Origin of the sequence: Bradyrhizobium sp. JYMT SZCCT0428 (assembly GCF_018131075.1) — a bacterium.
Taxonomy (GTDB): Bacteria; Pseudomonadota; Alphaproteobacteria; order Rhizobiales; family Xanthobacteraceae; genus Bradyrhizobium.
This window is the reverse complement of sequence record NZ_JAFCLS010000003.1, coordinates 226,929-284,599: the sequence shown is the minus strand read 5'-3', so window position 1 is coordinate 284,599 and position 57,671 is coordinate 226,929. Positions and strand designations below refer to the sequence as shown.

The following is a 57,671-nucleotide window of genomic DNA, read 5'->3' as shown; positions in this document are numbered from 1 at the left end:
CGGACATCGCTTGGCGCCGGTGGCGTCTGGGTCGGATTGTCTGTCGGCACCGTCGTGTTTGCTGTTCTGCTGATCTTGCGCTTCCGCTTGCTGTCGAACAGACTGGCGCTGCAATGACCGTTCGTGAAGTCACACCCGCCATCGACCCGAACACACTGCCCGGCGCGCAGTTTGCCGACGCTTTCCGTATCGAAATCGGCGATCGCGCCCTCAATGCGCGGCAGGCGGCCGAGCGCATGATGGCGCGGCAGCCGCGATGGGCCGAAGCGCTGCTGACCCTGCGCAACATTCTGGTGACGCCGTTTGGCCTCAAGACGTCAGGCGCCAGTTCTAAACCCAGAGAGATGGTCGGGATATTCCCGATCGTGAGCGAGCAGCCCGACCGGCTGGTCGCCGGCTTCAACGACAAACATCTGGATTTCCGCATCGTCGTCGACGTCGCGACGTCAGGCGCCGCCCGGGAGGTCACCGCAACCACGCTGGTGCTGACGCACAACTGGCTGGGGCGGACCTATCTGGCCGTCATCATGCCGTTTCACCGGCTGATCGTCCGCAGCCTGCTGCGTCAGGTTGCGGCCTGAATCGGGCACATAGGCCGGCCTCCATCGGCCTGTTGCCCGGCGTGAACCTGTTGTTCCGAGCCCGCGACTGAAACGGGGAGACCGTGGCTGACGGCCGTGGTCGCACGACCCTTTGCGTTGGCAGCAGCTCGTGCCTGCAGCCTTGCGCCCGCGTTCGGAGACCCTCATGCGTCTGGTAAAGTTCTTTCACCGCCCGCCGGGCGATGATGATCGCGGTCTGCTGTTCATGCCCGGCAATAAGCCGACGGTCGTTGGCAAGTATATGAACGAGGCGCCGGGCGCGCGGAAGAAAGACGAGTTCCTGCGCAAGGAATATTCCAAAGCCAAAACCGCCGTCGCGACATTCCGCCGGCAAGCCGCCGACCTCATCGCAGCCGGCTATGTCGAAACCACGCACACCGATTACATGCTGCGCAATCTGCTGCCGGATCCAGAGCCCAAGCCCGACTGGCAAAGAGGCCTCGACGATCTGATGCTGGCGGCGCTAGGCGAACCGCTTGACGTGCAGGCCAAATATCTTGCCGCGCTTCAGGACACGCCGGCGGCAAGCCAGCCGCTCTATCTCTGGCTCGCCGCCCATCACGGCTATGCCGACGATCAGGATAACAACCAGATCATTGCGCTTGCCGAATGCGGTCGCGACACCATCGCCGCCCACCGCGCCGCCAGGACGCCGCACTATTTCTGGTCGATGGAGGATCGCGATCTCGAGGCCCGAATATTGGAGGTTCTGAGCTGGGCGCACCTGCGCGCCGATAACCCAAAGGCCGCGCTGGAAGCTATCGAAGAGGCCAGTCGGGTCGACGCAAGCCAGGACCGCGGCGTGCAGCTCGCGACAATTCTGGTCGAGCATTTTCCGGAGCGGCAGGAAGAGGCTTTCGATGACGCCCATAAGTATCACGAGTTCGGCGGCTACGAGGACATCATCGCGCTGCCGGCCTATGCCGACTATGTCGCACGGAGAAAACGCAAACCGAAATCCGACAAGGGCTGGCGTTGGCACACCAGGAAGCCGGCAAGCGAAAGCGATGTGCTGCAGGCCGAGCAAGCGCTCGGCGCCACACTGCCGAAGGATTATCGCAAATTCCTCACGACATACGGCTCGACCGAATTGCAGGTCCGGCTGCCGGAAGAGTCGGCCGAACTGTGCTTCTACCGGCCGACCGAACTGGCGACCCAGCGCAACAATCTGATCAACTACATCACGCGCTTCGAGAAGGATCCGGAAAAGGTCGACGCGTACTTCCGCGAGCAATACGGCGTGGCGGCGCGTGATCTGCTGCCGGTCGCCGCGCCCTCGCAGCACAGCCGCTGCCTGGTGATCAATCTTGGACAGGGCGAACGCTTTGGCTGGTGCTTTGAGTGGGACCATGACGGCAGCTGGGAACTCACACAGGCCGCGCCCAGCTTCGACGCCGCGCTAAAGGCGCTGACATCAGGCATCGAGAAGCGCGATGCCGCCATGCTCGGTTTTCTCGGCATATATCTCGATTGATCATGGCGTTTTCCCATTAGCGGCGTTGCGCCCGCGCGTTCGGAGATTCCCATATGTATCTGGCAAAATTCTTTCACCGCCCGCCCGGGGACGACGACAGGGAACTGCTGTTAGTTCTCGACGGCGATCCGATCATTCTGGGCATCCTCATGCGTGAGGACCTGGAACCCGGGGAAGACCAGTATTTGCGCGACGAGTTTTCCGACATGGAAACCGCCGTCGCGGCGTTCCGCCGGCATGCCGCCGAACTCGTCGCATCCGGCTACATCGAAACCACACACACGGATTACACGCTGCGCAATCTGCTGCCGGACCCAGAGCCCAAGCCCGACTGGCAAAAAGGCCTCGACGAGTTGATGCTGGCGGCGCTGGGCGAATCCCTCGAAGCGCAGGCAAAACTTCTTGCCGCGCTTCGGGACACGCCGGCGGCAGACGAACCGCTTTATCTCCTGCTCGCCGCCATCACGGTTATTTCGACGATCAGGACGATGAAGGGATCATCAAGCTTGCCGAACGCGGACGCGACACCATCGTGTCCCGCCGTGCGGCCAAGGCGCCGTATTACGCCTGGTCAATCAGGGAAAGCGACCTCGAGGCCCGCACGCTGGAAGTACTGAGCTGGGCGCATCTGAGCGCCGACGATCCAAAGGCCGCGCTGGAGGCAATCGAAGAGGCCTGCAGGGTCGACGCAAGCGTGGACCGCGGCGCGCAGCGCGCGATGATTCTGGTCGACCACTTTCCGGAACGGCAGGAGGAAGCTTTCGATTACGCCTATAAGTATCGCGAGTTTAGCGGTTACGAAGAGATCACCGAGCTGCCGGCCTATGCCGACTATGTCGCGCGGCGAAAAGGCATATCGGAATCGGACAAGGGCTGGCGCTGGCACACCAAGAAGGCGGTGAGCGAAAGCGACCTGCTTCAGGCCGAGGAGGAACTCGGCGCCAGGCTGCCGAAAGATTACCGCGAATTCCTCGCGCAGCATGGCGAGAGCGAATTGCAGGTCCGGCTGCCGGAAGATTCGGCCGAATTGTGCTTCTACCGCCCGACGGAACTGGCGACCCAGCGCAGCAATCTGTTCAACTTCATCGCGCTCACCGAGGACGATCCGGAAAACGTCGACGCCTACTTCCGCGAGGAATACGGCGTGGCGGCGCGCGACCTGCTGCCGGTCGCCGAACCCGCCCATCACAGCCGCTGCCTGGTGATCAATCTCGGGCAGGGCGAGCGCTTCGGCTGGTGCTTCCTGTGGGACCATGACGGCGCCTTCGAACTGGAACAGGCGGCGCCCAGCTTCGACGCCGCATTGAAGGCTCTGACTGACGGCATCGCGAAGCGCGATGCCACGACGCTCAACTTTCTGGGTGTTTATTTGGACTGACTAGAGATCAGGCTTGCCGCGAGCGCTACAGACGGCTCCATCCATTTAGAGCAATTGTTTCCGGCGACTTGCCAGTCCTCTCGACGCGCGTTGCCGGTCTCGAATTTTAGGCGGTTCCACGAGGACGCGTGGCACGTATATCGAAGGGGGTAATCACTTTGACCATTTGATTGTAGCGGCGCTTCTACTTGACCTTCTTGACGGGGGCGTACGGCCCGACTGCTGGTCAGGCACAAGATGTCGGGCTGTCCATCCGAGGGGTCCCCGATATGCCAACTTATGCATACACCACCATCGACGATCCGTTCGGAACCCACACCTTCCCCGTGGACATCAATGCCTCGGGCCAGATCACGGGGTATTACCTGGACGGCAGCGGCTCCCACGGCTTCCTCTACAGCGGTGGCAGCTACACCACCATCGACGATCCGTTCGGAACCGGCACCGTTGCCCAAAGCATCAACGCCTCGGCTCAGATTACGGGCTATTTCTTCGATGGCAGCGGCGTCGCGCACGGCTTCCTTTATAGCGGCGGCAGCTACACCACCATTGCTGATCCGCTCGGAACCAGCGGAACTGTCGCCTTGGACATCAACGACTCGGGCCAAATCGCCGGGTACTACTACGATATCAACGGCGTCCAGCACGGCTTCCTCTATAGCGGTGGCGGCTACACCACCATCGACTATCCATTGGCCACCAATGGCACGGTCCCCCTCGACATCAACACTTCCGGCCAGATCACGGGCTATTTCAACGACAGCAGCGGCACCCATGGCTTCCTCTATAGCGGCGGTGGCTACACCATCTTAGATGACCCCTTCGCCGTTCACGGCACCGTTGGCGTCAGCATCAACGACTCGGGCCAGATCACCGGGTATTATGTGGACAGTAGCGGCTTGGTGCGCGGCTTTCTGTACAGCGGCGGCGGCTACACCCCCATCGACCATCCCCTCGGCGCCACCAGCACCTACGCCCTCAGCATCAACGCGTCGGGCCAGATCGCCGGGTATTACCAGGAGGACGGCAGCGGCATTGCGCATGGCTTCCTCTACAGCGGCGGCAGCTACACCACCATCGAGGCTCCCTTCGCAACCTACGGCTCTGCCGTCAGGATCAACAATTCAGGCCAGATCACCGGGACTTACCAGGACGACGTTGGCACAGCGCACGGCTACCTCGCTACCCCGATTACCAACTCGGCTCCACTCGCGAAAGATGACATCGCCGGGGCAACAAAGGGCAAGGTCGTCACCGCCAACGCCGCCCAAGGCGTGCTCGCCAACGATACCGACCCGGACACCGACACCTTGCACATCACCGCTGTTAACGGCGCTGCTGCCAATGTCGGCCATGCGCTGACCGGTGCCTTCGGAAAGTTGACGTTGAATGCTGACGGTAGCTACGGCTATGCCGCTGCAAAGGGCGGAAGCACATCGCAGCTGCTGCCCCAAGACACGTTCACCTATACGGTCGATGATGGCCACGGTGGCACTAGCACGGCCACGCTAACCGTATCGGTCATGGTTACCGGCCAGACTTATGTGAAGGGGACGGACGGCAACAACTCGCTGAAGGCAGCCAATAGCCGAACCGTGCTTGATGGAGGAAACGGCAACGATACCCTCGTCGGCGGCAACAGCGCAGACGCGCTCATCGGCGGGCAAGACAACGACACCCTTACCGGAGGCAAGGACTCGGACACTTTCGTGTTCAACTCGAACTTCGGCAGGGACGTGATTACCGACTTCAAGCCGAATGCGGACCACATCCAGATTGACGACACGCTCTTTGCAAACTTTGCTGCCGTGAAGGCTCATGCGGCCAATGACGGGCACGGCAACACGGTGATCACTTACGATGCGAATGACACGATCACATTGAATGGCGTCACACTGTCTCAGCTGCACGCGAACGACTTCTTCTTCGTGTGACGGCGAGGCGGGTTCGTTGAGCGCGCCTGAGAAGATCGCGAAGCGCGATGCCACCACGCTCAACTTTCTGGGCGTTTATTTGGACTGACCACGGCCGGGCGGCTTTGCCGACCACTCCGCGACGCAGCGATCGAGATCGCCGATATTCTGGCGCATCTGCTCCAGCGAAAATCCGAGTGCGTAGAAGCGCTCGGCGGCATCGCCCGGCAGGGGGCGGATCAGACCATCGCGGCGGACCGAGGCTACCTCCTCCGCGTAGCCCTGCAGCGCGAATTGCAAGGGGTCGATCACCGGCGGACTGGTACCGTTGCGCAATGCAGCCGCCGATGCGCGCAGATGGGCTACAATCGCCTCGCGCACGCCGGACAAGGGCGTATCCAGCCGCGCCTGCAAATTCGCAGGCAATGCGACCAGGCATTCCCTCCCGATCATCACGACGTCATGACGCAGGCGCAGGATGGTCCGCAGCAGCGGACCGGTGTCCGGACCTGAGGACAGGCGCGCCGCACGCTCGCGCTCGGCTTCCTGCCCCACCGCGTGCAAGGCCGTGACCGCAGCACCGATGCCGTCCTGGATCCGGTGCGCCGCGTCGTTGTCGAGGCCATGCGTCAGGCCAACCAGCAACTCCGAAAATGCGCCTGCGATCAGTTCGATCAGGCGCGCCGCATTGGCGCGGATCTGACGATGCGCCCGCGACGGCAATACCAAAAAGGAAGCGGCTAGCCCGGTGGACGCGCCGACGGTCACCTCGATCAGGCGATCGATCACGGAAGCCAGTGGACTGGTGTGGTGCATCTCCGGGATCAGCAATACGATGACACCTGTCACCGTGGCCGCTGTCAGGCTGGGATTGAGCGATCCGATATAGGCCAGTGGCGCCACCGTCAGCACCAGCAACGCCAGCAGGGCCGCTTCGCTCGAATGCGGAATCAGCACCGCAATCGCTCCGCCGTAGATCGCGCCGCCGATCGTGCCCAGCATGTAGTCGGTGGTGGCCTTCAGCGATCGGCCGACGCTCATCTGGGTAACGATCAAGGAGGTCAGCACGGCCCATAACGGCAGCGTCAGATGCAAGGCGTTCGCGATGGTGTAGGCCACAACCGCCGCCACCGTCACCCTGACGGCGAGCGCCAGCTGCGTCCTGCGCGACCGCACGCGGGCCGCCACGCGCTTCAGAAAGCCGGCCATGCGCCCCATTCCGCAACTTGCAGGCGATCCTGCCTGTAAATGAGCTTTAGCATAGCTGATGCCCGCGACCCGGAGACGGCTTGAAAGGTGGATTCAGCCCGCCTACCCTGCGGGCCAAAACGAGGAAACACGATGGCCAACGAAACCGCAACGCTTGCCGCCTATGTCGCCAATCTGAAATTCGAGGATATTCCGCCGGAGGTATTGGCCCGCGCCAAGGTGCTGACGCTCGATTTCCTCGGCAGCACGATCCGGGCGCGGCGCGATGCGGAATCCACGGCCTCGCTGCTGAAGATGCTGGAAGCCTTGGCGCTGGACGGCAAGGGCGAATCCACCGTGTTCGGCGACAGCAAAACCTGGACCCCCGCGGTCGCCGCTTTGCTCAACGGCGCACTCGGCCATTCGCTGGATTTTGACGATACTCACGCGGATTCCTCGCTGCATCCGAGCGCGCCCGTGGTGCCGGCGGCGTTCGCGGTCGGCGAGATGGTCGGCGCATCGGGCCGTGACGTGCTCACCGCCATCGTGGCCGGCTATGAAGTGTGCTGCCGGCTCGGTAACGCGCTCGACCCCACCTCGCATTATGCGCGCGGCTTCCATCCGACCGCGACCGCGGGAACCTATGGCGCCGCCGCCGCCGCCGGCAAGCTGTTCGGCCTGTCGAAGGACCAGATCGTGTCGGCGTTCGGCGTCTCCGGCAGCCAGGCCGCAGGCTCGCTGCAGTTCCTGGTCAATGGCGCCTGGAACAAGCGCTACCAGGTCGGCGCCGCCGCGATGAACGGCGTGATCGCAGCGACCCTGGCGCACAACGATTTTGTCGGTTCGACCGAGTCGGTCGAAGGCAAACATGGCCTGCTCGTCGGCTACAGCGACAATGCGCATCCGGACAAGGCGACCGCCGGTCTCGGCAAGACCTATGAGACGCTTCGAATTGGCGTAAAGCCCTATCCGAGCTGCCGCTATACCCATGCCGCGCTGGATGCCCTGATCGCGATGCGCCGGGAGCACAATCTGACGCCGGACCAGATCATGAAGGTCGAGATTGGTCTGCACCGCAACGGCATCACGCTGACCGGCGATGCCGCCACCAAGCGTCATCCGACCTCGATCGTCGGCGGGCAATTCTCGATGTTCTTCACCGGCGCGCTGGCGCTCGACCAGGGCCGCTTCGGCTGGGACGATTACGAGCGGCTCGGCGACGCTGCCGTGAACGCGCTCGCCGACAAGTTCGACGTGGTGCAGGACGATCGCCTCGAGATCGGCCGCACCCATCCCTTTGGCGCGCGCGTCTCGATAACCACTGACGATGCCGTGCATGAGCGGCTCTATGCCGATCCTTCCGGCGAGCCGGATTCATTCCCGGACGCGCAGGCGATGCAGCAGAAATTCCTCACCCTCGCCCGCCCGGTGTTGAATGGCCGCGCCGACCAGCTCGCGGATGCGATCCTGTCGCTGGAGCGATTCGATCGCGTCGCGAAGGCTACGCAGTTGGGAAGGCAGTAGCGGTACGCGCTGGTCACCTCGCCCCGCTTGCGGGGAGAGGTCGGATCGCCCTTGCGATCCGGGTGAGGGGGTACAGGTCTATCGATAGACCGTGATGGCGGAGAGAGCCCCACACCCCAACCCTCTCCCCGCAAGAGCGGGGCGAGGGAGTCGGCTCGACTACCGCCCTTCAATTACCACCCGCCAACTTCGCCCTGTCGCCCGCCGCCGCGACGACATCAGCCACCAGCCCGAACACGCCATCCGCCTCCGGCGGCCCGTTCGGCGAGCGGCCGAGCCGCACGATGACCAGCTTTTCGCTGGGGATGATGATCACATATTGTCCCATCGTGCCCTTGGCGAAAAAGGCGTCGCGCGGCCAGCCGTGCCCGGTGCGATAGTGGGCGCCAAAACTGTCGCCGAGATCGGTCCAGAAGCCGGCCCCCATTCCGACCCAGGCATTTGACGTCGGCGAGGCCGAATACTTTACCCATCCCTCGGGCAGGATGCGCTTGCCGCCGGCCACGCCGTCATTGAGATAGAGCTGGCCGAAGCGCGCCCAGTCGCGCGCGCTTCCCAGCATCTGGCTCGATCCCTCCGCATTGCCTGCGGCATCGAACTCGATGGTCACGTTGCGCATGCCGAGGGGTGCGAACAATTCAGCGCGCGCGAACCGCAGCAGGTCCGCGGCTTTGCCGCCCGCCGCTTCGCGGATCAGGTGCGAGAGGATGACGGTGTTGCCGTCATTGTAATTCCATTGGCTGCCGGGCGGCGTCTCGAGTTCGATGCTCTCGGCATATGCGGCCATGTCTGATTCCATGAACTTCATCCGATTGACGGGCTCGAACACTGAGCTGAGCGAGGCCTGCAGCGAACTGCCGAGCGCGAGCCCTGCCGTGTGACGCAGCAGATGATCGACCGTAATCGCACGCCTGGGATCGCCGGCGCGTTGCCACGCCCCGATTGGCGCCGGCTGATCGAGCGTCAGCGCACCCTTGCGCACGAGAATGCCCGTCAGCGCCGATATCACCGACTTGGTCGCGGAGAAGCCGAGGATCGGCGTATCGATGCCGTAGCCTTCGGCATAACGCTCGGCTACGACGCGGCCGTCCTTCAGCACCACAATCGCTTTGGTCGCACGCTTCGGCGGCTGTTCGGGCTCGGCAAAGGCGCGATCGAGCGCGGCGGCCAGTTGGGGATTTGCTGACGTGACGACCGAAGGCCCCGCGATATCCGGCAGCACCTGTGATGATTTAACATCGATCGATGGCACCGCGATTTCGGCGACCGCGCCGCCGTGATCGAGATAGCAGCCAAGACCTTCACGGTGGACCGCGTGGCTGCGGCCGAGGCCGAGCAACGTCACGGTGGTTTCCTTCCACGCGCGATCGACGCGATAGTCCATCGCCCAGGTAATCAGGTTGACGCCGGGCATCGCGGCGGTGGTTTCGCGAAAAATCCGGTCCGGCTGCTGGCCGGACACGAAGGTCTCCGAGCACAGGATGTTGGCGACAAAGCCGGTGGCAATCTTGGGAACGTCGCGTGCCCGCGCCGCCGAGAGCGCCAGCGCGCCGAGCGCCGTGGTGGTCGCGAGGATGAACAGCAGGTTTCGTCTGAACACATTGGCCTCCGGCATGACGCATGAGCGCGTGCCGGCCATGTTGGTGATGTGGCCGCGGGCCGCTCGCCGGATTTGAAATCGGGCTGGCCGGAATTGGCGAGCGTCTCGCCGATTTCGAAATTACCATGACACTACAATGATTTATGGATTAAGCGACAGAAGCGTTCTGCCGGCGATATTCGGTCGGGGTCACGCCAGTGATGGCCTTGAAGGCGCGGTTGAACGGGCCGAGCGACTGGAAACCGGCATCCATCGCAATGGTGATGACGGGGACTTCGGCCTGCGTCGGGTCTGACAGCGCGGCCTTGGCCTCCTCGATCCGGTGGTTGTTGAGAAAGACATTGAAGTTGCGATAGCCGAGCCGCTGATTGATCAGCCGGCGCAATCTGTATTCGGGTATTCCAAGTTTGGTCGCGAGCGTGCCGATCGTGATGTTGTCGTGGCGGTAGATGCGCTCATCGGCCATCAAACGCATCAGCGCGTCGACCAGCTTTTGGTCGTGCGCATCCTCCGCCGCGGCCGTCTGAGCCGGCGCAATCGTTGCCGGCGCGACTTGAGATGCCACGGGAAACAGATCGGCGCCATCCACGCGCAGCATCGCGTAGCAGATCGCCGCCACCACAACGGCCAGAACGGCTGAATTCACCGTGTTGACGACCTCGCTACCGGGCAGAAATATCTGCAGCACCGCGTTCATGCCGCCATACAACGCGGCCGCGCCGATGATGAAGCCGCGAACGCCACGCCGGCGCTCGACCAGATCCGCGGGCCATGAGGCGATCGTCTGCACCACCGCCAATGCAATGAAGCCAAGCGCCACCAGATTGACCGCGACGATGGCAACCCGCGCGCTGGATGCCGGTGCGATCCACATGCAGTTGACGAAGCTGAACGCGGTGACCGCGCCCCATATCAGCGCATGCCACCAGCGCAATCTGAACGCCTCGTCGAACAGCGCGCGGGTGAACAGCCAGAACACCACGACATTGCCGGTCGACAACGCAATCAACGGCGCATACGGAAGGGAGACCGGCGACGTCCAGCCGATCGAATAGCTCACGGCGTGCGCGGCCGATCCCAGGGCAAACGCCGCGGCCAGCCGCCCCGCCAGCACGGTGCCGAACCCGCGAAACAGCGATGCCGCGAGCACCAGCAGCAGCGCCACAATGGCGCCGCGCAAGGCGATGTCGATTGTGGAAAGCAGCATCGATTTGCCCAGAAGCGCGGTCAGCCGCGCAAGCTGCTTTTAATGCAGATCGCCGCATGATTCAATTTTTGCAAGAGTGCCGGCTTACCGCCGTCTCCTTGATGCGATCAAGCCGGGACCGACGATAGTGTGTTTGGACGCCGCCGGACGATCCCTGCTATGATCGCCACAAATCCAAAGGAGTTTTCAATGAGCTGGCAACCCTCCAACGATCCCGTGCTCGGCGATCCCAAAACCTGCGACGCGCTTGAACTCATCATCGTGCCGCGCACCCGCGATCTCGGTGATGGATTTGTGGTGCGGCGCGCGCTGCCGCATGGCCACCGCCAGATGGTCGGTCCTTTTATCTTCTTCGATCATTTCGGGCCGATGCAGTTCATCGCCGGCAACGGCATGGACGTGCGCCCGCATCCGCATATCGGGCTTGCCACCGTCACCTATCTGTTCGACGGCAGCATCATGCACCGCGACAGCGAGGGCAACATTCAGGAGATCCAGCCCGGCGCGATGAATTTGATGACCGCCGGCCGCGGCATCGCGCATTCCGAACGCACGCCCGACGTGCAGCGCCGCGACGGCCAGAAGATGCTGGGCCTGCAAAGCTGGATCGCGCTTCCCGCAGGCTCGGAGGAAATCGCGCCATCGTTCCAGCATTACGCCGCCGAAAGCCTGCCCACAGTCAAGGACGGCGGCTTCACCGCGCGCATCATCGCCGGCAGCGGCTTTGGCGTGAAATCGCCGGTCACGATGGTATCGCCGTGGTTCTATACCGAGGTGACGGCCACCGCCGGCACCAGCGTGCCGCTCGACCCTGACCACGAGGAGCGCGCGATCTATGTGGTCGACGGCGAAGTCGAGATCGCCAACGAGCGCTACGAGGCGCCGCGCTTGCTGATCTTCCGGCCCGGCGACCGCATCACGGTGAAGGCGATCCAGCCGACCCGGATGATGTTCCTCGGCGGCGACGCGCTGGAAGGCCCGCGCCATATCTGGTGGAATTTCGTTTCTTCCAGCAAGGAGCGGATCGAACAGGCCAAACAGGACTGGAAAACCGGCCGTTTTGCCCATGTTCCCCAGGAACACGAGTTCATTCCGCTGCCGGAGTAAGCTATCCCTCGGCTACCAAAGCTCCGCTACCCGCGCTTCACCCGCGGGCGCGCTTCTTGAAAGCATGACACCATGAACGCGATGCTCGCCAGCGATTTACCCCTGCCACGGATCGGGCGCGGCAAGGTCCGCGATATCTACGCCGTCGGTGACGACCGCGTGCTGCTGCTGACCACCGACCGCATCAGCGCGTTCGACGTCGTGATGGCTGAAACCATCCCGATGAAGGGCGCGGTGCTGACCCAGATCAGCGCCTGGTGGTTCAGGCAGCTCGCGGATGTCGTGCCGCATCACATGATCAGCGCGGATGCCGACGAGATCATCGCGCAGGTGCCGGCGCTGAAGGCACACCGCGCCGACATCGCCGGACGCGCGATGCTGTGCCGGCGCACCACCGTCTTCCCGGTGGAGTGCGTGATCCGCGGCTACATCTCGGGATCGGCCTGGAAGGAATATGCGGCATCGGGCACGCTGGCCGGCGAGAAGCTCGCGGCGGGCCTGGTCGAGAGCGAGAAGCTGGAGCCTTCGATCTTCAGTCCGGCAACCAAGGCCGAGACCGGGCATGACGAGAACATCACGGTCGCGCGCGTGCGCGAGATCCTGGGCGCCGACGTTGCGCAGACGCTGGAGGGCATGGCCCGCACCGTCTATGATTTCGGCGAGAAGGTCAGCCGCAAGCAAGGCATCATCATCGCCGACACCAAATTCGAATTCGGCCGTGACGGCGACGGCCGCATCATCCTGATCGACGAAGTGATGACGCCAGACAGTTCGCGGTTCTGGGCGGTCGATGTCTATAAGCCCGGCCAGCCGCAACCGAGCTTCGACAAACAGCCGCTGCGCGATTACCTCGACGCCGAGCGCCGCGCCGGCCGCTGGAACGGCGACGCCCCGCCCCCACCGCTCCCGGCGAGCGTGGTCGACGCCACCAGCAAGCGTTATCTGGAAGCGTATCGCCGGGTGACGGGAAGCGAGCTCAAAATCTAACCCCGTCATTGCGAGCGCAACGAAGCAATCCATTCCTCCGCTTGCGGCACTATGGATTGCTTCGCTCCGCTCGCAATGACGGCTTGGCGCAACCTGTCGGTCCATTCCAAGGCCCATCCCAGGATTGCCTGATCGACACCTCCAGTGCGAAGCTCCCTGCCACAACAAGAATGCCAAGGGAGCGCCCGCCATGACCGAAACCGATTCCGTACTTGTCGAACGCGATGGGCCGGTGACCATCGTTTCCATCAACCGTCCGCATTGCCGCAACGCCGTCGACGGCGCCACCGCGCGCAAACTCTACGATGCGTTTCTGGCGTTCGACGCCGACGAAGCGGCATCCGTTGCGGTGTTCACCGGCACCGGCGGTTATTTCTGCGCCGGCGCCGACCTCAAGGCGGTGGCGGCGGGCGATCCCAACAAGAAGCGCGAGATCGGCGGCCATGACTCGATTGCGCCGATGGGGCCGAGCCGGCTGCGGCTGTCGAAACCCGTGATCGCCGCGGTCGAGGGATTTGCCGTCGCCGGCGGCATGGAACTCGCGCTCTGGGCGGACCTGCGGGTCGTTGCCGAGGACGCCACCTTCGGCATCTTCTGCCGCAGGTTCGGCGTGCCGTTGATCGATCTCGGCACCATCCGCCTGCCGCGATTGATCGGTCATTCCCAGGCGATCGACCTGATCCTGACCGGACGCCCGGTCGGCGGGCCGGAGGCGTTGCGCATGGGCCTGGCCAATCGCCTGGTGCGAAGAGGCGAGGCCGTTGCACAGGCCATTGCGCTGGCCAGGGAAATCGCGGCCTTCCCGCAAACCTGCATGCGCGCCGACCGGCTGTCGGCGCTGCGGCAATGGGACCTCGCGGAGGAAGACGCCATCGCCAACGAGATGCGCGGCGGGCTGAAGGTGATCGCCTCGGGCGAGACACTCTCAGGCGCTGCACGATTCGCGTCCGGCGTCGGCCGCCACGGCGCGTTCGGCAGAGACGCAGCGAACGACTGACGGCGCCGTCACACGTCCCCTGTCACAAGAATAACGTTGTGATCTCTGTCTGCGGTCTCTACCACTGGCAGGGGTGCCGGGGGCAAGTGGGGCGTGGTCAGTCGATCTCTCAAAGGCGAGCCGGAGTTAATTCGGAAGGCCTTCAATGACATTCTCGGCGGCAGCGCCGCCAGTGTCCTCACGATTACATTTGGCCTGTCGTATTCGCTTCTGATTTTTACCGGCCCGCTGGCGCCATATCTGTCCTACGGACTTGCCGCGACCTTCATCTCCTCGGCCATCCTCGCCGCGGTCATCGCGTGGGGAAGCTCCTTCCCGTTCGCCATCGCGGCGCCCGAGAGCTCCACGGCGGCGATGACCGGAATATTGGCAGCGTCGCTGGTCGAGCACGTTGTCGCCAGCGATCCCTCGGCATCGCTGCTCGCCCCGGCGCTGATGACGCTAGGGCTTTCGGCCATCGTCACCGGCATCGTGCTGTGCGGCTTCGGGGTGACGCGGATGGGCCGCGCGATCCGTTATGTGCCCTATCCCGTCGTGGGCGGGTTCCTCGGCGCCACTGCCTGCCTGATCATTTTGGGCGCGGTTCGCGTTATCACCGGCCATCGCCTTCAGCTGACGACGCTCGATCAGTTCGCCAACATCCTGACCCTGTCCGAATTGGCGGCCGCCTGCGCCATGGCGCTGGCGCTGTATCTGACCTGGCATCGCACCCGCACCTCGTTTGGCCTGCCGGCCATGCTGGTCGGGGGCGTGGTCGTTGGGCACATCGCCTTCTGGCTGGCGGGATTCACCTCGGCAGAGGCGCAGGCCTCGGGATGGACATTTCAACCGCCGCCTAGCATCAGCATCATGCTGCCGTGGAGCACGGCCGAGATGGCCCGCTATCCCTGGCATGCCGTGCCGGATCTGCTCGGCAATCTGGTCGCCGTCATTTTTGTCACGGCGTCGAGCACGCTGTTCAACACCGCTGGCATCGAGGTTGTCGTGCACCGCGAAGCCAATCTCGAGCGGGAGTTGAACGTCACCGGCCTTGCCAACATCCTGTCAGGCGCGTTCGGCGGCTATACCGGCTGCATCTCGGTCAGCCGCACCATCCTCAACTTCAGCAGCGGCGGGACCGGCCGGCTCGCCGGCCTGACCGTGGCCGCGATCTCGGTGCTGATGCTGGCGGTTGCTCCTGTTCTGCTCGGCTACATGCCGAAATTCGTGCTCGGCGGCCTCCTGATCTATCTGGGCGCCGATCAGCTGCACAAATGGATCATCGAATCGCGGCGGCGCCTGACCAAGACCGAATATGTCTCGCTGCTGGCGATCATCGTCATCATCCTGCAATGGGGCTTTGTCGCCGGCGTGCTGATCGGCGTCGTGATCGGCTGCGCGACATTCGCGTTCACGGCCGCACGGATCGATCCAATCAAATTCAGCTTTGACGGCTCCGAATATCGCAGCTCGCTGGATCGTTCGCGCAACGACCAGACGGTTCTGACGGCCCATGGCGGACAAATCCAGGGCCTCAACCTGCAGAGCTACCTGTTCTTCGGTTCGGCCAACCGGCTTTACCAGCACGTCAAGGCGCTGCTCGCGCAGCGTCCGGAATGCCGCCATCTGGTGTTCGACTTCAAGCTGGTTACCGGGTTCGATTCATCGGCGGCCTACAGTTTTGCCCAGATCAAGCGCGGCGCCGACGAACGTCACATCGAACTGGTGCTGGTTCATTTGCCAAAACTTGCCGAGAAGGCGCTGCGGTCCAGCGGTTTCATCTCCGGCCGGGTTCGTATCGTGCCAGAGCTCGATCATGCGCTGGAGCAATGCGAGAACGAGATCATCGCAAAGCATCAGGGGCACGAGCAGGAGGAGGCCAATCTGCGTGACTGGTTCACGCAGATTCTCGGAACCCCGCGCGATGCCGTGGCGCTGATGCATCGCTGCGAGCGTGTCGAGATCGATGCCGGAGAGATCATTGTCAGTGCCGGCGACGCCGCCGATTCCATGCATTTCATCCTGGACGGCCGCGTTGGCGTCATGGTTCCGACGAACGAAGGAACCACGCGGGTACGGAGCCTCGGCCGCTACACGACGATCGGCGAGATGGGCCTGGTGTCGCAGGCGCAACGCAGCGCGACGATTCAAGCCGAGGTCGCGAGTGTCCTGTACGTCCTGAGCGCGCATCAGTTTGAAGCGCTCAAGATCGATGACCCCTCGCTCAGCCAGAAGCTGCTGACCTATTTCGTATCTGTCATGGCCGAACGACTTACTTTTGCCAATCGCACCATTGCAGTGTTACGGCGATAGAACGCTGCATTCTGCAGCCTTTCCTCCTCCGGGTTAGAACATATGACCGCACAGGCTGACGCGAAGACCTTCTCCACCACCAACTATCGCCTGCAAAGCGGCACCGTGATGCCAGAGGTGACCATCGCCTATGCGACGCTTGGCACGCTGGCGCCCGATCGCAGCAATGCCGTGCTGGTCACACATGGCAACACCAGCGGCCCGCACATCATCGATCCCGGCGGCACGACCGGCGAAGGCAGCTGGAGTGAGATCGTCGGCCCCGGCAAGGCCGTCGACACCAACCGCTATTTTGCGATCTGCCCGAACATGCTGGGCTCGTCCTACGGATCGACCAATGCTGCGAGCATTGATCCCGCGACCGGCAAGCCTTACGGGCCGCGATTCCCTGATATCAATGTCAGCGACATCGTCGGCACACAGCGGCGGCTGCTCGATCATCTCGGCATCGAGAAACTGGTTGCGATCGTCGGCCCGTCCTATGGCGGCTTCCAGGCCTTGCAATGGGCCGTCAACTATCCCGACGCGATGAAGGGGATCGCCGCCGTCGTCACCTCGCCGCGGGTGCCGCGCGAGCGATCCGAAGGCAATGTCGCGCGCCTGCTCGGAGCGCTCTCGAAGGACCCGAACTGGAACGGCGGCGATTATTACGATCGCGGCGGCGTCGTGGAGACCATGACCGAGATCCGCATGGCGACGCTGAAGACCTACGGCATCGAGACCCGCCTGAAAGCGACGATGTCCGATCCCGCAGAGATCGAAGCCGCGATCCGCGACGAGGCGGCGCGGTGGGCAGAGGGATTCGGCGCCAATTCGCTGATCATACTTGCCAAAGCGCTGCGCAGCTTCGATGTGACGGCGCAGTTCGGCCGGATCAAATCGAAGGTTCTGTTTGTGCTGTCGCGGACCGACAAATTGTTTCCGCCTGACATCGCGCCCGGCGTGATGCAGGGGCTGAAGGCCGCCGGCGTGGATGCCGATTATTTCCTGCTCGACAGCGAACTCGGCCATTCGGCTTCAGGCCTCGATGCCGATAAATGGGCGCCGCGGCTGAAGCAGTTTGTAGATGGGCTCTGAGCGCAGCCGTCATTGCGAGGAGCGCAAGCGACGAAGCAATCCAACTATCCACGATGCCGCGCTATGGACTGCTTCGCTTCGCTCGCAATGACGACAGTTCAAATCCCCGCCATCATCACGTATTTGATCTCGACATATTCTTCCATGCCGTGATGCGAGCCTTCGCGGCCGAGGCCGGACTCCTTAACGCCGCCGAAGGGTGCGACTTCGGTGGTGATCAGCCCGGTGTTGACGCCGACCATGCCGGACTCCAGCGCTTCGGCGACCCGCCAGACCCGGCCCAGATCGCGCGAGTAGAAGTAGGACGCCAGACCGAACGGCGAGGCGTTGCACAGCGCAATCACGTCGGCCTCGTCCTTGAAGCGGAACACCGGCGCCAGCGGCCCAAACGTTTCCTCGTGCGCGACCAGCGCGTCGGGCTTGACGTTCGACAACACTGTCGGCTCGAAAAAGCTGCCGCCGAGCGCATGGCGCTTGCCGCCGGTGACTATTTTCGCGCCGCCCTTGACCGCGTCCGCGATGTGCTTCTCGACCTTGTCGACCGCTTCCATGTTGATCAGCGGCCCCTGCACCACGCCGGCTTCGGTGCCGTCACCGATCTTCATCGCGGCGACCTTGGCCGAGAGCTTTTCGACGAACTGGTCGTAGATCTTGTCCTGGGCGTAGATGCGGTTGGCGCAGACGCAGGTCTGGCCCATGTTGCGATATTTCGAGACGATCGCGCCCTCGACGGCGGCATCGATATCGGCGTCGTCGAACACCACGAACGGCGCGTTGCCGCCGAGCTCGAGGCCGAGCTTCTTCACGCCGACGGCGGCCTGCTGGTACAGGATCTTGCCGACTTCGGTCGAGCCGGTGAAGCCGACGAAGCGCACGGCGGGATGTTCGCACAGCACCTTGCCGATCGCCGAGGAATTGCCGGTGAGGATGTTGAACACGCCCTTCGGCACGCCGGCCTTCTCCGCGAGCGCCACCAGCGCCAGCGCCGTCAGCGGGGTTTCATTGGCGGGCTTGAGCACCACCGTGCAACCCGCGGCCAGCGCCGGCGAGACTTTGCGGGTGATCATCGAGCAGGGGAAATTCCACGGCGTGATCGCGCCGCAGACGCCGATCGGCTGCTTGATCGCGAGCAGGCGCGCATCGGCGCGCTGGGTCGGAATGGTTTCGCCATAGACGCGGCGGGCTTCCTCGGCGAAAAATTCGACATAGGCACCGCCGATATCGACTTCGCCGAGCGCTTCCGTCAGCGGCTTGCCCTGCTCCGAAGTCAGGATCAGCGCGATGTCTTCGCGGTTGGCGATGATCAGGTCGAACCATTTGCGCAGGATGTTGGAGCGCGCCTTGGCGGTCAGCTTGGCCCAGGCCGGGAACGCGCGCTCGGCGGCCTCGACGGCTTGCGTCGTCTCCGCGGTGCTCAGCACCGGTATTTTCGCAAGCTCAATGCCATTGACCGGATTGGTCACCGGCTTTGACGCCTTCCCGGTCCAGGCGCCGTCGATATAGCACTGCTCGCGCAGCAGCGAGGGGTCCTTCAGGCGGTCGCGCAGGGAGGGGGCGGATTGCGAAGCGCGTGCGGCGACGGGCGGGTTCATGGCGTAACTCCTCGGAGTTTTCTTGGGATTTTTTGGGGTACTGATCCGAGTATAGGCCTATTCAGCCGGCAATGCATCGGCCGGAAACGCGCGGCAGCCTCAAGCTATCTTGAAGGCTCGTTGCGGCCGGATCAGACCGCGCCGCCCATATAGGTTTCGCGGCGGCCGATCATGCGTTCCGCGGCGGCCTTGGCGTCGGCCCGTGAGGACGTGGCACAGGTGCGGTATTCTAGATCGGGCAACTTCGCAGCACGGCGCGAGAACCAGGATTTGGAACCGACTTGCAATTGCGCCAGCGCCACGGCGACATTGTCGACCGCCTCGAACGAGTGCAGCGCGCCGGTACCGGCAATACGGACCTCATAGAGACCGGGGCTGATCGGGGCTTCGATGTTCTCAGCGCGTCCGGGGCGGGGATATCGCTTCCATTCACTCCAGGTCGAGATCATCGCGGCATCCTCGCAACGGATAAAGTTACAACCATTTTCATCAAATCATTCAGTTCGACGGCAGCGTTTCTGCTGGAATCTGAATGTCTTACTGCAAAGAATCAGCACCGGAAATCATTATGGAATCAACTTATCGTTTGTGCCCGAGGCGGTCATCGATATTGCCGCTGATCCACCGCGAATTGTGGCGGAGTGTTGCAGTTTTGTGTCGCTCTCCTTCCCCTCTCCCTGCGCAAGCCATCAGCCCATCACGAGATCGCGACATCAGCAGCGCGGCGCCGCGAGCGCTTGCGGGATTGCAACGCCGGGGGGAAGATCGCGGCACTCCATAACAACAAACGGGAGGTGACCCATGCAAAGCAAAGCTCAGATCGACCAGGTTCTGCGTCAGAAATCCGAGGCCAAGGAAATTCCCGGCGTGGTCGCCATGGCGGCGACGGGCAGCGAGGTGATCTATCAGGGCGCGTTCGGCAAACGCGACCTGTCCAAGGACGATCCGATGACCACCGACAGCGTGTTCTGGATCGCCTCGATGACCAAGGCGATCACGTGCGCCGCCGGCATGCAGCTCGTCGAGCAGGGCAAGCTTTCGCTGGATGAGCCGATCGGCAAGCTGCTGCCTGATCTGGCCTCCCCGCAGGTGCTGGAAGGTTTTGACGCCAAGGGTGAACCGAAACTGCGGCCGGCCAAGAAGCCGATCACGCTGCGCCATCTCATGACCCACACCGCCGGGTACTGCTACGACGTGTGGAACGGCGACATGGGGAAGTATCAGGAGAAGACCGGAACCCCGAATATCTTCAGCTGCCTGAACGCCGCGCTGAAGGGGCCGATCATGTCCGATCCCGGCACGCGCTGGGAATATGGCATCAATATCGATTTCGTCGGCAAGGCGGTGGAAGCCGCCAGCGGCAAGCGTCTCGACGCCTATCTGCGCGACCATATGTTCGCACCGCTCGGCATGAACGACACCAGTTTCAAGATTACGGATTCCCAGCGCCAGCGCCTGGTCGGCATGCACGCGCGCGGCGAGGACGGCTCGCTGGCGCCGATCCCGTTCGAGCTCGAACAGAATCCGGAATTTCACATGGGCGGCGGCGGCCTCTACAGCACAGCGAGTGATTACATCAAGTTCACCCAGATGATCCTGGGTAAGGGCAAGGGCAACGGCAACCAACTGCTGAAGCCGGAGACCGTGGCGTTGATGGCCCAGAACCACATCGGCGATCTCACCATCGGCAAGATGCCCACCATGGCGCCGATGTATACCAACGATGTCGATCTCTATCCGGACATGGTGAAAAAATGGGGGCTGAGCTTCCTGATCAACACCGCCAAGACGGCGGAGGGCCGCAGCGCCGGCAGCCTCGCCTGGGCCGGCCTCGCCAACACCTATTTCTGGATCGATCCGGCGCGTAACGTCTCGGGCGTGATCCTGATGCAGCTGTTGCCGTTCGTGGACGCGAAATCCCTGGAGGCCTTTGCCGGTTTCGAGCGTGGCATCTATGCCGGACTCGATGCAGGGAGTGGCCAGAGGGCGGCTTAGTTTCGGGCGGTCCATCCGTTCCCTCCCCCTTGCGGGGTAGGGTCAGGGAGAGGGGTAAGCCGCAAGCACCGGCGTCCGTGGCTTACCCCTCTCTCCAACTCTCCCCCGCAAGGGGGGAGAGGGCCGAGTTGAGTTCGCCGGGACATTGCCTCGACCACACATTGTCGGTAGTTTTGATTTTGCCTGCATGCGGGTTTCGGTACAGGGAGTAATTTCGTTGACGGATATCGCAGCCAGTTACGTCTCCGGCACCGCCGATGCGCCGTTGCTGGGTGACACCATCGGGCAAAGCCTCGATCACGCGGTGCGGCGCTGGGGTGACCGCGAAGCGCTGGTTTCGCCGAGCCACAATGTCCGCTGGACCTGGAAGGAATTCGCCGAGCGCGTCGATGCGCTGGCGGCCGGCTTTCTCGCGCTCGGGCTGGAACGCGGCGCGCGGATCGGGGTCTGGTCACTCAACCGGCCGGAATGGACACTGACGCAGTTTGCCGCCGCCAAGGCCGGCATCATCCTCGTCACCATCAATCCGGCCTATCGCCTCAGCGAACTCGAATTCGCATTGGCAAAGGTCGGCTGCGCCGCGATCGTGACCGCAACCGCGTTCAAGACTTCGAATTACATGGAGATGCTGAACACGCTGCTGCCCGAGCTTGCCAAGGCAACACCGGGCGAATTGCAGGCGGCGCGGCTGCCGAAGCTGCGTGCGGTGATCCAGATCGGCGGACCGCCCTCGCCCGGCACCATCGCATTCGAGGACGTGACGCGGATGGGCAGCGCGCGGCACCGCGAGACGCTGGCGGAGCTGGCCAAAACGCTGCAGTTCGACGATCCCGTCAATATCCAGTTCACCAGCGGCACCACAGGCTCGCCCAAGGGCGTCACGCTGACGCATCACAATATTCTCAACAACGGCTATTTCGTCGGCCGCGCCATGCGCCTGACCGAACAGGACCGCATCTGCATCCCGGTGCCGCTTTATCATTGCTTCGGCATGGTGATGGGCAATCTCGCCGCGGTGACGCTCGGCGCCACCATGGTTTATCCCGGCGAGGGTTTTGATCCGCTGGCGACGTTGCAGACCATCGAGAAGGAGAGATGCACCGCGCTCTATGGCGTGCCGACCATGTTCATCGCCGAACTCGATCATCCCGAATTCTCGCGCTTCGACCTGAAATCGCTGCGCACCGGCATCATGGCCGGCGCGCCCTGCCCGGTCGAGGTGATGAAACGCGTCAACAACGAGATGAACATGGGCGAGGTCACGATCGCCTATGGCATGACCGAAACCAGCCCGGTTTCCTTCCAGAGTTCGACGGACGATCCGCTGGAACGGCGCGTCTCCACGGTCGGGCGGATTCATCCGCATGTCGAGGTCAAGGTGGTCGATCTCGAAGGCCGCATCGTGCCGCGCGGGATGCGCGGCGAACTCTGCACCCGCGGCTACAGCATCATGCTGGGTTATTGGGACGAGGCCGAGAAGACATCGGACGTGCTCGACGCCAATGGCTGGATGCACACCGGCGACATCGCGATCATCGATGCGGAGGGCTATTGCAACATCGTCGGCCGCATCAAGGACATGGTGATACGCGGCGGCGAGAACCTTTATCCGCGCGAGATCGAGGAATTCCTCTATCGCCATCCCAAGATCCAGGACGTGCAGATCTTTGGCGTCGCCGACGAGCGCTATGGCGAGGAGCTGTGCGCCTGGGTTCGCGTCAGGCCCGGCGAAACCCTGACCGCCGATGAGGTTCGCGCCTTCTGTCACGGCCAGATCGCGCACAACAAGATTCCGCGCTATGTCGAGTTCGTCGACGAGTTTCCGATGACGGTGACGGGGAAGATTCAAAAATTCCTGATGCGCGATGCGGTCGAGGCGAGGCTTGGGTTGAAGGCGGCGAAGACGGCGTGAGTGTGAGGCCGGCATTCCGGGCTCAGCAAGTGAGTCTGAGCAGACCGTCATCCTGAGGTGCGCGCACTTGCGCGCCTCGAAGGACGACGGCCCGTCTGTGGCCGCACATCCTTCGAGGCTCGCTACGCTCGCACCTCAGGATGACGGGGATAGGGACGGATCTGACGGGCGTCAAAGGCACGTGCCGCTGCCCGCCATGTCGCCGCAGGGGACGCGCTTCGAGAGCTGCTGAGCCTTTTTCTTCGCATTGGCCTGCGCGTTGGTCTCGAAAACGCTGCGTGGCACGAGTTCGCTCGCACGGCGATAATCGGCGGCGGCCTTTTCGGAATCGTTCTGCGCTTCGTAAACCTGCGCCCGGACAACATAGCTCTCAATGGTTTCGCGGCGCTCGATCGCCTCGTTGAGGTCGTTCAGGGCCTTGGGATAGTCGCGCAGCGCCGACCAGACACTGCCGCGCAGCGTCAGCGCCGACGCATCCGCAGGCCGCGCCTTGAGGACGAGATCGAGGTCCGCCAGCGCGTTGCGCGTCTCGCCCTTGCCAAGATAGGCGCGGGCGCGAAGCGTGCGGGCCATGCTATCGTCGGCCGCCTTTCCCACCACGGTATCGAGCGCGACGATCGCGCGATGGAACTGGCCCGAATTGACCAGGGCAAGTCCGCGGCCGAAGACGGCGGTCTGGTTGGAAGGATTCCGCTCAAGCACGGCGTTGATATCGGCCAGCCCCTCGGCCGAGTTGCCCTTCATGAGCAGCACCACGCCGCGGGCGGCCTTGGCCAGATCGTACACCCGCGCCAATGCCAGCGCCTGGTCGAAGTCGGTCAAGGCCTTGTCGAGCTGATTGAGCGACATCTGGGTGATGCCGCGCTCATAGAAGGCGGGGCTCATTTTGGGGTCGATCGCGATCGCGCGATCGAAATCGGCCAGCGCAGCCGGGACTTTTCCCAACTGCCGATGCACGACGCCGCGGCTGTAATGGGCTTGTGCGCTGCTGGGGTTGATCTTCAGCGCCGCTTCGACGTCGACGAGGCCCTGGTCGGGCTGTCGCATGGCGGCCGACGTCACCCCGCGCAGCGCCAGCATCGTCGCATCATTCGGCCGGAGCTTGATCAGTTCATCGAGGTCGGCGCGGGCCTCGGCGAGTTGTCCGAGCCTGGTGCGCGCGCTGGAGCGGAGTTGCAGCGCGGCCTCGTCGCGCGGATCGGCTGTCAGCACCTGGTTCAGGAGCCCGACCGCATCGGCGTATTTGGCCTGGGCGAAGAGCTGCCGCGCCCGGTCGATCAACGGCTTGCCGGCGGCATTGCCTGATGGCGCGGCTTGCGGCAGCGGCGGGGTGAGCTGGTCGGCCATCTCGGATGTCGAGGGCGATGCCGACGGCGTCGGCAGCGCCTTCGGCTTGTCCTTGTCGCTGCCTTTGTCGTTGCCTTGAACCTTCGCCAGTTCCGTCTGCATCGCGAGCGTGGACTGACGCAGTTGCCTTGCGGCCGCACTGTCGGGTGCCACCGCCAGGAGCGCGTCGAGATCGGCCAGCGCGCGGGTGTAATCGCCCTTGGAACTATAGAGCTGGGCGCGCGCGAAATAGGACGCCATGTCGCTCTTCGGCCCCTGCGCGATGGCACGCGAAAAATCCTCGATGGCGCGGTCGATCTCGCCCTTGCGGCGGAACGTCTGCCCGCGCCAATAGAATGCCGCCGGCACGTTGACGTTGATCGCAATGGCCGCGTTCAGGTCGCTGAGCGCCTTGTCGAGCTGACCGCTTTCGGAATAGGCACGGCCGCGGCTGACATAGGCTGGCGCAAAATCCTGGCGCGCCGCGATGGCCTCGTCGAAATCGCTGATCGCTTCCGGCCAGTTCCGCTGCTGGGAACGAAGATTGCCGCGCGACAGCAGCGCGAGCGCGTTCTTCGGTTCGATCTCCAGCGCGCGGTCGAAATCGGCCTTCGCCAGATCCAGCTTGCCGGTTCGCTGATAGGCGACGCCGCGCTGCAGCAGCGCCTGAACGGAATTGGAATCCAGCTTCAGCGCCGCTTCGGCATCCGCCAGGGCGAGATCGATCTTCGCCGTATTGAGATAGAGCCGCGACCGGCCGAGATGCGCCTTGACGCGGTCTTCGGGCGCACGCGCGGTATCGTTGATGATGGCTGCACACGCCGCTTCGATCTTTGCGGGCAGCCCGCTGTTGCAATCCGCCAGATCATCCGCAACCGCCGACGCCTGCGGCTGGCACAACGCGGCAGCCGCGATGGCCGCGAGAAACCAGATGCGGGAAGCGACTTGCTTTTGTTTGGGAGGAACCAGAGCCGACCTCCGTGCCGCAATACAGGCCAATGGGTGAACAAAATATCGGGATGGAGGTGGAAAGGCAATTCAGCGGTGCGGACTATCCGAGCACACAATTGTCATGAATGGCGCCGCTGGGTCTTCCGTCATTGCGAGCGAAGCGAAGCAATCCATAGGGCGGCATAACGGATGGATGGATTGCTTCGTCGCTTCGCTCCTCGCAATGACGTGGATATGGCGTCACGTTCCCGCGGCGCGATACGCCCGAGGTTTGCAGGTAGTTTCGCGCCCTGGAAAACAGAGGGCGCGGGGAATGCCGGATGCGCGCTGCACCCGCGGTCTCGTGTGCGAATAGTGCAAAGAAAGCTGCACACGAGCATACAGGGCAGCGGAGAGCATCCGACATTCCCTGCGCAGTGGCTTTACGACTTATAACGCGCTCTCCCCGGTGAGACGGCCTCTATTGCCACCGTCGCCCCTCGGAAGCGTTAGCTTCTTCAGAGCTTGACGCCGTTACGGGCGCCAGGACCACACGCTTTCGCCGTACGCCTTTGCCGCGACCGTCAATCGCAACATCAGCGTCCACCGCAACCCGCCCCTCGTTGTGACGATGGCCAACGCCCCTCTGAGTGGGACGGGATGCGAGGGATGTAACCGGTGATTTGGGGTAGCGTCAAGGACTATTTCTGAAAATCGGAACGCAATATCGACGGCAGTACGTACTCTCTCACCATTCGTCATGGCCGGGCTTGTCCCGGCCATCCACGAATTGCTTCATTGCCGCTTAAGAAAGACGTGGATGCCCGGGTCAAGCCCGGGCATGACGGGTGGAGAGATCACGGCCTCCCAGAATCCCTACACCGGCAGCCCGTTCTTCTTCGCCAGTCCCTTCAGCGACACCTGCGGCCTTGCGCCGATGTGCTGGATCACCTCAGCCGCGGCGAGCGCGCCGAGGCGGCCGGAATTTTCGTGGCCGGCGTTGCGGACGAGACCGAACAGGAAGCCGGCGGCGAACAGATCGCCGGCGCCTGTGGTGTCGACGAGTTTCGTGATCGGGAAGGCCGGCACCGCGACCACGCCGTCTTTCGACGCCACGACGCAGCCCTTTTCGCTGCGAGTGACGATGCCGAGTTTGGTGTCGGCGCGCAGCTGTTTTAGCGCGGCGTCGAAATCCGGAGTTTCGTACAGGGACTGCAGCTCGGCCTCGTTGGCGAACACGAGATCGACGGTGCCCTTGCGCATCAGGTCGAGAAACTCGTCGCGGTAGCGGCCGACGCAGAACGAATCCGACAAAGTCAGCGCGACCTGACGGCCGGCGCCATGGGCGATGGTCGCCGCCTTGACGAAGGCTTCCTTGGCGTTCTTCGGATCCCAGAGATAGCCTTCGAGATAGATGATGCTGGAGGCTTCGATTTGCGCCGCGTCGATATCGGCGGGCATCAACTCCTGCGCGGCACCGAGATAGGTGTTCATGGTGCGCTCGCCGTCCGGCGTCACCAGGATGTAGGAGCAGCCGGTGGCGGGGCCGCCGCTTGCCGCTTTGGTTTCGAACGCAACGCCGGCGGCGCGGATGTCATGGGTATAGAGGCCGCCGATCTGGTCGTCGCGCACCTTGCCGACATAGGCCGCGCGCGCGCCGAGATTGGCGATGCCGACGATGGTGTTGGCCGCCGAGCCCCCGGACATTTCGGTGGCCGGGCCCATATCGGCGTAGATCGCCGTGGCCCGCGCCTCGTCGATCAGCGCCATGCCGCCCTTGGTCATGCCATGGCGGCCGAGAAAGGCCTCGTCGGTCTGCACCAGCACGTCGAAAATCGCATTGCCGATCCCGAGAACGTCATATTTTGCGTCGGCCATCTCACCGTCCTGTTGCAGCCATCATGAAGGGCTCGGGCTATCACGGCCGGCGCAAGGCGTGAACCCATAAATGGCGTGAATTGATTCGGATTGGCCGGCCGATGTCCGCTTTGCACCAAAAATGGGCGGCATCCGCCGGGAAATGAGGCCGCCAACGAAGCGCGCTAGCGCAGCGGCATGACAAAGGTGAAGCGGGTTTCCTCGGCCGTCGACGTCACGTTGAGCGAACCCTCGTGCGCCTTTGCGATCTGCGACGCGATGTGGAGCCCGAGGCCAAGGCCCTGCCGGCTAGCGCGAACCTCGGCGCGGAAGAACGGCTCGAACAGCTTCTCCATCGCGGCCTCGGGTATTGGCTCGCCGCCGTTGGCGACCGACAATTTGAACAGCCCATCCTCCGTCACGGCGTGGACGCGCACCGGTTCATTGGTCGCGCCGTGACTGAGCGCGTTTCCGACCAGATTGGAAACCAGCTGCCCAATGCGGCTCCGATCGCAATTCACGGGAGCGTCGATGGCATACACCGTTTCAATCTGGCGTCCCGGCGACGACAGCCGCAGTTCGTCGATCACCTGATGCAGCATCGGCTCCAGCGGTTTGCCGGCACTGCGTTCCAGCACAATGCCGCCGCCAAGCCGGCCTCGCGCAAAATCGAGCACGTTGTCGATTAGCCCGGCCATCCGCATCACGGTGGTCTCCAGCATCGCCAGGATCTGGTGCTGTTTTTCCGTCGTCGCATCCCGTCCCAGAATGCGCGCGCCGGCGCTGATCGATGCCAGCGGGTTGCGAAGGTCATGCCCCAGCACCGCGATGAATTGCTCGCGCAACTCGGAATTCTCGCGCTCGCGTGCAAGGCCCATGGCGGCCGTGTCGCGCGCTTCGAGAAGTCCCCGTTCATAGAGTCTTCGGTCAACCGCCTTGATCAAGGCAACACGCGTGAACAGGGTCTTTCCGCCGGCGTCCCGGCCATCGGTGGCGCTCGCAATCATCTGCAGATGCTCGCCGGCCGCTGTCACCATGTCGATGGCGAAGCCGTCGAAGAAGCCCTGCATGCGCAACAGCGGCGCGATGTGGGTTTCGTAGTAGATGCGGCCCGCCATGTTGAGGAAGCCGCTGAAGGGCTTGCCGATCATCTGATCTGCAGTGTGGCCGGTCCAGCCGATGAGCGTCCGGTTCACACGCGCGATACGGCCGTTGGGCAGCAGCGTGACATAGCCGCAAGGGGCGTTGTCGAACATGTCCTCGAAATCATCGATGCGGGGACTGTCCACCGCGCCACTCAGACGAACGTTCTCATGGCGGAAATAACCTCATCGGGAGCGCTCAGATTGGGGCAATGCCCGGTGGCCTCCAATATGATGAGTTCGCTGCCCGGAATGCCGCGGTGAACAAACTCTCCAACCTCCTTTGAGGCGATGATGTCCTCGCTGCATTGTAATATCAGCGTTGGAGTATCGATCTTGGCCAGATCGGCGCGATTGTCCGATTTGAAGGTGACGCGGGCGAACGCCTTGGCGATTTCGGGATCGGTCCGGCAAAAGCTGTTGGTCAGCTCTTCGCCGAGTTCAGGGCGATCAGGATTGCCCATGATCGCCGGCGCCATCTGGGCCGACCATCCCATGTGGTTGGAGTCAAGAAACTGGAGAAGCTCCTCGATCTGCTGCTCGCTGAATCCGCCGACGTAATTGTCGTCATCGATGTAGCGGGCGGAAGGCCCGACCATGACAAGCTTGCCAAACATGCCGGGCGCCTTCTGCACCGCCAGCGCACCGATCATGCTGCTCACGGAATGCCCGACGAAAACGGCATCCGTCAGGCCGAGTTCGCGGCCGATCTCGACGACGTCCTCGGCATAACCGGCAAGCGTGGCGTATTTCGATTTGTCGTAGGCCGTGAGGTCGGAACCGCCGGCGCCGACGTGATCGAACAGCACGGTCTTGAAGTCCCCGGCGAAGGCCGGCTCCACGAACCGCCACATGTTCTGGTCGCAGCCAAAACCGTGGGCGAACACCATCGCCTTCTCACCCGTCCCGCGGACGCGGACGTTATTTCGCGCAACGACGCTCATATCCTGCACCGGTCTGAGCCATTTCGCCGCGAAGCTATCACCATTGCTCCCGCGCGCGCCACTCACGCCGGCGGACAGCCATCGAATGAGTTAGCGCTGGATTGCATGGAACCCGAAGACACAGGACGATCGATGCTGTTGGACGCCGGTGTCCGCATCGTCACCAGGTCAGCCACCCAGTCGCGAACTCTTACAACTTCAGATAGGCCGGCCGATGCCCGTCCTGAAGCGTCCAACGGACTCAAAGCCGGACCCCAGCGACATCGTTACCAGCTCTCTCGCCCGCCCCTGACTTGCACATGCACATCCCATTTGATCCAGTACGGCAAACTTATCCGACAAGCGCAGGGGACAATGAGTGGCGGCGCAGTTCAACATCGATGCCTATAGCGACGCTCTCGTCTTGCTGGGAACGGCCGGCATTGTCGTCCCCATGGTGCGCCGCTTTGGACTCAGCCCCGTGCTCGGCTTTCTGGCCGCGGGCGCGCTGCTCGGCCCGCTCGGACTGGGCTCGCTGATCCACGCGTTCCCGTTCTTGTACTGGCTTACCGTCGTCGATGCCAAGAACGTGGCCGGCATCGCCGAACTCGGCGTCGTCTTCCTGCTCTTTCTCATTGGCCTCGAGCTGTCCTACGAACGTTTGAAGGCGCTGCGCCGGCTGGTGTTCGGCCTCGGCAGCCTGCAGTTCATCCTGACGACCGCCGTGCTCGCCGGCATCGCGGCCCTGTTCGGCAACCCCTCCGCCGTATCCATCATCCTCGGCGCATGCCTCGCTCTATCCTCGACCGCGATCGTCATCGAGGTGCTTTCCAACCAGGGGCGGCTCGGCACCACGGCCGGCCGAACCAGCTTCGCCATCCTGCTGGCGCAGGACCTGGCGGTCATTCCGGTCCTGGTCTTCATCTCCATCCTGGGCAAAGGCTCGAGCAGCTCGGTCATGACCAGCCTCGCCCTCGCGCTGGTCAATGCCACCGTGGCCGTTGTCGCGATGGTCATTCTCGGGCGCCTGTTGCTGCGGCCGCTGTTCCGGCTGGTCGCCGCCACCGGCGCCAGTGAATTGTTTGTGGCGGCCACCCTGTTCGTCATTATCGGCACCGGTGTCGCCGCCGCCGTGGCCGGCCTTTCCATGGCGCTGGGCGCCTTCATCGCCGGGTTGCTGCTCGCCGAGACGGAATTCCGCAAGGCCATCGAAACAACCATCGGCCCTTTCAAGGGACTGCTGCTCGGCTTCTTTTTCTTTACCGTCGGCATGAACATTGATGTTCGTGAGCTTGCACGCGAACCTTTCTGGCTCCTTGCCTCCGTCATCGGCCTGATCGCCATCAAGGCCGTCCTGCTCACCGGCCTCGCCCGGACCTTTCGACTGCCTTGGCATGCGGCGATTGAAACCGGTCTGCTGCTCGGCCCCGGCGGCGAGTTCGCGTTTGTCGGCATCGGCCTTGCCACCTCGCTCGGCCTGATCAGCGCCAATGTGTCGAGCTTCACGCTCGCGGTGACATCGATCACGATGGCGCTGATTCCGGTGCTGGCCCTGGTCGCACGGCGGCTGGCGCCGAAGTTTCGCGAGCCCAAGGCGCTGGATCCTGAGCTCAACGTTGCACCGAGTGCAAGCACCGGACATGCCATCGTCGTCGGGCACGGCCGGGTTGGCGAAGTCGTCTGCTCGTTGCTGGGCCGGCACAATTGCACCTACATCGCCGTCGACAGCGACGCCGATGTGGTGCCGACCCATCGCAGGAGCGGGCGCGAGGTCTATTACGGCGACGCGACCGACCCGGAATTTCTGAAGAGCTGCGGACTGATGGACGCGAAAGCCGTCATCGTGACGGTTGCCGCGAAGGCCGCGATCGACGAGGTGGTTCGGCAGGTCCGCGCGCTGAGATCGGATATCGTCATCGTCTCGCGCGCCCGCGATGCCGACCATGCGCGCCACCTTTACGCGATCGGCGTTACCGACGCCGTGCCTGAGACCATCGAGGCCAGCCTGCAGCTGTCGGAGGCGGCGCTGATCGGACTGGAGCAGGCGATCGGGCCGGTCATTGCCTCCATCCACGAGAAGCGCGATGAATTCCGGCGCGAGCTGCAGCAGGCAGCCGCGCAAAGCCCCGCCGAAACCACGCGTGCGATCCGTCCGAAAAGCTTTCGATCGCCAAGACCATAACGGGCAAGCGCGGCCTGATCGAGGGCAAGCGGACGCGCCGGGGCTAGCGCCAGCATGCCCAAGCGCTGCTATAGAGACGCGATGATCCGCTCCTTCCTCACGGTATCGACGGGAACGCTGGCCTCGCGCCTGCTCGGATTCGTGCGCGATTCGCTGGTCGCGGCGCTGCTCGGCGCCGGCGCCGTCGCCGATGCGTTCCTGGCGGCCTTTCAACTGGTCAATGTGATCCGGCGCCTGCTTTCCGAAGGCGGGCTGAACGCGGCGCTGGTGCCGGCGTGGCTGCGCGTGCGCGAGACCAGCGGCGCGGTGGCGGCGGCCGCCTATGCGGGCCGCGTGCTCGGCACCGTCACGGCCGCCTTGTTCGTCGCCACCCTGCTGCTCGGATTGCTGATGCCGCTGGTGATCATGGCGCTGGCGCCGGGATTTTCCGGCCACCAGACGCTGCAGCTTGCCGTCGACAATGCCCGTCTGATGCTGCCCTACCTCGCCTTTGCGGGGCCGGTGACCGTGATGATGGCGCTATTGAATGCGCAAGGCCGTTTTGCACTCACCGCGTTCTCGCCGCTGCTGTTCAACATCGCGCTGATCGCGGTCATGGCCGTGCTGCTGGTATCGCGCTCCAATGCGGTGCTTGCCGCACAGATCCTCGCCGCCACCGTCGGCGTCGCCGGCCTGCTGCAGCTGTCCATCCTGGTGCTGCGGCGCGGCGGCAACATCGCAACGCCGCTGCGGGTCTCGTTCGATGCGGAAATCCGTGGCTTTCTCGGCAAGGCGATCCCCGGCATGATCGCGAGCAGCACGCCGCAATTATTGATGGTCGCCGGCGCGATCGTCGCATCGTCATCGCCCTCGGCGGTGTCGTGGCTCTATTTCGCCAACCGCCTGGTCGAGCTGCCGCTCGGCATTGTCGGCGTCGCCATGGGCACGGTCCTGATTCCGGAAATGACGCGCGCGTTGCGCGGCGGCGATCAGGCCGCGGTCGCGCATGCGGAATCGCGCGGCCTCGAACTTGCGGTCGGGCTGGCATTGCCGGCGATGCTGGGGCTGATCGTGCTGAGCGAGCCTGTCGTGCGCATGCTGTTCGAACACGGCGCCTTCACCTCAGCCGACACCACCGCGACGTCTCGCGCGCTGATGTGGCTCGCGTTGGGGCTCCCCGCCAATGTGCTTGTCAAAGCGCTGTCGCCGGCGTTCTTTGCGCGCGAGGACACGCTGACGCCGCTGTTCGCGACGCTCAAGGGCGTGATCCTTGCCATCGTCCTTTCCGTCCTGCTCGGCCATTGGTTCGGTGCCAGCGGCATCGCCGCCAGTCTCGCGATCGGGGCATGGAGCACGGCCTTCAGCTTGATGCGCAGGGGCGGCGAAACCTTTGGATTTTCGATCGACGCCGCCGCGCGGCGGCGGCTGCCCGGCATCCTTGCCGCCGCGCTAGCGATGGGCGCCGCCTTGTGGCTGGCGACACGGTTTACACCCGCGCTCACCCAGGGGTCGCACGGCCTGGTACAGGCGATCGTCCTGCTCCCCCTGATTGGCGCCGGGATCGCGATTTACGGCCTCTTTCTGCGGCTTTTCGGCATCACCGGATGGCGCGAGGCGGTTAAGGCGATCCGGCAGAACCGGCCCCGCGACTTGCGCGACTAAGCCTTAAATGGCAAACGAGCGCGCCAAACTGACAATTCGCAGGAAGCATTACCATGGCCATGGTTGAACGGGTTTTTTCAGGCGTCCAGCCGACGGGCAATCTGCATCTCGGCAATTACCTCGGCGCGTTCGTCAACTTCGTGAAGCTGCAGGAAACGCACAACTGCATCTATTGCGTCGTCGACATGCACGCGATCACGCAAGGGGTCGACGTCTGGGGCGGTCCGGCCGAACTGACGCGCTGCACCCGCGAGGTGACCGCGGCCTTTATCGCCAGCGGCATCGATCCGAAGAAGCATATCGTGTTCAACCAGAGCCAGGTCACCGGTCATGCCGAGCTGGCGTGGATCTTCAATTGCGTGGCGCGGATGGGATGGCTCAACCGCATGACGCAGTTCAAGGACAAGGCCGGCAAGGATCGCGAAGCGGCTTCGGTCGGGCTTTACGACTATCCGGTGCTGATGGCCGCCGACATCCTGGTGTATCGCGCCACCCACGTGCCTGTCGGCGAGGACCAGAAGCAGCATCTCGAACTTTCCCGCGACATCGCGCAGAAGTTCAACAACGACTTCGGCGACTCGATCCGCGGCCATGGCTTCAATGACGGATTGTTCTTTCCGCTGCCGGAGCCCGTGATCACCGGACCCGCGACGCGGGTGATGAGCTTGCGCGACGGCACCAAGAAAATGTCGAAGTCGGATTCGTCGGATAATTCGCGGATCAATCTGACCGACGATGCCGAGACCATCGCGGCGAAGATCCGCAAGGCCAAGACCGATCCGGAACCGTTGCCGTCGGAGGAAAAGGGCCTGGAAGGCCGCCCCGAGGCCGACAATCTCGTCGGCATCTATGCGGGGCTGTCCGGCCTCAGCAAAGCCCAGGTGCTGGCCGAATTCGGCGGCGGGCAGTTCTCCAACTTCAAGAACGCGCTGGTGGAACTTTGCGTCACCAAACTCGCGCCGATCGCCTCGGAAATGAAACGGCTGGTCGCCAACCCCGATCATGTCGATTCGATCCTGATCGACGGCGCCGAGCGCGCCGAGGCGATCGCCACTGAGACCATGAAAGCCGCCAAGGACATCGTCGGCTTCATCCGCAAGCGGTAGTATCTGGCGATCACCGGATTTGCGACGGCGCTTGTCTGACACGGCTGCGCCGTGGCAGCATGCGTCGGTTTGGCGCAGCACCGGGACATGCATGACCACCCAGCGACGAAGCTACGAGACGGGTCACAAGCCAAAATGTCTTGTCATCGTTGACGACACCGCGGAGTGGGACCGCGCGGTCTACTATGCCAGCCGCTGGGCGATCCGGGTCGGCGGCGGCGTCGTGATGCTGCGCATCATCGAGATCGAGGACCAGAACCAGCAATGGCTGGGGGTCGCCGACATCATGCGCGCCGAAGCCGAGGACGCCGCCAATGAGGCGCTCGACCGTGCCTCCGGCCGCGCCAACGGCATCGCCGCGATCACGCCGGAGCGGGTGATTCGCGAGGGCAATCCGACCGAACAGATCCTCGACGTGATCGACAAGGACGTCGATATTTCGATGCTGGTGCTGGCGGCCAATCCGGGCGCCGAAGGCCCCGGCCCGCTGATCGCCCTGATCGCCCAGGCCACCGGCTCGTTCCCGATCCCGGTCATGATCATTTCCGGCGACCTCGAGGACGCCGAAATCGACGCACTTTCCTGAGCAGAATTAAGGGAATAGGGCCTGGAAGGGCTGCCCTGCGCCCCTTGATCGTGCGTTGGCCGTCGCCATCTGCTAAAGGGAAACCCACGCGCCGGCCTTGAACCGGCGACGCCGGAGAAATCAGATGTTTATCCAGACCGAAGCGACCCCTAACCCCGCCACCCTGAAATTCATTCCGGGCCGTACCGTGCTCGACACCGGCACGATGGAGTTCGCCAACCGTGAAGCCGCCGCGCGCTCGCCGCTGGCCGAACGGCTGTTCGACGTGCAGGGCGTCAAGAGCGTGTTCTACGGTGCCGATTTCGTCACCGTGACCAAGGACGACAGCGACTGGCAGCATCTCAAGCCGGCGATCCTCGGCGCCATCATGGAACATTATATGTCCGGCGCGCCGCTGCTGGCCGACGGCACGGCCGGCAATGACGAGGCGCTCGACGAGGAAGACGAGTTCTTCAACGAGGCCGACGCCGACACGGTGGCGACCATCAAGGACCTGATCGAAACGCGGGTGCGCCCCGCGGTCGCCAATGACGGCGGCGACATCACCTTCCGCGGCTTCAAGGACGGCGTCGTCTATCTCAACATGAAGGGCTCCTGCGCCGGCTGCCCGTCCTCGACGGCAACGCTGCAGCACGGCATCCAGAACCTGCTCAAGCACTTCGTGCCCGACGTGGTCGAAGTCCGGCCGATGTGAGCCGGACGGCGAAAATACGCGATTTATCTCGACGTGATGCCCGGGCCCTCCCGGGCATCCACGTTTTTGGGCGGTTACAAAGCCGTGGATGGCCGGGACATAGGCGAACGGAAGCGACGCCGTCCTCCCGGACGGCTATGGCGAGCGGAAGCGACGCCGTCCTCCCGGACGGCTATGCCGGCCATAACGGCGAGAACACCGCGCCTTTTATCGTGAAAAATGTTACCAATCGTCCATGTTGATCCTAGCCATCGATACCGCGCTTGATGCCTGCGCTGCGGCCGTGCTCGATACCGACACGACGAAGATCATCGCGCAGGAATCGCAGCCGATGAAGCGCGGCCACGCCGAAGCCCTGATGCCGCTGATCGCGCGGGTGATGAAAGCATCCGGCATCGCGTTCACGTCACTCGACCGTGTCGCCGTGACCAAGGGGCCGGGCAGCTTTACCGGATTGCGTGTCGGCCTGTCGGCCGCCCGTGGCATTGCGCTGGCCGCCGGAAAGCCGGTGGTGGGATTGACGACGCTGACCGCTTACGCGGCGCCTGTCGTCGGCGAGAACAGCGAGCATCCGATCATTTCCGCGATCGATGCGCGCCACGACCATGTGTATTTCCAGGTGGTCAGCGGCGACGGTGGTTCGCTGGTCAAGCCGAAAGTGGCGCCGATTTCGGAAGCACTCGAGGCCTCCCGCTTCGGCGCGCCGCATCTGGTCGGCAACGCCGCCAAAATCCTCGCCGACCGCTGGCCATCAGATGCGCCGCCGCCGTTCAGGGTCGACGCACAGCCGGCGCCCGACATCAGCTGGGTGGCGTGGCTGGGCGCCGCGGTCAGCCCGGAGATGTCGCCGGCCAGTCCGTATTATCTGCGCGCGCCCGATGCCAAGCCGCCAAAGGACCCGCTGCCGCAAGCCTCACAGCCAACATCATAATGGCCGTGAAAATGGCTTTGGGATCCCTGATTTCCGAATGGTGGCGCGGCGGCGCGCCGGTGATTGAGCCGGCCAGCCAGCGCGACGCGGCGCGGCTGGCGCAGCTGCATGGCGCCTCGTTTCACCGTGGCTGGGGTGAAGGCGAGTTCGAGGCGATGCTGTCCGAACGCAACACGCTGGTGCATCGCCTCCGGCAGGGGCGCAAGGTGATCGGCTTTGCCGTCTCGCGCATGGCCGCCGACGAAGCCGAAATATTGTCGATCGCGATCGATGCCGGCGAGCGCGGCCGCGGCCTGTCGCGCAATTTGCTGCTGACCCATCTTGGCCATCTCGCCGGCCGCGGCGTGCGTTCCATATTTCTCGAAGTGGAAGAAAACAATGAGCCGGCGCGGCGGCTGTATGAATGGGCCGGATTCGGCGTCATTGGGCGCCGCGAGCGCTATTATCAGCAGCCCGGCGGGGAGCAATTGAATGCACTTCTGATGCGGCGCGACTTGTCGTAAACTGCGGGCGGTGGCAAAACACCCCTGCCCTGCTCTCTAGAGCCAGTTCGGTTCTGATGAGATCAGAACCGGGCTCTAGATCTTTGTTTTTTGACGCGTTTTCTTCACGCGAACCGGTAGCCACTTCGCTCGAAAACGCTATGAGGCCAAGACACCATGTCCGTTCTGAAATCCCCGTCGGCGCACAAGAATACCGGTATCGAGGCACGCTGCGCCGCCACCGGCATGCGCATGACCGAGCAGCGCCGCGTCATTGCGCGGGTGCTGGCGGATTCGGTGGATCATCCCGACGTCGAGGAACTCTACCGGCGCTGCGTCGAGGTCGACGACAAGATCTCGATCTCGACCGTGTACCGCACCGTAAAGCTGTTCGAGGACGCCGGCATCATCGAGCGGCATGATTTCCGCGAGGGCCGGGCGCGCTATGAGCAGATGCCGGACAGCCATCACGACCACCTGATCAACCTGCGCGACGGCAAGGTGATCGAATTCACCTCAGAAGAAATCGAAAAGCTGCAGGCCGAGATCGCCCGACAGCTCGGCTACAAACTGGTCGATCACCGGCTCGAACTGTATTGCGTGCCGCTGGACGAAGATAAGTCGTAGTCGATTTGATTCCACAGCTCATCATTTTCGATTGCGACGGCGTGCTGGTCGACAGCGAGGTGATTTCGTGCCGCGCGCATGCGGAGACGTTGACGCGCCACGGCTATCCGATCACGGCGGACCAGGTGCTGCAGCGGTTCCTCGGCGTCTCCGATCGTGAGGCGCGCCTGACCGTCGAGGCCGAACTGGGTTGCAGTCTCCCGTACGATTTCGAAGCTCAGATGAAACAGGCCGCGCTGCAACGATATGCTGACGAGCTGGGAGCAATTCCCCATATCGGCGACGCGATTGCCGCAATCGATCTTCCGAAATGCGTGGCATCGAGCGGGACGCCGGAGAAGATTCGCCATGGCCTCACCTGCGCCGGGCTCTACGATGTCCTCGCGCCCAACATCTTTTCCGCCACGCAGGTCACGCGCGGCAAGCCTGCCCCGGATCTGTTTCTGTTCGCTGCCGAACAGATGAATATCCGGCCGGCGCAATGCCTGGTGATCGAGGACAGCGTGGCCGGCGTCACCGGTGGCCGGGCCGCCGGGATGACCGTGCTCGGCTTTCACGGCGGCAGCCATTGCAGCGCAGGTCACGCTGAATTGCTGCGCGCGGCGGGTGCGGCGGTGACATTCGACGATATGCGGCAATTGCCCGATCTGATCGGGCGGGTTGGGCCCGATCAGGCATAGTCATTCCGGGACGTGCGAAGCACGAACCCCGCATTCACGCTCCAACAATCGCCAAGGATGAAGCCGCGTGCAAACCTTGAACGCCAATCTCGATCTCATCATTTTCGATTGCGACGGCGTGCTGGTCGACAGCGAGGTGATCTCGTGCCGCGTTCACGCCGAGGTGCTGACGCGTCACGGCTATCCGATCACCGCCGAGCAGGTGCGTCAGCGATTTCTCGGGCGCACATCGCTCGATGCAACCACCGAAGTCGAGCGGGAACTCGGGCGGCCGTTGGCCGAAACGTACGAGCATGAACGGCAAACGACATTGTTTGCAGCGCTCGCGGACGCGGTTGAGCCAATTCCGCATCTTCACGAGACGCTCGACGCCATCGACCTGCGCAAATGCGTCGCCTCCAGTGCCGTGCACGAAAAGATTTTCACGAGCCTGTCACGGGTGAAACTGTACGAGCGCTTTGCCCCGCATATTTTTTCGGGATCGCAGGTGCGCAACGGCAAGCCGGCACCGGATCTGTTTCTGCTCGCGGCTGGGCAGATGAATGTCCCGCCGGCGCGATGCCTCGTGATCGAGGACAGCGTGGCCGGCGTCACCGGGGGCCGGGCCGCCGGGATGACCGTGCTCGGCTTTCACGGCGGCAGCCATTGCCGTCCGGACACCGCGGATACGCTGCGTGCCGCAGGCGCCGCAGTCACTTTCGACGATATGCGGCAATTGCCCGATCTAATTGCGCGGATTGGTGCCGATTAGGCCCGGAATGACCGGCGCAAGTCGCTGGATTTTCGGCCATTTAGGCTATAATTGACCCCAGAGCGGGCGCCGCATGGGCGCCGACCAACCCCGCATTCAGGTTCCATGAAGCCGCCGCGCAAGCTGCATATCAAGTCATACGGCTGCCAGATGAACGTCTACGATGCGCAGCGCATGGTGGACACGCTGGCGGGCGAAGGCTTTGTCGAGACCGACAGCGCCGAGGATGCGGATCTCGTCATCCTCAACACCTGCCACATCCGCGAGAAGGCTTCCGAAAAGGTCTACTCCGAACTCGGGCGCTTGCGCGTCGCCAAGGATGAAGCCGCGCGCCAGGGCCGCGAGATGCGCATCGCGGTCGCCGGCTGCGTTGCGCAGGCCGAGGGCGAAGAGATCATCCGCCGCGCGCCGACCGTAGACGTCGTGGTCGGCCCGCAGAGCTATCATCATCTGCCGCAGCTGCTCGCCCGCGCCAAGAGCCATGGCCGCGCGCTGGAGACCGAATTCCCGGTCGAGGACAAGTTCGGCTTTCTGCCGCCGCCGAAGCCCGCGGCGATCCGCGCGCGCGGCATCTCGTCGTTCGTCACCGTGCAAGAAGGCTGCGACAAGTTCTGCACCTTCTGCGTGGTGCCTTACACGCGCGGCGCCGAAGTCTCGCGACCTGTGGCGAAAATCATCGACGACGTGATGCGGCTCGCCGACAATGGCGTGCGCGAGATCACTCTGATCGGGCAGAACGTCAACGCCTATCACGGCGAAGGTCCGGACGGACGGACCTGGCCGCTTGGCAGGCTGCTCACTCGTCTGGCCGAAATCCCCGGTATCGTGCGCCTGCGTTATTCGACCAGCCATCCCCGCGACGTCGATGATTCGCTGCTGGAAGCGCATCGCGACCTGCCCGAACTGATGCCGTTCGTGCATCTGCCGGTACAATCCGGCTCCGACCGCATTCTGGCTGCCATGAACCGGAAGCATACCGCCGATGATTACCGCCGCGTCATCGACCGATTTCGCGCCAGCCGCCAAGATATTGCATTTTCATCGGATTTTATCGTCGGCTTCCCCGGCGAAACCGAGGGAGAATTTGCTGCCACCCTCGCGCTTGTCACGCAAATCGGGTACGCTGGTGCTTATTCGTTCAAATATTCGCCGCGGCCCGGCACGCCGGCGGCGGACATGCGGGAGACGGTGTCAGCGGCAGAAATGGACGAGCGATTGGGGCGGCTTCAGGAATTGATCGACAGCCAGCAATCGGCCTTCAACAAGGCCATGATTGGCAAGACTGTCGACGTGCTGTTCGAACGCGCGGCCCGCAACCCCGGCCAGATCGTCGGCCGCACAGCCTATCTGCAGCCGGCGCATGTGATGGCATCACCGGAGATCATCGGAAAAGTGCTGCCGGTCTCGATCGACAGCCTGGAGCGCTACAGCCTGCTCGGCGAACTCGCAGCGCCCTCCGCGCGACCCGCTTTATCAACGCTTTCACCCATGACCGATTCTTCTCGAATAACAACGGGAGCCTGAACCCTTGCCCAAAAGCGCATCGGATTCACCTTCGCTTGCTCCCAGCCGCAAATTTGATCGCGACATGCAAATTCCGCCCGAAACCCAGGTCGTCATCGACTTCGACGACAACCGCGCCGCTTCCGCGCTGGTCGGCCCTTACGGGCAGAATCTCGCGCTGATCGAACGCCGGCTCGGCGTCGTCGTGGATTCGCGCGGCAATCACATCACCATCGCCGGATCGCGCGACGGCTGCGACGCGGCGCGGCGCGTGCTCGAGACGCTCTACGCCCAGGCGGTACAGGGGCAGGATCTGGCGCAGGGCGACGTCGAAGGCGCCATCCGCGCCGTGATCGCGCAGGGATCGCTGTTCGAGTTCGACCCCAAGGCCGCCAAGAACGCGTTCGAGACCATCAATCTGCGCAAGCGCCCGGTGCGGGCGCGCACCGCCGCGCAGGATTCCTACATCCGCGCGCTGAAGCGCCACGAGATGGTGTTCGGGGTCGGTCCCGCCGGCACCGGCAAGACCTGGCTTGCGGTGGCGCATGCCGCCCAATTGTTCGAGCGCAAGGAAGTCGATCGCATCATCCTGTCGCGGCCCGCGGTCGAAGCCGGCGAACGGCTCGGCTTCCTGCCCGGCGACCTCCGCGAGAAAGTCGATCCCTATCTGCGGCCGATCTACGACGCGCTGTATGATCTGATGGATGCGCGCGTCGTCGAGCGCGCGCTGCAGGGCGGCGAAATCGAGATCGCGCCGCTCGCCTTCATGCGCGGCCGCACGCTGACCAACGCCGTCATCATCCTGGACGAGGCGCAGAACACCACCTCGATGCAGATGAAGATGTTTTTGACCCGGCTTGGCGAGAACAGCCGCATGATCATCACCGGCGATCCCTCGCAGGTCGACCTGCCGAATGGCCAGACCTCGGGACTTGCCGAGGCCGTCAAGCTGCTCGACGGCGTCGAGGGGATCTCGCAGGTGAAGTTCACCGCCGAAGACGTCATCCGCCATGAACTGGTGGCGCGGATCGTCGCCGCCTATGAGGGCCTGCCGCAAAAACCGGCGACCGGCAGATCCTGATGGCCAGACCTTTGGCTTTGGACCCGCAGCAGGCGGGCCCGGGCCGCAACCTAAATGCTGGACTGCAAAACCCTGGAACGAAATTGTCTTCCGTCCACCCCGTAACCGAAGTCCTCGTGGTCGCCGATTGCTGGCAGACCGAGCCCGACGCCGAGGCGGTGATCCATCGCGCCATCAACGCCGCCGCTGAAATCGCCGATGCCGATGTCGGCGAAGCGGAACTGGCAGTCATGCTGACCGACGATTCCGGAATCCGAACCCTGAACAGCAATTGGCGCGGCATCGACAAGCCGACCAATGTGCTATCGTTTCCGGCGTTGCAGCCGACCGGTGCGGGAACACCCGACGATGCACCGCGCATGCTCGGCGATATCGCCATCGCCTATGAGACGACGCGCAAAGAGGCCGACGACGAACAAAAACCGTTCGATCACCATCTCAGCCATCTTGCGGTGCACGGGTTTCTGCATCTGATCGGCTACGATCACGAAAAAGACGACGACGCCGAAGCCATGGAGAGTCTCGAGCAGGAGATCCTCGCGCAGCTCGGCATTCCGGATCCATATGCGGATCGCGATCCCCATGCGGACCGGGAGCGGATGGACTGACATGCCGGACTCCGACCCTACCCACGACAATCCGCGCAACACGCCCAACCTTCCGGCCGTGGTGCAGGATGGTGAGGTGCTGCGCCCGACAGCGGAAAACTGGCTGACCCGCGCGATCCGCACGCTGTTCGGCTGGAAGCCGGGATCGGTTCGCGCCGATCTGCAGGTCGTGCTCGATGCCTCGACGCCGGACGAGGTCGGCTTTTCCGCCATCGAGCGCACCATGTTGCGCAATATCCTCGGGCTGCACGAACGCCGCATCGCCGACGTGATGGTGCATCGCGCCGACATCGTCGCGGTCAAGCGCGACATCCCGCTCGGCGAATTGATGAGCCTGTTCGAGAGCGCGGCGCATTCGCGCCTCGTCGTCTACAACGAGACCCTCGACGACCCCGAGGGCATCGTGCACATCCGTGACCTCCTGGCTTTCATGACCGCGAAGGCGCGGGTCGGCGACACCACCAAGGCCAAGCGCAAGAAGCCCTTCCCCGCGGGCCTCGATCTGCGCGCGGTCGACCTGGCGCAGCCGCTGGCGGACGCCAACATCATCCGCAAGCTGCTCTTCGTGCCGCCGTCGATGCGGGCGATCGACCTTCTGGCGCAGATGCAGGCCTCGCGCATCCATCTGGCGCTGGTGGTCGACGAATATGGCGGCACCGACGGGCTGGTCTCGATCGAGGATATCGTCGAGCAGATTGTCGGCGAGATCGACGACGAGCACGACAGCGACGAGCCGCCGTCGATCGTGCGGCAGGCGGACAATTCATTCATCGCTGACGCCCGCGCCAGCCTCGAGGACGCCCGCACCATGATCGGCGAGGAATTCGTCACCGGCGAGGCCGGTGAGGAAGTCGCGACCTTGGGCGGCTATCTGGTGGCGCAGGTCGGTCGTCTGCCGGTGCGCGGCGAGGTCATCGCGGGTCCCGGCACTTACGAGATCGAAGTGCTCGATGCCGATCCGCGGCGGGTCAAGCGGCTGCGCATTGCGGTTCGCAAGGAACGGCCCGCCCCCCGCACGCAGCGCGAAAGCCGGCGCCGTGAAGCTGCGCCTGACACCAATGCGCCGCAGGCCAACGATAACGCGCCGCCATCGTCCAGCGATGGAGCCGGCTCGCAGTGATATCAGCCAACAAACTTCGCACCGCCGGTCTTGCGATCATCCTGGCGTGGGGATGGAAGCGCGCCGCTCTTGCGCTGGTGGCCGGCGCATTGTCGGCGCTGGCGATGGCGCCGTTCAATGCATGGCCGGTGCTGTTCCTGACCTTTCCGGTCGCGGTCTGGCTGATCGACGGCGCCGGTGCGGGGCGATGGCGCGGCGTGCCGGCGGCGGCGATGTCGGGCTTCTGGTTCGGGCTCGGCTATTTCGTCGTTGGACTTTACTGGATCGGTTACGCCTTCCTGGTCGATGCGCCAACGTTCGCCTGGCTGATGCCGTTCGCCGTGCTGGGCCTGCCGGCCTATCTCGCGCTGTTCACCGCGGCAGGCTTTGCGCTGGCGCGCCTGCTCTGGACCCGCGATGCTTCGCGCCTGCTCGCGCTCGCGATCAGCCTGACGATAACAGAGTGGCTGCGCGGTCATCTGCTGTCGGGATTTCCCTGGAATTCGTTCGGCTATGCGCTGTCGGAGCCGCTGGCGCTGGCCCAGACGGCATCGCTGATCGGGCTGTGGGGGATGACGTTCCTCACGGTGGCGATCTTCGCAAGCCCGGCGGTCCTGATCGATGGCACCTCACGCGGGCGAAAACCCTGGCTCGCGCCGGCGGCGGCGCTTGGCCTGCTCGCGGTCATGGCCGTATTCGGCGCCGTCAGGCTGTCGCTGCAGCCGACCGTGCTGACCAAGGTCAAGCTGCGCATCATGCAGCCCAATCTGCAGCAGGACGTCAAATTCAATTACGCCGCCAAGGCGGAGGTGATGCAGAAATATCTGACACTGTCCGATCGGGCTTCGGGGCCGCAATCGACCGGCGTCAGCGACGCGAACATTTTGATCTGGCCGGAATCGGCGTTCCCGTTCTTTTTGACCCGCGAAGCCGATGCGATGGCGCAGATCGCCGACCTGCTGCCGAGGGGCACCGTGCTGATCACCGGCTCGGTGCGCGCGCCCGACCTCCCGCCCGGCGTGCGAGTGACGCGCGCCTACAACTCGATATATACGATCGACCATGACGGCAGCGTCCTGTCGGTTTACGACAAGCTGCATCTGGTGCCGTTCGGCGAGTATCTGCCGTTTCAGGATTGGATGGAAAAACTCGGCTTCGTGCAGCTAACGAGGGTCCAGGGCGGCTTCATTCCGGGCACCCGTCGCCGCGCCATGGACATCCCGAACGCGCCGCGGGCGCTGCCCCTGATCTGCTACGAGGCGATATTTCCCGGCGATATAACGACACGCGACGATCGCCCGGGCTGGATCATCAACGTCACCAATGACGGCTGGTTCGGAATTTCGACCGGCCCCTATCAGCATCTGCAGCAGATGCGCCTGCGCGCCATCGAAGAAGGCCTGCCTGTTGTTCGTGCAGCAAATACAGGCATTTCAGCCGTGATCGATCCGTCGGGACGTATTGTCGCACGACTTGGTCTCGGCATCGAAGGCGTCCTGGATGCCAACCTGCCAACGGCTTTGTCGCCAACGATTTACGCGCACCTTAGAGACATTCCAGCGGGCATGATGGTGGCTGTTGCGTTGCTGCTGGTCACCCGGCGCCGCTTTGCAAGGCGAAAGTCCTGAGAACCGACTATTGCCGATTGTTGCTGTCGCGAAAAAAGCGGCCTGCTCCAATCCACTAACTAGTTGACAGACCGACCGCGCAATTCGCATTCTGGGTTCCGCAACCAAAAACAAGAACCAGTCAGTTCATTGCTCAAATTGTCCGCAGTTCAACCCGATCCTCCGAGCAGGATTTGACGGTACCGGCGCCTGAGGCATAGTCCGCTATGCCTCATTCCCCGGCGCGAAATCCCAGGAGTGTTGGAGATGTCCACCAAAGCGCCAGACCCTGTTGACAAATATGTCGGCAGCCGCGTTCGCATGCGACGCATCATGCTGGGCATGAGCCAGGAAAAACTCGGCGAGGCACTGGGCCTCACCTTCCAGCAGGTTCAGAAATACGAAAAGGGCACCAACCGGGTCGGCGCCAGCCGCCTGCAGCGGATCTCGGAAATCCTGCAAGTGCCGGTATCGTTTTTGTTCGACGGCGGGCCGAGCGGTGCTGTCAATGCCGACGGCTTCGGTGAATCCGGTTCGCCCGCCTACGTTTCCGACTTTCTCGCCACCTCCGAAGGCCTGTCGCTGACGCGGGCGTTCACGCGCATTACCGACGCCAAAATGCGCCGCAGTATCGTCGAACTGGTCGAACAGATCGCCGCGCGCGAAGGCCCCGACCAGCGCTGATTTCCGCAGCCATCACCGGATGTTCCGATTGACGCGCCCGCCGGCGCGAGCGCATGACATTGGCCGAAATTCCATGAAGGCAAAGCGCTGATGACCGGAACCACCGCCAATCCGTTTGATTCCAGTTCGATCCTCGACGGCATCCGCCGCTGGGTCGAAATCGAGACGCCGACCGAGGTGCCCGCACAGGTCAACAAGCTCGCCGACCTCGTTACTGAAGGCTACCGCGACCTGCCCGCGACCGTGGAACGGATCGCAGGAAAAGACGGCTGCGGCGATCATCTGGTCGCGCGTTCGTCATGGGGGCAGGACGCGCCGGGCATCCTGGTGCTGAGCCATCTCGATACCGTGCATCCGCTGGGATTCATCGAGCGGCTGCCGTTCAAGATCGAGGGCGACAGCGCCTTCGGTCCCGGCATTTATGACATGAAGGGCGGCGCCTATCTCGCCTACCATGCCTTTCGCCGGATTTGTGCCGACAGCGCGCGATCGCCGCTCGGCATCACCCAGATGTTCGTCTCCGATGAAGAAATCGGCAGCCCGACGTCGCGTGCACTGATCGAGACGGAGGGGCGCAAGGCCAAGTATGTGCTGGTGACCGAGCCGGCCCGCGACGGCGGCAAGATCGTCACCGGACGCAAGGGCGTCGCGCGCTTCGAGGTCTTCATCAAGGGCGTGCCGTCGCATGCCGGCACGCGGCCTGAGGACGGCCGCAGCGCCATCCGCGAGCTCGGCAACGTCATTCAGACGCTGGAGGCGATGAACGACCTCAAGCGCGGCGTGTCCGTCAATGTCGGCGTCGTCAGGGGCGGCACCAAGCCGAACGTAATCGCGGAGGAGGCCTATGCCGAAGTCGACATGCGCGTGCCCAGCATTGCCGATTCCGAAGAACTGGTCCCAAAAATCCTCGGCCTGAAATCACGCACCGAAGGCGTCAGTGTCAGCGTCACCGGCGAACTGAACCGCCCGCCTTACGAAAAGGGCAACGCCGGTGCTGCGCTTTACGAGCACGCCAAAACGCTGGCGGCCGAAATCGGCTTCGATCTCATCGACACCTTCACCGGCGGCGGCAGCGACGGCAATTTCACCGCGCCCCACACGGCGACGCTCGACGGCCTCGGGGTCGACGGCAAGGGCGCGCATACCCATTACGAGCAGATGTACATCTCCTCGATCGAGCCGCGGGCGCGGCTGCTGCACCGGCTGTACCAGACGCTGCGATGACGGTATCACCCCGCGACATCGGCGATCGCGATGCGCCGCCGGATGACGGCGCCGCCGCGCATGCGCACGGATCGTTCTTCGGCCGCCGCAAGGGCCACAAGCTGCGCATCCATCAGGCCGACCTGATCGACAATCTGCTGCCGCATCTGGCGCTGGATATCAGCGCGCCCGCGCCTGACGATCTCACCGACATCTTCGAGTCGAAGCCTGATGCCGTCAGGCTGGAAATCGGATTTGGCGGCGGCGAACATCTGATCGCCGAAGCGCAGGCGTTTCCCGATATCGGATTCATCGGCTGCGAGCCCTATGTCAACGGCATGGCGAAAATCCTGACGCAGATCGAAGCCCACAACATCGGCAATATCCGCCTGTACGCCGGCGACGCCGCCGAATTGTTGGCATGGGCGCCGCCGCGATCTCTGGCGCGGATCGATCTGATCCATCCCGATCCCTGGCCGAAGCGCCGGCACTGGAAGCGGCGCTTCGTGCAGGACGCCACGGTGGCCGCGATGGCGCGCATCATCAAATCAGATGGCGAGTTTCGCTTCGTCAGCGACATCGACGATTACTGCGCATGGACGCTGGCGCATCTGCTGCGTTCACCGGATTTTTTCTGGATGGCCGAGCGCGCCGCCGATTGGCGCGAGCCGTGGGCCGGTTACACGATGACGCGCTATGGACGGAAGGCCGAGCGTGAGGGACGCGTTGCGGCGTATTTGAGGTTTCGGAGACTCTGAAAACTCTTTCAGTCGTCTCGCAATGACGGCCCAAGCTCAAACCGTAGGGCGGGTTTTCCAGAAGCCTACGACGCGCTCGGCGGTCGTTGGCATCAGGCGCGCGAAATTCATCCGCGCGCTTTCGATATCGGCCGGCGACGCCGTCCGGTTCGGCCCCAGGCGGAGCAGGATCAAAGCGCGCACGGTGGCCCATTCGAGGCCGACCGCCTTGCCGGCGATCAGGATCGGATCGTAGCGGTCGCCGGCAATCAGCCGGTCGAGGGCTGCGATCTTCACGCCGGTCATCGCCGCCAGCGCGGCGACGGATTCCTCGTATTTGTTTGCCTTGGCAAAATTGAGCAGTGCGCTTTCGACCAGCTGACCATCACGGTGCAGCGCGAGGACCGTGCGCTGCGCCGCCTCGAAGTTGCGGCCGCTGTCTGTTCGTTCGACAGCGCCGGAGATTTCGTTGATCGCCCGCTTGATCGCCACCTGCCGCGCCGGCTTGACGACTGTGAACAGGCGGCGGCGGACCACATCGATCGTTCCGGCCAGAAGGTCTTTCAGTTGTTCGCTGGAAAGATCGTCGCGCTGGCCTATCTTGAGCGTCAGCACGCCGTCCTGGCTGGCGCGCTTGATCAAGGTCGAATAGCCGTCCGACGAGAACGCCGCGCCGGCATTGCCCGCCGTGCGCCTGACGACATCACGGTCGCCGCGGCGCACGATGACATCGGTGAGATCAGGAGAGAGCGTCGGCCGATCCGACATCGCCAGCAGATGGCCCTGCCCCTTCACGCTGGCGATTTCGACCAGGATCCGTTCGTCGATGACAGGCGAGCGGCGCAGCAGCGGGCCCGCGATGGCAATTTCGTCCTCATGGGCGAGCTGCCCGACCAGCCCGCGCGGCGCGTTGACAAGCAGCGACAGCCGCTCGGCGAGCTCGGCTCGCGCGGCAAGGTCGGCATGGGGGACCAGGCTGCTCAATACGCCGTCGAACAGATCGACGTGATCGGCGCCGAAATTGGCAGCCCCCTGCAGGAATAATTCACTGATCCGGCGCGCGGCATCGGCGCGGCGCTTGGGATCGCCGCCCCTGACGATGTCGTCCAGTCCTGGGATCAGCGTTGTCGCTGGCGTCATAAACCTATCCAAACCGGCCGAATTGGCTGGTTTTCGGCAATCTAGGTAGCGTTCGTGAATGAAGGGTTAGGCTTTGGCCCGCTAGGACAGGACTCAAAATCTGCCTTAACGGGGCGTGCAAGGCCTTGCCGGATTGCGGAAAAACCGCTATATCCGCCGCAACTTATGGTTCTCATACGATCGCGTATTGAGAGTGGGCCCTTCGGGACCCGCTCTTTTTTATTACCTGAACGAGCCCAGCCCAGAAGGGCCTCACGGCGCGGTTCAGGGAACCGGCCGGATCCGGGTTAGACCCGGCCTAACCTCATGTAAGTAAAGACGCTTTTGACCCTGGACATGACCGAACCAACTGCTGTTTCCGAGGATCTTGACCTGCTCGCCGAGCCGCGGCTCGTGGTCGAGCCGGGCGTCGCTGCGCGGGTTTCCGCCGTGGCAGGACCGGTGTTGCAGGGCATGGGCTACCGGCTGGTGCGGATCAAGATATCGGCTGAGGCCGGCTGCACGGTCCAGATCATGGCCGAACGGCCCGACGGCACCATGCAGATCGAGGACTGCGAGGCGATTTCGCGGGCGCTGTCGCCGGTTCTGGACGTCGCCGATCCGATCGAGCGCGCCTACCGGCTGGAAATCTCATCGCCCGGCATCGATCGTCCGCTGGTGCGCCGGTCGGACTTCGAACGCTATGTCGGCCATCTCGTGAAGGTCGAGATGGCGCTCGCCCATCAGGGCCGCAAGCGTTTTCGCGGCACGCTGCAGGGCGTCGAGGGCGACGCGGTGCGGATTCATCGCGATGACATCCGCACGGACGAAGATGCCGACGTGCTGCTTGTCATGGAAGACATCGCCGACGCCCGTCTGGTTCTCACCGACGAGCTGATCGCGGAGTCGATGCGCCGCGGCAAGGCCGCCGAGCGCGAGCTGCGCCAGAATCTCGGGCTCGAGCCACCGCCCCCGCCGCACGCCAAAAAAAGCGATCCGGCCAAGAGCAACAAGCCGAAGCCGAAACCGCTGAAGAAGCCGTTACCGAAGAATACCAAGAAACATCGCCTCGCCGCGCAAGGTTTGCCCGGCGGCGAATTCGATCCCACCGAAGGAGACTGAGCCATGGCAGCTGTCAGCGCCAATAAACTCGAACTGCTGCAGATCGCAGACGCGGTTGCCCGCGAAAAATCGATCGACCGCGGCATCGTGATCGCGGCGATGGAAGACGCCATCGCGAAAGCGGCCCGCGCCCGCTACGGCAGCGAGACCGACGTTCACGCCGAGATCGACGCCAAGAAGGGCGAGCTCCGGCTGTCGCGCCACATGCTGGTCGTCGACGTGGTGGAGAATTCGTCGAACCAGATTTCGTTGGCCGATGCGCAGCGCGCCAATCCGGGCGCCCAGGTCGGCGACACCATCGCCGACACCCTGCCGCCGCTGGAATATGGCCGCATCGCCGCCCAGTCCGCCAAGCAGGTGATCGTGCAGAAGGTGCGCGAGGCCGAGCGCGACCGGCAATACCAGGAATTCAAGGATCGCATCGGCGACATCGTCAATGGCATCGTCAAGCGCGTCGAATATGGCAGCGTGATCGTCGATCTCGGCCGCGGCGAAGCCATCGTGCGCCGTGACGAGATGCTGCCGCGCGAAGTGTTCCGCAACGGCGACCGCGTCCGCGCCTATATCTTCGATGTCCGCCGCGAAACCCGCGGGCCGCAGATTTTCCTGTCCCGCACCCATCCGCAGTTCATGGCAAAGCTGTTCGCGCAGGAAGTGCCGGAAATCTATGACGGCATCGTCGAGATCAAGGCGGTGGCCCGCGATCCCGGTTCGCGCGCCAAAATCGGCGTTATTTCGCGGGATTCCTCGGTCGATCCGGTCGGCGCCTGCGTCGGTATGCGCGGTTCGCGCGTGCAGGCGGTGGTGAACGAATTGCAGGGTGAGAAGATCGACATCATTCCGTGGTCGCCCGATATTGCGACCTTCGTCGTCAACGCGCTGGCGCCCGCCGAAGTCGCCAAGGTCGTGATCGACGAAGACCGCGAGCGCATCGAGGTCGTGGTGCCCGATACCAACAACCAGCTGTCGCTGGCGATCGGCCGCCGCGGACAGAACGTGCGGCTCGCTTCGCAGCTCACCGGCTGGGACATCGACATCCTCACCGAGCAGGAAGAATCCGAGCGCCGTCAGGCCGATTTCGAGAACTCGACGCGGGTGTTCATGGAAGCGCTGAATGTCGACGAAGTGGTCGGCCAGCTGCTGGCGTCGGAAGGCTTCACGTCGGTCGAGGAACTCGCGCTGGTCGATGTCAAGGAACTCGCCGGCATCGAGGGCTTCGACGAGGAGACCGCCAACGAACTGCAGAGCCGTGCAAAAGAATATCTGGAACAGCTCGAGACCGAGCTGGAAAACAAACGCAAGGAACTCGGTGTGGATGACGCTTTGAAGACAGTACCCGGCGTGACCTCGAAGATGCTGGTCAAGTTCGGCGAGAACGACATCAAGTCGGTCGAGGATCTGGCCGGTTGCGCCACCGACGATCTGGTTGGCTGGACCGAACGCAAGGAAGGCGCCGAGCCGACCAAGTTCCCCGGCATCCTCGACGCCAACGAAATCTCGCGCGACGATGCCGAGCGTATGATCATGCAGGCCCGCGTCATCGCCGGCTGGATCACCGAGGCCGACCTTGCCAAGCAGTCCGAGGCGGCGGAAGCCACCGAAGACCAGACGGCGTAAGGAGATGCCCCGCGCATGCTCGCCATGGCTGACCCCGATCTCGACAACGGACCGCGGACCGACAGGTCCGCGACGATGCGGATGTGCGCGGTCACCCGTGAGGTGCGCCCGATCGACGAACTGATCCGGTTCGTGGTCTCGCCCCAGGGCGAGGTCGTTCCGGATCTGAAGCGCAAGCTGCCCGGCCGCGGCCTGTGGGTCTCGGCATCGCGCCGGACCGTTGCGGAAGCGGTGCGGCGTAACCAATTTAGCAGGGGTTTCAAGCGCGACATCCGGGCCGCCGCGACCCTCCCTGCCGACACCGAGGCTTTGCTGGTTCGCAGCTGCACCGAGGCGCTGGCGATGGTCGCCAAGGCCGGCCAGGTCGTCTCCGGTTTCAGCAAGGTCGAGGGCGCGCTCCGAGAGGGGGAGGCCCGGGCCCTGATCCACGCTTCGGACGGGGCGGTCGACGGAATCCGCAAATTGGACGCGATCGTGCGGCAAAAGCGCGGAAATGCGGATGAATCGCCGGAATTTCCGATCGTCAATGTTCTGACGTCGGCAGAATTGGATTTGGCACTGGGGCGGTCAAATGTGATACATGCTGCCCTGCTCGCGGGCCCGGCGAGCAAGACGTTCCTGTCGCGCTGCCAGATCCTGGTCCGATACCGGATGGCCGATGACGACAAGACCGCCCGAGCGGCCAGAAATTCTGACTAACAAGACTTGCTTTAACGACTGTGCGAATGCGCACAACGCAACAAGATTAGGACTGCTGAATGGTTGATACCAAAACGCCTGGCGACAAGACTTTGAGTGTCCCGACCAAGACCTTGACGCTCAAGCCGCGCGTCGAGACGGGCACCGTACGCCAGAGCTTCAGCCATGGCCGGACCAAGCAGGTCGTGGTCGAGAAGCGCGGCAAGCGCCGCCTCGGCGGCGACGCGCCCGCCGGCGAAACCCATGCGCCGGAACCTGTGGTCGCCAAGCCGGCGCCGGTCGTCGCCAAAGCGCCAAGCCGCCCCTCAGCGCCAGCCGCGCCCCGCGCCGGCTCCGGCGTGGTGTTGCGCACGCTGACCGAGGATGAGCGTTCCGCGCGCGCCAGCGCGCTGGCCGATGCCAAGGTCCGTGACATCGAGGAACGTCGGCTGGCGGAAGAAGAAGCCAAGCGCCGCTCGAGCCGCGAAGGCATCGAGCAGGCCGAACGCGAAGCCGCCGAAGCCCGCCGCAAGGCCGAGGAAGAACGTCACCGCCTGGAAGAAGAAGCCAAGCGCAAGGCCGAACTCGAAGCCAAAAAGCGTTTTGGCGAGACCGAAGCCAAGGCCGCAACGACCGCCGCACCCGGCACGACCATCACCAGCACCGCGCGTCCCGCGGCCCGGCCGACGGCTTCGGCAGTGCCGCCCGCGCGCGCCCCGGGCGTTGCCGCCGACGCCTCCGATGAGGATGAAGGTCCGCGCCAGATCCGCCGTGGCCCCGGCGGCGCCATGCGCCCCGCCGTGCCGCCGAAGACGACCCACAAGCCCGGACCGCAAAAGGAACGCGGCCGCCTGACGCTGGTCACCGCCCTGGACGCCGACAATGTGCGCGAGCGTTCGATCGCCTCGTTCCGCCGGCGCACCCAGCGCCTGAAGGGACACGCCTCGAACGAGCCGAAGGAAAAGATCATCCGCGAAGTGGTGATCCCAGAAGCCATCAACATCCAAGAACTCGCCAACCGCATGTCGGAACGCGCGGTCGACGTCATCCGCCTGCTGATGAAGCAGGGCGCGATGCACAAGATCACCGACGTGATCGACGCCGACACCGCGCAGCTGATCGCCGAGGAATTGGGCCATACGGTCAAGCGCGTGGCCGCATCCGACGTCGAAGAGGGCCTGTTCGACATCGTCGACGATTCCACCGACACCGAACCGCGTTCGCCGGTCGTGACCGTGATGGGCCATGTCGATCACGGCAAGACCTCGCTGCTCGACGCGCTCCGCCACGCCAACGTGGTTTCGGGCGAAGCCGGCGGCATCACCCAGCATATCGGCGCCTATCAGGTGACCTCGCCGGAAAGCGGCAAGAAGATCACCTTCATCGATACGCCCGGCCACGCCGCGTTCACCGCGATGCGTGCGCGCGGCGCCAAGGTCACCGATATCGTGATCCTGGTGGTGGCGGCCGATGACGGCGTCATGCCGCAGACCATCGAGGCGATCAACCACGCCAAGGCGGCGAAGGTTCCGATGATCATCGCGATCAACAAGATCGACAAGCCCGACGCCAAGCCAGAGCGCGTGCGCACCGAACTGTTGCAGCACGAGGTTCAGGTCGAATCGTTCGGCGGTGAAGTCGTCGACGTCGAGGTCTCAGCCAAGAACAAGACCAATCTCGACAAGCTGCTGGAAATGATCGCGCTGCAGGCCGAACTGCTCGACCTCAAGACCAACGCGGAACGTCCCGCCGAAGGAACCGTGATCGAAGCCAGACTCGACCGCGGCCGCGGTCCGGTTGCGACCGTGCTGGTGCAGCGCGGAACCCTGCGCATCGGCGACATCATCGTGGCCGGCGCCGAAATGGGCCGCGTCCGCGCCCTTATCAACGATCAGGGCGTCAACATCGACGAGGCCGGACCTTCGGTGCCGGTCGAGGTGCTCGGCTTCAACGGTCCGCCGGAAGCCGGCGACCGCCTCGCGGTGGTCGAGAACGAAGCCCGCGCCCGCCAGGTCACGAGCTATCGCGCCCACCAGAAGCGCGAAAACGCGGCTGCCTCGATTTCCGGCATGCGCGGTTCGCTCGAACAGATGATGTCGCAGCTCAAGACCTCGGGCCGCAAGGAATTCCCGTTGATCATCAAGGCCGACGTGCAAGGTTCGCTCGAAGCCATCCTGGGATCGCTGGAAAAGCTCGGCACCGACGAAGTTGCCGCGCGCATCCTGCACGCCGGCGTCGGCGGCATCTCCGAATCCGACGTGACGCTGGCGGAAGGCTTCAACGCCGCCATCATCGGCTTCTCGGTTCGCGCCAACAAGGAAGCGGCGGCTGCGGCCAAGCGCAACGGCATCGAGATCCGCTATTACAACATCATCTACGATCTGGTGGACGACATCAAAAAGGCGATGTCCGGCCTGCTCGCGCCGACGCTGCGCGAAACCATGCTGGGCAATGCGCAGATCCTGGAAGTGTTCAACATTTCCAAGGTCGGCAAGGTCGCCGGCTGCCGCGTCACCGACGGCACCGTGGAACGCGGCGCCAATGTTCGCCTCATTCGCGACAACGTCGTTGTGCATGAAGGCAAGCTCTCGACGCTGAAGCGCTTCAAGGATGAAGTGAAGGAAGTGCAGTCCGGTCAGGAATGCGGTATGGCGTTCGAGAATTACGGCGACATGCGCCCCGGCGACGTTATCGAGTGTTATCGCGTGGAGACGATCCAGCGGAGCCTGTAAGTCTGAACCTTACGGCTTCGTCGGAAGACATTGTACTAGTTCGACGTCATGCCCGGATTTAATCCGGGCATCCACGTCCCAGAGAATTCAACAGCAAGAACGACGTCAATGGCCGGGAATAGCCCGGCCATGGCCAATTTTTTTCGAGAGACGGCCATGCCCCGCCACCACAGCAAGAGTTCCGCCCCCGGCGGCTCGCAACGCCAATTGCGCGTCGGCGAAACCGTGCGCCACGCGGTCGCCGATATTCTGTCGCAAGGTAGCGTGCATGACCCCGATCTCGAGGGTCACATCATCACGGTTCCGGAGGTGCGCATGTCACCGGACCTGAAGCTTGCAACCGTCTATGTGATGCCGCTCGGCGGACGCGACACCGATGTCGTGCTCGCGGCGCTCGCGCGCAACAAGAAATTCCTGCGCGGCGAGATTGCGCACCGCGTTAACTTAAAGTTTGCGCCTGATCTTCGCTTTCGCGTCGACGAACGATTCGATGAAGCGGAACGGATCGAGAGATTACTGAGAACACCTGCGGTGCAAAGAGACCTCGCACCCGATTCGGACGACAAGTGATGATTGTGAACACTGCCAACAGCGTGATCGATTCGCAAAATGGCGAATCGCACGACGCTGAAAAAAATATTTTCACCGAGGCCCGCAACGAAGAGGCACGTCGCGGCAATAACGATCCGCGTCAGAAGCATCAGGGCAAGCAACGCCAGAACAATCAGCCGCGCCGCGACAAGCGCGACGTCCATGGCTGGGTGATTCTCGACAAGCCGATCGGCATGACCTCGACGCACGCGGTGGCGGTGCTCAAGCGCCTGTTCCAGGCCAAGCGCGCCGGCCATGCCGGTACCCTCGACCCGCTCGCCTCCGGCGGCCTGCCGATCGCGCTCGGCGAAGCCACCAAGACGGTCCCGTTCGTGATGGACGGCCGCAAGCGCTACCGCTTCACCGTGAGCTGGGGCGAGGAGCGCGATACCGATGACACCGAGGGCCGAGCCACCAAGACCAGCGATCTCAGGCCTTCTGCCGATTCCATCCGGGCGCTGCTGCCGCAATTCATCGGCCTGATCGAGCAGATCCCGCCGCAATATTCCGCGATCAAGGTCCAGGGCGAACGGGCCTATGATCTGGCCAGAGACGGCGAAACCGTCGAATTAAAGCCGCGGCCGGTCGAGATTCACGAATTAACCCTTGTGGAACATGGAGATAACGGCCAATCCGTGTTCGAGGCCGAGTGCGGCAAGGGAACCTATGTCCGGGCGCTGGCCCGCGATATCGGCCGGATTCTGGGCTGTTTCGGCCATATCAGCGCCTTGCGGCGGACCCTGGTCGGTCCATTCCGCGAAGCGGACATGATTCCGCTGGAACAGTTGGAGGCTTTGTGTAATAGAGCCGCGTCGGGCGAGGGCAGCCTCGCCGACGCGCTTTTGCCCGTTGAGACCGCGCTGGACGACATCCCGGCACTGGCCGTCACACGGGCTGATGCGGCAAGGCTCCACCGGGGCCAGGCCGTTTTGTTGCGCGGACGGGATGCGCCCAATTGTAGCGGCACAGTCTATGTCACGGTGGCAGGCCGGCTTCTGGCCCTCGCCGAAATTGGCAATGGCGAACTCATCCCCAAGCGTGTGTTCAACCTGACCGGACTGACTGCCAGTTCCGGTCGTAACGATGAGAAAGTTTGACGATGTCGATTACCGCCGAACGCAAAGCGGAAGTCATCAAGACGAATGCCAACAAGGCCGGCGACACCGGCTCGCCCGAGGTTCAGGTTGCGATCCTGTCGGAACGCATCAACAACCTCACCGGGCACTTCAAATCCCACGTGAAGGACAATCATTCGCGCCGGGGTCTTTTGAAGATGGTCGCCACGCGCCGTTCCCTGCTCGATTACATCAAGCGGAAGGACGAGGCGCGCTACAAGGCGCTGCTCGAAAAGCACAACATTCGTCGTTGATCCCAGAGTACGCGCGCGCCTGTTGCGCGCGTTTTCGTATGGTCTTCCGGAAGAAACCCGGACTCCGGATTCTCGGAGACGATCATGCGCAAGGGCATGAAGAAACTCATGTCCAATAGACGTCCAGCAGCAATCCGGCCGCTGGGCAGGGCAAGGTGCCCAGACTACCGAGAGGATGGACGCCATCCGAAATATAAAGACCATGGCAGGATCGCCGGATGCTGATCTCGTGTTGCGATCAGTGTCTCGCAATCTTGCGCATGGTCTTTGTGTTTCAGGCGCCCCTGCTTTCGCGAAACCATGAAAGAAATCGAAATGTTTAATGCTCATTCAGTCGAGATCGACTGGGGTGGACGTCCCCTCAAGCTTGAAACCGGAAAGATCGCCCGTCAGGCCGACGGTGCCGTATTGGCGACCTATGGTGAGACCATCGTGCTCGCCACGGTCGTCGCGGCCAAGAACCCGCGCGAAGGCGTCGACTTCCTGCCGCTGACCGTCGACTACCAGGAAAAGACCTACGCCGCGGGCCGCATTCCCGGCGGCTATTTCAAGCGCGAGGGCCGGCCGACCGAAAAGGAGACGCTGGTCTCCCGTCTGATCGACCGTCCGATCCGTCCGCTGTTCGTCGACGGCTGGCGCAATGAAACCCAGGTCATCGTCACCGTGCTGTCGCATGACATGGAAAACGATCCCGACATTCTGGCGCTGGTCGCCGCCTCCGCGGCGCTGACGATCTCCGGTGCGCCGTTCAAGGGCCCGATCGGTGCGGCCCGCGTCGGCTTCGCCAACGACGAATACGTGCTCAACCCGACGCTCGACGAAATGCTCGAGACCCAGCTTGACCTCGTCGTCGCCGGCACCGCCGACGCCGTGCTGATGGTGGAATCGGAAGCTAAGGAACTCAACGAAGACATCATGCTCGGTGCTGTGATGTTCGGACACCGGCACTTCCAGCCGGTGATCAAGGCGATCATCGAGCTCGCCGAGAAGGCCGCGAAAGAGCCGCGTGAAGTCAAGGTCGTCGACGAGAGCGCGCTCGAGAAGGAAATGCTCGGCCTGATCGAGCAGGAGCTGCGCTCGGCCTACGCTATCCCGATCAAGCAGGATCGCTATGCAGCGGTCGGCAAGGCCAAGGAAAAGGTGATGGCTCACTACTTCCCGGAAGGGCAGGAGCCGCAATACGACAAGCTGCGCATCGCCGGCGTGTTCAAGGAACTC

General features: G+C 63.5%; 50 protein-coding genes (2 of these 50 cut by a window edge). 40 read left to right on the top strand and 10 right to left on the bottom strand.

Annotated elements, in window-relative coordinates; genetic code table 11:
* From JQ575_RS04730 to JQ575_RS04710, 6 genes are all read left to right on the top strand, one after another.
* Window positions 1-117, top strand: partial view of an MATE family efflux transporter gene (locus tag JQ575_RS04730; protein WP_212032089.1) — the end only. 1,287 nt of this gene lie to the left of the window's left edge; the window shows 117 of its 1,404 coding nt (coding positions 1,288-1,404); its start codon lies off the left edge, out of view; its stop codon occupies window positions 115-117.
* Entirely contained in the window at window positions 114-581 is a 468-nt protein-coding gene (locus tag JQ575_RS04725) for a DUF2867 domain-containing protein (protein ID WP_212032088.1), read from the top strand. The genes JQ575_RS04730 and JQ575_RS04725 overlap by 4 nt, the downstream gene beginning before the upstream one ends.
* A 166-nt stretch (window positions 582-747) precedes the next feature.
* Complete coding sequence (locus tag JQ575_RS04720) at window positions 748-2,076, top strand: SMI1/KNR4 family protein (RefSeq protein WP_212032087.1); 1,329 nt, start codon at window positions 748-750, stop codon at window positions 2,074-2,076.
* A 53-nt stretch (window positions 2,077-2,129) separates the two neighbouring features.
* Window positions 2,130-2,693, top strand: a complete 564-nt coding sequence (locus JQ575_RS44400) for a hypothetical protein (protein ID WP_249166428.1) — start codon at window positions 2,130-2,132, stop codon at window positions 2,691-2,693.
* The gene (locus JQ575_RS44395) at window positions 2,609-3,454 is read left to right on the top strand and encodes an SMI1/KNR4 family protein (RefSeq protein ID WP_312015883.1); all 846 of its coding nucleotides are present in this window, start codon (window positions 2,609-2,611) and stop codon (window positions 3,452-3,454) included. Before JQ575_RS44400 ends, JQ575_RS44395 begins: the two co-directional genes overlap by 85 nt.
* 269 nt (window positions 3,455-3,723) lie before the next feature.
* A complete protein-coding gene (locus tag JQ575_RS04710; RefSeq protein WP_212032086.1) occupies window positions 3,724-5,388 on the top strand; it encodes an Ig-like domain-containing protein in 1,665 nt (554 codons plus the stop codon).
* Window positions 5,389-5,463: 75 nt separating this feature from the next.
* On the opposite strand, the gene JQ575_RS04705 is transcribed toward JQ575_RS04710, so the two are convergent.
* Entirely contained in the window at window positions 5,464-6,576 is a 1,113-nt protein-coding gene (locus JQ575_RS04705; RefSeq protein ID WP_212032085.1) for an aromatic acid exporter family protein, read from the bottom strand.
* A 132-nt stretch (window positions 6,577-6,708) separates the two neighbouring features.
* On the opposite strand from JQ575_RS04705, the gene JQ575_RS04700 reads away from it, so the two are divergent.
* Window positions 6,709-8,079, top strand: coding sequence for an MmgE/PrpD family protein (locus JQ575_RS04700; RefSeq protein ID WP_212032084.1), 1,371 nt, complete (start codon window positions 6,709-6,711; stop codon window positions 8,077-8,079).
* Between the two features lie 169 nt (window positions 8,080-8,248).
* On the opposite strand, the gene JQ575_RS04695 is transcribed toward JQ575_RS04700, so the two are convergent.
* Together JQ575_RS04695 and JQ575_RS04690 are read right to left on the bottom strand one after the other, a co-directional pair.
* A complete protein-coding gene (locus JQ575_RS04695; protein ID WP_312015882.1) occupies window positions 8,249-9,679 on the bottom strand; it encodes a serine hydrolase in 1,431 nt (476 codons plus the stop codon).
* A gap of 148 nt (window positions 9,680-9,827) precedes the next feature.
* On the bottom strand, window positions 9,828-10,886 hold the full coding sequence (locus tag JQ575_RS04690; protein ID WP_212032082.1) for a helix-turn-helix domain-containing protein: 1,059 nt from the start codon (window positions 10,884-10,886) through the stop codon (window positions 9,828-9,830).
* Between the two features lie 189 nt (window positions 10,887-11,075).
* Between JQ575_RS04690 and JQ575_RS04685 the strand changes: the two genes are divergently transcribed.
* The 5 genes from JQ575_RS04685 (at window position 11,076) to JQ575_RS04665 (ending at window position 17,346) form a co-directional block, all read left to right on the top strand.
* Entirely contained in the window at window positions 11,076-11,993 is a 918-nt protein-coding gene (locus JQ575_RS04685) for a pirin family protein (protein WP_212032081.1), read from the top strand.
* Between the two features lie 72 nt (window positions 11,994-12,065).
* Window positions 12,066-12,980, top strand: a complete 915-nt coding sequence (locus JQ575_RS04680) for a phosphoribosylaminoimidazolesuccinocarboxamide synthase (protein ID WP_212032080.1) — start codon at window positions 12,066-12,068, stop codon at window positions 12,978-12,980.
* Between the two features lie 190 nt (window positions 12,981-13,170).
* A complete protein-coding gene (locus JQ575_RS04675; protein WP_212032079.1) occupies window positions 13,171-13,977 on the top strand; it encodes a crotonase/enoyl-CoA hydratase family protein in 807 nt (268 codons plus the stop codon).
* A gap of 93 nt (window positions 13,978-14,070) precedes the next feature.
* Window positions 14,071-16,269, top strand: coding sequence for a SulP family inorganic anion transporter (locus JQ575_RS04670; protein WP_212032078.1), 2,199 nt, complete (start codon window positions 14,071-14,073; stop codon window positions 16,267-16,269).
* A 42-nt stretch (window positions 16,270-16,311) separates the two neighbouring features.
* Window positions 16,312-17,346 carry an alpha/beta fold hydrolase gene (locus tag JQ575_RS04665; RefSeq protein ID WP_212032077.1) on the top strand — a complete coding sequence of 345 codons (1,035 nt, stop codon included), beginning with the start codon at window positions 16,312-16,314 and terminating at the stop codon, window positions 17,344-17,346.
* Window positions 17,347-17,444: 98 nt separating this feature from the next.
* On the opposite strand, the gene JQ575_RS04660 is transcribed toward JQ575_RS04665, so the two are convergent.
* Complete coding sequence (locus JQ575_RS04660; RefSeq protein ID WP_212032076.1) at window positions 17,445-18,938, bottom strand: NAD-dependent succinate-semialdehyde dehydrogenase; 1,494 nt, start codon at window positions 18,936-18,938, stop codon at window positions 17,445-17,447.
* Window positions 18,939-19,069: 131 nt separating this feature from the next.
* Window positions 19,070-19,387 (bottom strand): hypothetical protein, encoded by a 318-nt coding sequence (locus tag JQ575_RS04655; RefSeq protein ID WP_212032075.1) that lies wholly within the window; start codon window positions 19,385-19,387, stop codon window positions 19,070-19,072.
* Between the two features lie 352 nt (window positions 19,388-19,739).
* Here JQ575_RS04655 and JQ575_RS04650 point away from each other — a divergent pair, with 352 nt between their 5' ends.
* Together JQ575_RS04650 and JQ575_RS04645 are read left to right on the top strand one after the other, a co-directional pair.
* Window positions 19,740-20,933 carry a serine hydrolase gene (locus JQ575_RS04650; RefSeq protein WP_212032074.1) on the top strand — a complete coding sequence of 398 codons (1,194 nt, stop codon included), beginning with the start codon at window positions 19,740-19,742 and terminating at the stop codon, window positions 20,931-20,933.
* 217 nt (window positions 20,934-21,150) lie between these two features.
* Complete coding sequence (locus tag JQ575_RS04645) at window positions 21,151-22,845, top strand: AMP-binding protein (RefSeq protein WP_249166427.1); 1,695 nt, start codon at window positions 21,151-21,153, stop codon at window positions 22,843-22,845.
* A 171-nt stretch (window positions 22,846-23,016) separates the two neighbouring features.
* On the opposite strand, the gene JQ575_RS04640 is transcribed toward JQ575_RS04645, so the two are convergent.
* From JQ575_RS04640 to JQ575_RS04625, 4 genes are all read right to left on the bottom strand, one after another.
* Window positions 23,017-25,071: a tetratricopeptide repeat protein gene (locus JQ575_RS04640; RefSeq protein WP_212032072.1), complete on the bottom strand. Its 2,055-nt coding sequence runs from the start codon at window positions 25,069-25,071 to the stop codon at window positions 23,017-23,019.
* Between the two features lie 906 nt (window positions 25,072-25,977).
* Window positions 25,978-26,979 (bottom strand): adenosine kinase, encoded by a 1,002-nt coding sequence (locus JQ575_RS04635; RefSeq protein WP_212032071.1) that lies wholly within the window; start codon window positions 26,977-26,979, stop codon window positions 25,978-25,980.
* A gap of 164 nt (window positions 26,980-27,143) precedes the next feature.
* A complete protein-coding gene (locus JQ575_RS04630; protein WP_212032124.1) occupies window positions 27,144-28,214 on the bottom strand; it encodes a PAS domain-containing sensor histidine kinase in 1,071 nt (356 codons plus the stop codon).
* Window positions 28,215-28,255: 41 nt separating this feature from the next.
* Complete coding sequence (locus JQ575_RS04625) at window positions 28,256-29,044, bottom strand: alpha/beta fold hydrolase (RefSeq protein WP_212032070.1); 789 nt, start codon at window positions 29,042-29,044, stop codon at window positions 28,256-28,258.
* A 358-nt stretch (window positions 29,045-29,402) separates the two neighbouring features.
* On the opposite strand from JQ575_RS04625, the gene JQ575_RS04620 reads away from it, so the two are divergent.
* From JQ575_RS04620 to trmB, 18 genes are all read left to right on the top strand, one after another.
* Entirely contained in the window at window positions 29,403-31,205 is a 1,803-nt protein-coding gene (locus JQ575_RS04620; RefSeq protein ID WP_212032069.1) for a cation:proton antiporter, read from the top strand.
* A gap of 81 nt (window positions 31,206-31,286) precedes the next feature.
* Window positions 31,287-32,846: a murein biosynthesis integral membrane protein MurJ gene (gene murJ, locus JQ575_RS04615; RefSeq protein WP_212032068.1), complete on the top strand. Its 1,560-nt coding sequence runs from the start codon at window positions 31,287-31,289 to the stop codon at window positions 32,844-32,846.
* A 53-nt stretch (window positions 32,847-32,899) separates the two neighbouring features.
* Window positions 32,900-33,952 carry a tryptophan--tRNA ligase gene (trpS, locus tag JQ575_RS04610; protein WP_212032067.1) on the top strand — a complete coding sequence of 351 codons (1,053 nt, stop codon included), beginning with the start codon at window positions 32,900-32,902 and terminating at the stop codon, window positions 33,950-33,952.
* 91 nt (window positions 33,953-34,043) lie between these two features.
* Window positions 34,044-34,538 (top strand): universal stress protein, encoded by a 495-nt coding sequence (locus tag JQ575_RS04605; RefSeq protein WP_212032066.1) that lies wholly within the window; start codon window positions 34,044-34,046, stop codon window positions 34,536-34,538.
* A gap of 124 nt (window positions 34,539-34,662) precedes the next feature.
* Window positions 34,663-35,232, top strand: a complete 570-nt coding sequence (locus JQ575_RS04600; protein ID WP_212032065.1) for a NifU family protein — start codon at window positions 34,663-34,665, stop codon at window positions 35,230-35,232.
* 235 nt (window positions 35,233-35,467) lie between these two features.
* Window positions 35,468-36,163 carry a tRNA (adenosine(37)-N6)-threonylcarbamoyltransferase complex dimerization subunit type 1 TsaB gene (gene tsaB, locus JQ575_RS04595; RefSeq protein WP_212032064.1) on the top strand — a complete coding sequence of 232 codons (696 nt, stop codon included), beginning with the start codon at window positions 35,468-35,470 and terminating at the stop codon, window positions 36,161-36,163.
* Window positions 36,164-36,174: 11 nt separating this feature from the next.
* Entirely contained in the window at window positions 36,175-36,666 is a 492-nt protein-coding gene (gene rimI, locus JQ575_RS04590) for a ribosomal protein S18-alanine N-acetyltransferase (RefSeq protein WP_212032063.1), read from the top strand.
* 156 nt (window positions 36,667-36,822) lie between these two features.
* On the top strand, window positions 36,823-37,272 hold the full coding sequence (locus tag JQ575_RS04585; protein ID WP_212032062.1) for a Fur family transcriptional regulator: 450 nt from the start codon (window positions 36,823-36,825) through the stop codon (window positions 37,270-37,272).
* 5 nt (window positions 37,273-37,277) lie between these two features.
* Window positions 37,278-37,952, top strand: coding sequence for an HAD family hydrolase (locus tag JQ575_RS04580; RefSeq protein WP_212032061.1), 675 nt, complete (start codon window positions 37,278-37,280; stop codon window positions 37,950-37,952).
* Window positions 37,953-38,019: 67 nt separating this feature from the next.
* The gene (locus JQ575_RS04575; protein WP_312015881.1) at window positions 38,020-38,703 is read left to right on the top strand and encodes an HAD family hydrolase; all 684 of its coding nucleotides are present in this window, start codon (window positions 38,020-38,022) and stop codon (window positions 38,701-38,703) included.
* A 105-nt stretch (window positions 38,704-38,808) separates the two neighbouring features.
* Window positions 38,809-40,227, top strand: a complete 1,419-nt coding sequence (miaB, locus tag JQ575_RS04570) for a tRNA (N6-isopentenyl adenosine(37)-C2)-methylthiotransferase MiaB (RefSeq protein WP_212032060.1) — start codon at window positions 38,809-38,811, stop codon at window positions 40,225-40,227.
* Between the two features lie 4 nt (window positions 40,228-40,231).
* Window positions 40,232-41,287 (top strand): PhoH family protein, encoded by a 1,056-nt coding sequence (locus JQ575_RS04565; RefSeq protein WP_212032059.1) that lies wholly within the window; start codon window positions 40,232-40,234, stop codon window positions 41,285-41,287.
* Window positions 41,288-41,370: 83 nt separating this feature from the next.
* Window positions 41,371-41,895, top strand: coding sequence for an rRNA maturation RNase YbeY (gene ybeY, locus JQ575_RS04560; protein ID WP_249119654.1), 525 nt, complete (start codon window positions 41,371-41,373; stop codon window positions 41,893-41,895).
* A 1-nt stretch (window position 41,896) separates the two neighbouring features.
* On the top strand, window positions 41,897-43,015 hold the full coding sequence (locus tag JQ575_RS04555) for a hemolysin family protein (RefSeq protein WP_249166426.1): 1,119 nt from the start codon (window positions 41,897-41,899) through the stop codon (window positions 43,013-43,015).
* Window positions 43,012-44,622 carry an apolipoprotein N-acyltransferase gene (lnt, locus tag JQ575_RS04550; protein WP_212032056.1) on the top strand — a complete coding sequence of 537 codons (1,611 nt, stop codon included), beginning with the start codon at window positions 43,012-43,014 and terminating at the stop codon, window positions 44,620-44,622. The genes JQ575_RS04555 and lnt overlap by 4 nt, the downstream gene beginning before the upstream one ends.
* A gap of 246 nt (window positions 44,623-44,868) precedes the next feature.
* Complete coding sequence (locus JQ575_RS04545; RefSeq protein ID WP_192736276.1) at window positions 44,869-45,285, top strand: helix-turn-helix domain-containing protein; 417 nt, start codon at window positions 44,869-44,871, stop codon at window positions 45,283-45,285.
* Window positions 45,286-45,375: 90 nt separating this feature from the next.
* On the top strand, window positions 45,376-46,509 hold the full coding sequence (locus JQ575_RS04540) for a M20 family metallopeptidase (RefSeq protein ID WP_212032055.1): 1,134 nt from the start codon (window positions 45,376-45,378) through the stop codon (window positions 46,507-46,509).
* Complete coding sequence (gene trmB, locus JQ575_RS04535; RefSeq protein ID WP_212032054.1) at window positions 46,506-47,246, top strand: tRNA (guanosine(46)-N7)-methyltransferase TrmB; 741 nt, start codon at window positions 46,506-46,508, stop codon at window positions 47,244-47,246. The genes JQ575_RS04540 and trmB overlap by 4 nt, the downstream gene beginning before the upstream one ends.
* A gap of 36 nt (window positions 47,247-47,282) precedes the next feature.
* Here the strand turns inward: trmB and JQ575_RS04530 are convergent, their stop codons facing one another.
* Window positions 47,283-48,365 (bottom strand): DUF2336 domain-containing protein, encoded by a 1,083-nt coding sequence (locus JQ575_RS04530; protein WP_212032053.1) that lies wholly within the window; start codon window positions 48,363-48,365, stop codon window positions 47,283-47,285.
* A gap of 336 nt (window positions 48,366-48,701) precedes the next feature.
* Here JQ575_RS04530 and rimP point away from each other — a divergent pair, with 336 nt between their 5' ends.
* The 8 genes from rimP to pnp all read left to right on the top strand — a co-directional run.
* Complete coding sequence (rimP, locus tag JQ575_RS04525; protein WP_212032052.1) at window positions 48,702-49,466, top strand: ribosome maturation factor RimP; 765 nt, start codon at window positions 48,702-48,704, stop codon at window positions 49,464-49,466.
* Between the two features lie 3 nt (window positions 49,467-49,469).
* Complete coding sequence (nusA, locus tag JQ575_RS04520) at window positions 49,470-51,083, top strand: transcription termination factor NusA (protein WP_192736271.1); 1,614 nt, start codon at window positions 49,470-49,472, stop codon at window positions 51,081-51,083.
* A gap of 15 nt (window positions 51,084-51,098) precedes the next feature.
* Window positions 51,099-51,782 carry an RNA-binding protein gene (locus tag JQ575_RS04515; protein WP_212032051.1) on the top strand — a complete coding sequence of 228 codons (684 nt, stop codon included), beginning with the start codon at window positions 51,099-51,101 and terminating at the stop codon, window positions 51,780-51,782.
* A 59-nt stretch (window positions 51,783-51,841) separates the two neighbouring features.
* Complete coding sequence (infB, locus tag JQ575_RS04510; protein WP_212032050.1) at window positions 51,842-54,493, top strand: translation initiation factor IF-2; 2,652 nt, start codon at window positions 51,842-51,844, stop codon at window positions 54,491-54,493.
* Between the two features lie 156 nt (window positions 54,494-54,649).
* Window positions 54,650-55,063: a 30S ribosome-binding factor RbfA gene (rbfA, locus tag JQ575_RS04505; protein ID WP_212032049.1), complete on the top strand. Its 414-nt coding sequence runs from the start codon at window positions 54,650-54,652 to the stop codon at window positions 55,061-55,063.
* Window positions 55,063-56,181, top strand: coding sequence for a tRNA pseudouridine(55) synthase TruB (gene truB / locus JQ575_RS04500; RefSeq protein ID WP_212032122.1), 1,119 nt, complete (start codon window positions 55,063-55,065; stop codon window positions 56,179-56,181). The genes rbfA and truB overlap by 1 nt, the downstream gene beginning before the upstream one ends.
* 2 nt (window positions 56,182-56,183) lie before the next feature.
* A complete protein-coding gene (rpsO, locus tag JQ575_RS04495) occupies window positions 56,184-56,453 on the top strand; it encodes a 30S ribosomal protein S15 (protein ID WP_074272228.1) in 270 nt (89 codons plus the stop codon).
* 315 nt (window positions 56,454-56,768) lie between these two features.
* Window positions 56,769-57,671, top strand: partial view of a polyribonucleotide nucleotidyltransferase gene (gene pnp, locus JQ575_RS04490; RefSeq protein ID WP_192736266.1) — the start only. It continues 1,257 nt past the right edge of the window; 903 of the gene's 2,160 nt are visible here — the first part of the coding sequence; the start codon lies at window positions 56,769-56,771; the stop codon falls past the right edge of the window.

Coding starts and splice junctions, on each gene's coding strand:
- JQ575_RS04530 (WP_212032053.1), bottom strand. CDS start 48,365: ATGACGCCAGCGACAACGCTGATCCCAGGACTGGACGACATCGTCAGG.
- JQ575_RS04600 (WP_212032065.1), top strand. CDS start 34,663: ATGTTTATCCAGACCGAAGCGACCCCTAACCCCGCCACCCTGAAATTC.
- trpS (WP_212032067.1), top strand. CDS start 32,900: ATGGCCATGGTTGAACGGGTTTTTTCAGGCGTCCAGCCGACGGGCAAT.
- JQ575_RS44400 (WP_249166428.1), top strand. CDS start 2,130: ATGTATCTGGCAAAATTCTTTCACCGCCCGCCCGGGGACGACGACAGG.
- tsaB (WP_212032064.1), top strand. CDS start 35,468: ATGTTGATCCTAGCCATCGATACCGCGCTTGATGCCTGCGCTGCGGCC.
- JQ575_RS04680 (WP_212032080.1), top strand. CDS start 12,066: ATGAACGCGATGCTCGCCAGCGATTTACCCCTGCCACGGATCGGGCGC.
- JQ575_RS04585 (WP_212032062.1), top strand. CDS start 36,823: ATGTCCGTTCTGAAATCCCCGTCGGCGCACAAGAATACCGGTATCGAG.
- JQ575_RS04555 (WP_249166426.1), top strand. CDS start 41,897: ATGCCGGACTCCGACCCTACCCACGACAATCCGCGCAACACGCCCAAC.
- JQ575_RS04710 (WP_212032086.1), top strand. CDS start 3,724: ATGCCAACTTATGCATACACCACCATCGACGATCCGTTCGGAACCCAC.
- JQ575_RS04675 (WP_212032079.1), top strand. CDS start 13,171: ATGACCGAAACCGATTCCGTACTTGTCGAACGCGATGGGCCGGTGACC.
- JQ575_RS04650 (WP_212032074.1), top strand. CDS start 19,740: ATGCAAAGCAAAGCTCAGATCGACCAGGTTCTGCGTCAGAAATCCGAG.
- JQ575_RS04655 (WP_212032075.1), bottom strand. CDS start 19,387: ATGATCTCGACCTGGAGTGAATGGAAGCGATATCCCCGCCCCGGACGC.
- JQ575_RS04690 (WP_212032082.1), bottom strand. CDS start 10,886: ATGCTGCTTTCCACAATCGACATCGCCTTGCGCGGCGCCATTGTGGCG.
- JQ575_RS04605 (WP_212032066.1), top strand. CDS start 34,044: ATGACCACCCAGCGACGAAGCTACGAGACGGGTCACAAGCCAAAATGT.
- rpsO (WP_074272228.1), top strand. CDS start 56,184: ATGTCGATTACCGCCGAACGCAAAGCGGAAGTCATCAAGACGAATGCC.
- miaB (WP_212032060.1), top strand. CDS start 38,809: ATGAAGCCGCCGCGCAAGCTGCATATCAAGTCATACGGCTGCCAGATG.
- JQ575_RS04665 (WP_212032077.1), top strand. CDS start 16,312: ATGACCGCACAGGCTGACGCGAAGACCTTCTCCACCACCAACTATCGC.
- infB (WP_212032050.1), top strand. CDS start 51,842: ATGGTTGATACCAAAACGCCTGGCGACAAGACTTTGAGTGTCCCGACC.
- JQ575_RS04545 (WP_192736276.1), top strand. CDS start 44,869: ATGTCCACCAAAGCGCCAGACCCTGTTGACAAATATGTCGGCAGCCGC.
- rbfA (WP_212032049.1), top strand. CDS start 54,650: ATGCCCCGCCACCACAGCAAGAGTTCCGCCCCCGGCGGCTCGCAACGC.
- JQ575_RS04540 (WP_212032055.1), top strand. CDS start 45,376: ATGACCGGAACCACCGCCAATCCGTTTGATTCCAGTTCGATCCTCGAC.
- JQ575_RS04720 (WP_212032087.1), top strand. CDS start 748: ATGCGTCTGGTAAAGTTCTTTCACCGCCCGCCGGGCGATGATGATCGC.
- JQ575_RS04705 (WP_212032085.1), bottom strand. CDS start 6,576: ATGGCCGGCTTTCTGAAGCGCGTGGCGGCCCGCGTGCGGTCGCGCAGG.
- trmB (WP_212032054.1), top strand. CDS start 46,506: ATGACGGTATCACCCCGCGACATCGGCGATCGCGATGCGCCGCCGGAT.
- JQ575_RS04630 (WP_212032124.1), bottom strand. CDS start 28,214: ATGTTCGACAACGCCCCTTGCGGCTATGTCACGCTGCTGCCCAACGGC.
- JQ575_RS04700 (WP_212032084.1), top strand. CDS start 6,709: ATGGCCAACGAAACCGCAACGCTTGCCGCCTATGTCGCCAATCTGAAA.
- JQ575_RS04725 (WP_212032088.1), top strand. CDS start 114: ATGACCGTTCGTGAAGTCACACCCGCCATCGACCCGAACACACTGCCC.
- JQ575_RS04625 (WP_212032070.1), bottom strand. CDS start 29,044: ATGAGCGTCGTTGCGCGAAATAACGTCCGCGTCCGCGGGACGGGTGAG.
- truB (WP_212032122.1), top strand. CDS start 55,063: ATGATTGTGAACACTGCCAACAGCGTGATCGATTCGCAAAATGGCGAA.
- rimI (WP_212032063.1), top strand. CDS start 36,175: ATGGCTTTGGGATCCCTGATTTCCGAATGGTGGCGCGGCGGCGCGCCG.
- rimP (WP_212032052.1), top strand. CDS start 48,702: ATGACCGAACCAACTGCTGTTTCCGAGGATCTTGACCTGCTCGCCGAG.
- murJ (WP_212032068.1), top strand. CDS start 31,287: ATGATCCGCTCCTTCCTCACGGTATCGACGGGAACGCTGGCCTCGCGC.
- JQ575_RS04685 (WP_212032081.1), top strand. CDS start 11,076: ATGAGCTGGCAACCCTCCAACGATCCCGTGCTCGGCGATCCCAAAACC.
- JQ575_RS04515 (WP_212032051.1), top strand. CDS start 51,099: ATGCTCGCCATGGCTGACCCCGATCTCGACAACGGACCGCGGACCGAC.
- JQ575_RS04660 (WP_212032076.1), bottom strand. CDS start 18,938: ATGAACCCGCCCGTCGCCGCACGCGCTTCGCAATCCGCCCCCTCCCTG.
- JQ575_RS04635 (WP_212032071.1), bottom strand. CDS start 26,979: ATGGCCGACGCAAAATATGACGTTCTCGGGATCGGCAATGCGATTTTC.
- nusA (WP_192736271.1), top strand. CDS start 49,470: ATGGCAGCTGTCAGCGCCAATAAACTCGAACTGCTGCAGATCGCAGAC.